Raw genomic sequence first — 57152 nt, 5'->3', positions numbered from 1 at the left:
CTCGCCCCGGGCGCGCGGGAAGTAGTGGTCGGTGAGCAGTGGGCTGCCGTCGGCCGCGGGCACCTCGATCCCGGGCTCCCAGCCGGCTTCGTACTGTCCGGCCGGAACCTTCTTGCGCCAGCTCGACCGCATCATCCGGGTGGCCAGGGGCAGCTTGGCCGGGGTCGTGGCAAGGGTCTTGGACGTCATGGTTCCCCCTTCGATTATTTTCCGTACGTTGTACGAGAATAGCGGATGCTTGGATGTACCCCACGAGGAGAGCTGGACGGGCCACCGGAGGAACCGGGCAGGCCGGGAGGAAGAGGAAGCGAGCGCGCCGTGCCCCACGCCGAGAGAACCCCCACGGGGCAGCAGCCGAAGCCGAAGCCGGAGTTCGACCCCCAGCAGCTCTGGCTGGGCACCGGCGCACCCCGCTCCGGCCGGGGCCGCAAGCCCGCGTTCACCCGGGAGGCGATCACGGCGGCGGCGGTCGCACTGGCCGACGCGGAGGGCCTGGAGGCGGTGACCATGCGCCGGGTGGCCGCCGAGGTGGGGGCGGGCGTGATGTCCCTGTACAGCTACGCCCCCGACAAGGAGACCCTGCTGGAACTGATGGTCGACCACGTCAGCGCGGAACTTGAGCCGGGAGCGGGGGCGGGGACGGGCACGGAGGCTGGGACTCCGGCGGAGCCGGGGCCGGGAGCGGGGACCGAGGCGAGATCCGGGGCGACATCCGAGGCGGCGGCCGGAGCGGCGGCCGAGGCGAAGTCCGGGGCGGCGTCCGCCAAGTCCCCCCGCGCGGTGGTCGTTTCACCCCTCACCGGCGACTGGCGTGCCGACCTCAAGACCATCGGCCACCTCCAGCGCGCCCTGATGCTCCGGCACCGCTGGCTCCCGGCCGCGCTCACCATCCGGCGCTCGCTCGGCCCGCACGCGCTGGCCTTCCTGGAGCACGCCCTGGCCGCCCTGCGCCCCACCGGGCTGGACGGGGCGGCGAAGCTGGAGGTCTTCAGCCAGCTGACCGGTTTCGTCGCCGCGTACGTCGGCCAGGAGATCACCCGTTCCGAGGCCGCGCACCACCCCGGCCGTCTCGCCGCCGAGGTCCGCTATCTGACCGCCGTGGCCGCCGACGGCCGGCACCCGGAACTGGCCGCCGCCCTGGGCGCCCCCGCGCGCCCCCAGTCGCCCGACGCCATGTTCACCCGCTTCCTGGACCGCCTGGTGGACGGCCTGGACTCGGAGGCACCCGCGACCGGCAGGACGGAATCCCCCGGAGGCGACGCCCCGCAAGCCCCCTGACCCGGGAGGCCGGGTCCCCGGGGCCCGGGGTCAGCTCCGCCGCAGGACCGTGAGCGAGTCCTCCTGGGTCGCCACCATGGCGAAGGAGAACCGGTCCAGCTCCAGGCAGAGCGCGACGTCGTCGGGATGGGTGCCCTGACGCACGCCCTCCGTCAGTTCGGCTGCGGCCCGCGACCCGGCGGCGCGGTCCAGGAACTCCGCCGCGTCCACCCCGTCCCCGGCGGCCCTGCGGGCGACGTACTGGGCGCACGCCAGGTCCTCATCGGCCCGCCCGTCCTCGCCGGTGACCACGAAGGTGACGTGTGCGCACCCGCGCGCCCGCAGGAGCCCGGCGGTCGCCTCCGCCACCACGAAGCTCGCACACAGCACCAGCGAAGCGTCCTTCACGGCGAGGGCGCCGACCGTCCCCGCCGTGGCTTCTGCACGACGGTCCGCCCGCCGAGGTCCAGGGAACGCAGCAGACCGGGCGAGTTGACGGCGTCGAACCCGGGTGCGGGCGGCCCGTCCTTGAGCGCGACCCAGTCCGGGTGACGCTCCTTGAGCGCCAGCGCCTCCTCCAGCGACCCGGCGAGCACGATCTTCTCCGCACCCCGGTCGAAGGCCCAGGCGGCCACCGTGTAGGCGCGCATGACGTCGACCACGACCGCCACGGAGGGGACTTCGGTCAGTTCACCGATACCGAGAAAACGAGCGTCCATCGGATCATGATCACCCATGACGGCCCCGGACCACCCGGCCGGTGACCGGAGTCACAGCACCGGTCCCGCACGGAAGCGCCCACCGCTCCGGCAGTCCCCACCGTCCCGGCAGCTTCGCCCGGATCACCGAACTGCCCCTTCCGGGAGGCCCGGTGACAGGCGAACGACGTCCGCAAGAGGGGTGGACCGCACGGCCGTGCGGCGGTTGAGCCTCACTGTGGAACTCAGTCCCTTTCAGTCCCTCTTCGTTCCCGAAACATGCCGTGACCTGCACCGATGTGCGAGGGACCGAAGCGGGACCGACGAGGGACCGAAGCGGGAAGAACCCAACTCGGTCGCTTTCGGCACCACTTCGGCCACCCTCGTCCCAATCCCACGCCCCCTTCATCCGCCCTGCGCCGCCTTCTCCCACACCGACACGTGCCGCCCGCTCTCGCTGGTGAAGGGCGCGCGGTCCCAGCCCTCCCAGCGGTCGCGCAGGCGCAGTCCGGCGAGCTGGGCCATCAGGTCGAGCTCGGCGGGCCAGACGTACCGGAAGGGGATCGAACGGTACGAGCCCCGGCCCTCGACGACCTCGACGTAGTTCGAACTCATGGCCTGGGTGGCGACGTCGTAGTGGTCGAACGCCCAGCGGGTCGGGGTGATGCGGAACGGTACCGCGTTCTGCCCCGGGGGCAGCAGCCGCAGGTCGGGGACGGCCACCTCGATCACGAAGGTGCCGCCGGGGGCGAGGTGGTCCGCCGCGTTGCGGAAACAGGCGACCTGCTCGGCCTGGGTGGTCAGGTTCATGATGGTGTTGTAGACGAGGTACGCGACGGTGAAGCCGCCCGGTGCGTGCTCCCCGTCCCCAGCCGCCCGCGCCGTGGCGAAGTCACCGATGGTCACGCCGATCGCCTCGCCGCCCGGCTTGGCACGCAGTTGGTCCACCATCGCGCGCGACAGGTCGATGCCGTGCACCGGAACACCGCGGCGGGCCAGCGGAAGGGCGATGCGTCCGGTGCCGATGCCGAATTCGAGGGCCGGGCCGTCCGCGGCGAGTCCCGCGAGGAGGTCGACGGTGGCTTCCACCTCCTCGGGCGCGAAGGCGCTCGATCCGGGGTCGTCGTACGTGGCCGCGACCGACGCCCCGAAGTAGCCGTCCTCCGGGTCGTCCTGGTTCTTCGATGAGTGCATCGCAGGACCGTACGTCGCCGCCCGAGCGGGCCGCATTCCCTTTTCGGGGAGGGTGGTTGGCCGCTCTTGAGGGGTGGTCGGCCTCTTCCGGGGAGGGCGAGTGGCCGCGCCCGGCACCCAATGCGCCGCTCAGCGAACCCCGTTCACCCCCGTGGGTCCACCGGCGTCAGCACGCCGAGCCGGTCCTCGACCGCCTGCGCCGCCGCCAGGCACAGGTCCTCGCGGAACGCGCGCCCGACGATCTGCACCCCGGTCGGCAGCCCGTCGGCCGTCCCCGTCGGTACGGCCACGGCCGGCACCCCGACGAAACTCGTCGCGCTGCACAGCCGCAGCCCCGCGGCGACCCGGTCCCGCCCCGCCCGGTCACGGGACTCCAGCCCCGGCTCGACGGGCGGTTCGGTGAACGAGGGGCCGAGCAACAACGGGTACGCGTCCAGGAATTCGGCCCAGGAGCGCCGGATTCCCAGCCAGCTCCCCCACAGCTTCACCAGCTCGTCCGCGTCGGCGGGCCGCGTCTGCTCCATGGCCATCGCGATGTACCGGTCACCGCCCTCGCCGAGCAGGGTGCGCACCACCGGCCAGGTCGGGGCGAACTCGGTCAGGGTGATCCGCCCGTACGCCTCCAGCGCCTCCGCCAGCCGTGGCACGTCGGGCACTTCGCACACCTCGTACCCGGCGTCGCGCAGCGCGTCCGCCGCCCGTTCGACGGCCGCGCGCACCGTGGGGTGCACGCCCTGCCCACCGGGGTCCGTCACGACGGCCACCCGCACCGGGCCGGGCAGCGCCTCTCCGTACAGCGGTACGGGTACGGCGCGGGGGTCGCGCGGGTCCGTACCGGCGAGGCTCTCGTACGCCAGCCGGAGGTCGGCGACGGTGCGCGCCAACGGGCCGTCCACGACGAGGAGTTGCGAGGCAGGGCCGGGGTCGTCGGGGCCCAGCACCCGATGGTCGGCGGGGAAGCGCCCGGTGGTCGGCTTCAGCGCGGCGACTCCGCAGAACTGTGCGGGGACCCGCACCGAGCCGCCGGAATCGTTGCCGAGACCCAGTGCGGCCATGCCGGTGGCGACGGCCACCGCGTCGCCCCCGCTGGAGCCGCCGGGGGTCAGACCCGCGTCCCACGGGTTGACCGTGTCGCCGTACAGCTCGCTGCGGGTGTGCATGCCCGCGAGGATCAGGGTGGGCAGGTTGGCGTGCCCGACGGGGACGGCTCCGGCGGCCCGCAGCCGGGCCACCGGCGGCGCGTCGGCCGCCGCCACCGCAGCACGGAACCGGGGCACCCCGAAGGTCGTGGCCACACCCGCGACGGGGGTGCTCTCCTTCACCGTGAACGGCACCCCGGCGAGCGGCCCCAGTTCCTCGCCCGCGGCCCGCCGCCGGTCCGTCTCCGCCGCGGCCTCGCGGGCCCCCTCGGCCAGCAGTTGGGTGACCGCGTTCACCCGGGGGTTGACCTCGGCGATCCGGTCCAGGTGGCTGTCGATCAGTTCGGCGGCGGAGACCTCCCCGCCGCGCACCGCCTTCGCCTGCTCGGCGGCCGACAGCTTCCACAGGGCGTCGTCGTGCATGGTTCTCTGCCTCTCCCGTCCGTAGTGATGCGCTTGCATCGGTACGCACCGTACCCCGTCAACCGATACGATCGCATCGGATAAACTCGGGCCCCGGAACTTCGGGACCCCAGGACCGCGGAAGGGCGGCGGAACATGCCCAAGCAGGTGGATCACGAGGGCCGGCGCCGCCTCATCGCCGAGGCCGTGTGCCGGCTCGCCGACGCGCGCGGGCTGGAGGGGGTGACTCTGCGCGACGTCGCGGCCGAGGCGGAGGTCTCGATGGGTGCGGTGCAGCGCTGCTTCCGCACCAAGGAGGAGATGCTCCTCTTCGCGCTCGGACACGTCGGCGACCGGATTGGCGAACGGGTACGGGCGAGTCTCCTGCGGAGCCCGGCCCAGTCGGCCGGGACCGCGCTGGGCCACGCGGCCACGGAGGTGTCGCTGCTGCGGGCGGAGCACCGCGCCGAGGCCCGGGTCTGGCTCGCCTTCGTCGCGCAGGCGGCGGTCAGCGAACCGCTCGCCAAGTCGCTGCGGGCGAACTACGCGGAGCTGGAGGAGATGTTCACCCGCCTGTTCACGGAGGCGGAGGCAGGGACGTCCGGGACGGGCGCGGCACCGGAGACGGCCGCGTCGCCCGGGACGGACGCGGCGGTGCCGACCGGGAGGGGCGGCGGGGCCGCACCGCCCGGCACCAGGGCGACAGCGGAGTCCGGGGCCGGGTCCGCGCGGCGCCGGGCCCGCACCCTCCTCGCCCTGGCGGACGGACTCACCACCCACGTCCTCGTCGGCCACCTCACCGCGTCCGAGGCCCAGGACATCCTCCACGCACACCTGCGCGACCTCTGGGAACGCACCCTGCGGCGGCCGACCCCGTAGCCGCGCCGCAGAGGAAACGGAGGCCGACGCCGGATACCGGAATAGACTCCGGTGGCAGGCGAGTTGGCCATGTCATGACCACCGAGACCAGTTCCACGGCCACCACCGACGCGGGCACCGGCACGGACACCGGCACCCCCACCGACCGCTCCTTCCTCTTCGTCCTCGGCAGCTCGCGTCCCGACGGCAACACCGAACTGCTCGCCCGCGCCGCCGCCGCGCAACTGCCCGCAGGCTTCGCCCAGAACTGGGTGGACCTCAACCGGCTCGCGCTGCCCGACTTCCAGGACGGCAGGCACGACGCCGAGAACTGGAGCTCCGGGGAGACCGAGGACATGCTGCGGGAGGCCACCCTCGCGGCGACCGACGTGGTGATCGCCTCACCCCTGTACTGGTACACCGTCTCCGCGCAGGTCAAGCGCTATCTCGACTACTGGTCCGGCTGGCTGACGGCGCCCGGCTCGGACTTCAAGGCGCGGATGACGGGCCGCCGGCTGTGGGCCGTCTCCGTCATGGCGCACAGCGAGCCGGAGGTGGCCGACGGCATGGTCGCCACGCTCCGGAACTCGGCCGCGTACATGGGCATGGGGTTCGGCGGTCTGCTGCTGGGCAGCGCCTCCCGGCCCGGTCAGATCCGGCAGGACGAGGAGGCGCTGCTCCGCGCGAAGACGTTCTTCCAGGGAGCGGCCCCGCTCGCCCGCTTCCCGTACGAGTCCCCGTACGAGTCCCCGCATGAGAAGGAGGAGGCCGCCGCCTGACGGCGGACGGCCCTGTCCGCGGCCCCGGGGCGGCTACCGGTTCGGCTGGTTGAGCGTACCGAGGACCCTGACGTGGCCGACCGACCTGAAGCCCCAGTCGAGCAGGGCGCGCGCCTCGCGGTAGACCGCGAGGCCGTTGCCCCGCTGGGGGTTGAGGACGGTGACGATCAGGGTCCGGTTGCCGCGTTTGGCCGCGGCGATGAGGGTGTTGCCCGCCTTGCTGGTGTAGCCGTTCTTGATGCCGATCAGCCCGGGGTAGCGGCCGACGCCGTTGGCCCCGGTGAGCAGGCGGTTGGTGTTCTGGATCGGGTACGAGGCGAGGTGGCTGCCGTTCGCCCGGGTGCTGCTGGGGAAGCGGGCGTGGGCGGTGGCGGCGAACTTCGCGAACTGGCCGTCCTTCAGCCCGGCCCGGCCGATGAGCGCGAGGTCGTACGCGGTGGAGTACTGGCCCTTGGCGTCGTAGCCGTCGGCGGTGACGACCCGGGTGTTGCGGGCACCCAGGGCGCGGGCCTTGGCCTGCATCTGGGAGACGGTCGACTTCCAGCCGCCGTTCATCGCGGCGAGCACGTGGACGGCGTCGTTGCCGGAGCGCAGGAAGGTGCCCCGCCACAGGTCGGCCGTCCGGTAGACCCGCCCGGCCTTCACCCCGACGACACTGCTGCCCTCGCCGACCCCGGCCAGGTCGGCCTTGCTGACCTTGCGCAGCGTGCCGCCGGGGACGCGGGGCAGGGCGGTCACCGCGAACAGGGCCTTGAGGGTGCTGGCGGGCGGCAGCCTGAGGTGCGGATGGTGCGCGGCGATGACATCACCGGTACGTGCGTCCGCGACGATCCAGCCCAGCGCGGAGACGGTGCGATTGGCGGAGACGGTACTGGCGGGGAGGCCGCCGGGCGCACCGGCGAGCGCACCGGGGGCTCCCTGGGCCCCTTGGACTCCTTGCGCCCCCTGGGGTTCCTGGACTGCTCCCTGCGCCTCTGGGACTGCCTGCGCTCCTCGGGCTCCCTGCGCTTCCCGGGCACCCGTGAGCGCGGGGGTCCGGGGGCCGGGTGCGGCTGCCGACGCCGGGCCGGAGACGGCCCCGGCCGGTGCCGCGAGCAGTCCGGCGGAGGCGGGCAGCACGAGCAGCAGGGCGACGGTGGTGGCGGTGGCCGTGGTGACGACTCGACAGGACGAGCTGCCTGACGCGGAGGTGACGGTCATTCAGCCACGGTAGGTGCGCCCGGACGGTTCGGCCGACCGGTATTGCGCCACCCGGGCCACAGGGGCCGAAAGCAGGACGGACTACCGCATCTCCCACCCCGCCCGCACCACCTGCCGCACCACCTGGCGCGCGGCCTCCGCGCACCGCACGGCTGCCCGGTCCCGTGGAGGGTTCCCCGGGACCGGGCCCTCGGGCACCGCCGGGTGACTTCCCGGCGGGAACCTTCCGGCCCCGGTTCAGTTCGGGACCGGTCCCGGTTAGGTTCTGCCCATGAGTTCTGCCCATGACTGGCCGCCGCGACGGTGAAGCTCTTCGCCGGGCGCGGCTCGGACACGGCGGCCTTCAGGGAGGTCACCGACGGGACCGGGACGGCGCCCGGATCCGGTCGAACCGGGCCGGCTGACGAAAGTCGAGCGGGGCGGAGTGAACGCCGGGCTGTACCCGACCTTCGGCAGTCCGGCGTTCTGCGGCACCACGCACAGCCTGCTCCACCAGCGGAACCACGCCCGGCCCGGCGTACCGGCCGAGGAACACGGCATGCGGACGGCCAGGCCGAAGGCGGCCCGGGGCACCGGCACGCCGCCGCCCCTCCGGCTGCCGCGCCCCGACCTCCCGGTCGGCAGCGCTTCACACGGAGCACCACCCACTCCCGAGCCGACCGAGTATCCGGAATCGCCCGAGAACACGGGAACCGGCCAAGGAACCGAACCGGCCAAGGAACCGAACCGGTCAAGGAACCGAACCGCCCGAGAAGGCGGAACCCGCCCGCCACACCGACGGAAAGTGACCGACATGCGCGCACGCGGCATCAACTACGACACCGGTTTCCTCCCCGGGGAGGAACTCTCCCGCAAGGTCCTCACACCGGAGGCCGTCCGGCACGACATGGCGGTGATCTCCGGCGCACTGCACTGCGACGCCGTCCGCATCAGCGGACGCGATCCCGAACGCCTCGACACCGCAGCCCGGTTGGCGGCCGAGGCCGGACTCGAAGTCTGGTACGCGCCCTTCCCGGTGGATCTGCCCTCCGACGCACTGCTCCCCTTCTTCGCCGACTGCGCCCGCCGCGCCGAGGCCCTGCGCCACTCCGCGCAGATACGCCGCTCCGGCGCCGAGGTGGTCTTCGTGGCGGGCTGCGAACTCAGCCTGTTCGGGCACGACTTCATACCCGGCGCGAGCTACGGCGACCGGCTGCGGGTGATGGCCGACGCGGACTACGAGTGGTGGACCTCCCTCGGCCCGGTCCGCAAGCGGCTCAGCGCGTTCCTCGCCGAGGTGGCCGGCACCGTCCGCGCCCACTTCGGCGGGCGTCTCACGTACGCCGCGGGCCCCTGGGAGCACATCGACTGGAGCCCGTTCGACCTGGTGGGCACCGACGCCTACCGGGCCTCGTACAACAAGGACGCCTTCCACGACGAACTGCGCGGCCACTTCGCGCACGGCAAGCCGGTGGCGGTGACCGAGTACGGCACCTGCCCCTACCAGGGCGCGGGCGAGCGCGGCGGCACCGCGTGGCAGGTGCCGGACGGCGCGGTCGCCGACGAGGGCGAACAGGTCCGCTACTTCAACGAACTCCTGGACGCCTTCGAGGAGGTGGGGGTGGACAGCTCGTTCTGGTTCACCTTCGCCGGCTACGGCAGGACCGACGGCGACGCGGACCTCGGCTCGTACGGGGTGGTCCGGGTGCGGGAAGGGGAGAGCGAGCGCTGGGAGCCGAGGGAGGTTTTCCACGCGATGGCCCGCAGGTACCAGCGGACCGGCCAGACCAATCAGGACAAGCGGCGCGAGCCGGACGGTACGGAGCGCTGAGCCGGACCCCCACGCGCCGCTCGAACACATCCGCCTTCAACTATGTCGCCAAACGGCGTGTCCTCCGGGGGACTTCGACCGTTCTTCCCTGTGTGCTGCGGCTGGCTGGCCGCAGGAATATCCAGTGAGGAACCCCCAATGCGCAAGCTCAACAAGGCCGTTGCCGTCACGATGATCGCCGGTGGCATGATCGCCGCGGGCGCCGGTGCCGCCTCCGCCCACAGCGGTGCGGACGCCAACGGCAAGGCCACCAACTCCCCCGGCGTCGCGTCCGGCAACCTGGTGCAGGTCCCGGTCCACGTCCCGGTGAACCTGACCGGCAACTCGGTCAACGTCATCGGCGTGCTGAACCCGGCCTTCGGCAACGAGTCGTCGAACGTCTGACAGCAGGCATGACGGAGGGCCTCCCGGTATCCGACCGGGAGGCCCTCCTTCCGTTTTCCCTCGGCAGGACCTCCCGTTTACCCCCGGCAGGCCCTTGCGTTTCGCCTCGGCCGGCCCGCTCCGTCTCCGGGACGGACCGCAGCCCCTACTCCCCCGCCACGACCTCCGTGTCGTAGAAGCAGAAGTGCCCCTTGATCGCGGCGACTTCGGACAGCGGCTCCTGATACGCCCACACCAGATCGGCCTTGCCGGGCACCGACCAGTACGACGCGTCGCCCTTGAAGGGACAGTGGGTCGTGGTGTCGGACGCGGTCAGCAGCTCGGTGCGGACGTCCTCGGGCGGCAGGTAGTAGCGGACCGGCAGCCCGGTCTCGCGCAGCAGAAGGGGACGGCGGCTCTCCGCGAGAACCTGCCCGTCCCGCACGACACGCACATGCGTCGAGCCCTGCTCGACGGTGATCCGGTGGCCCTTGCTCGCTCCGTGCTGAGATGTCATACGGAGTACAGCGGCCGGTAGAGCACATTTCTTCCCGGCCGCCGCACCACGGATCACACCCCCGGGTCACGCACGGGGTCACCTTCCCGGGCCACGCCGCAGACCCGCCGCCCGCACCCCGACCCGTCCCACTCCGTACCAGTACGCCCTGGTCCTTCCTAGTCCGTACCGAACTCCATGGCCGCGCGGTCCAGCATCTCGTCGTCGCCGGAGACCTCGCCGCGCGAGGCGATGGCCTCCGCGCCGCCCTCCGGCATGCTGCCGATCAGGCCCGTCGCGGCGGCCTGGGCGGCGCCGATGGCGGGGTTGCTGCTGCCGATCAGGCCAAGGCCCGCGTACTGCTCCAGCTTGGCGCGGGAGTCGGCGATGTCGAGGTTGCGCATGGTGAGCTGACCGATCCGGTCCACCGGGCCGAACGCCGAGTCCTCGGTGCGCTCCATGGACAGCTTGTCCGGGTGGTAGCTGAACGCCGGACCCGTGGTGTTGAGGATCGAGTAGTCCTCGCCGCGCCGCAGCCGCAGGGTGACCTCTCCGGTGACGGCGGCGCCGACCCAGCGCTGGAGCGACTCGCGCACCATCAGCGCCTGCGGGTCCAGCCAGCGGCCCTCGTACATGAGCCGGCCGAGCCGCCGGCCCTCGTTGTGGTACTGGGCGAGGGTGTCCTCGTTGTGGATGGCGTTGACGAGGCGCTCGTACGCCGCGTGCAGCAGGGCCATGCCCGGGGCCTCGTAGATGCCCCGGCTCTTGGCCTCGATGATCCGGTTCTCGATCTGGTCCGACATGCCCATGCCGTGCCGGCCACCGATGGCGTTGGCCTCCATCACCAGGTCGACGGCGGAGGCGAACTCCTTGCCGTTGATGGTGACGGGGCGGCCCTGGTCGAAGCCGATCGTGACGTCCTCGGTGGGGATCTCCACCGACGGGTCCCAGAACCGCACGCCCATGATCGGCTCGACGGTCTCGACACCGGTGTCGAGGTGTTCGAGGGTCTTGGCCTCGTGGGTGGCGCCCCAGATGTTGGCGTCGGTGGAGTACGCCTTCTCCGTGCTGTCGCGGTACGGCAGGTCGTGGGCGACCAGCCACTCCGACATCTCCTTGCGGCCGCCGAGCTCGGTCACGAAGTCCGCGTCGAGCCAGGGCTTGTAGATCCGCAGGTGCGGGTTGGCGAGCAGCCCGTAGCGGTAGAACCGCTCGATGTCGTTGCCCTTGAAGGTCGATCCGTCGCCCCAGATCTGGACGTTGTCCTCCAGCATCGCCCGCACCAGCAGGGTGCCGGTGACGGCGCGTCCCAGCGGGGTGGTGTTGAAGTACGCCCGCCCGCCGGAGCGGATGTGGAACGCGCCGCAGGTCAGCGCCGCCAGCCCTTCCTCGACAAGCGCCGCCCGGCAGTCGACGAGGCGCGCGACCTCGGCACCGTACGCCTTGGCGCGGCCGGGCACCGAGGCGATGTCGGGCTCGTCGTACTGGCCGATGTCGGCGGTGTAGGTGCAGGGGACGGCACCCTTGTCGCGCATCCAGGCGACGGCGACGGAGGTGTCGAGCCCGCCGGAGAAGGCGATGCCGACGCGCTCGCCGGCCGGAAGGGAAGTGAGAACCTTGGACATAGGAAGATTATGCATGATCCCGCATGGTCATGCAAAGAGGATTCAGGAGGTCTTTCGTTCGCCCCTTCCCCCGAAGGTGAGCAGGAGCAGCACGAGCGGAACCGCGACACCCAGCCCCAGCAGCCCCAGCAGCAGATTCGCGTCGGCGAGGGAGGTGTGCGCGGCGAGGTGGGAGCGGAACCGGAGGTGGATGAGGAAGTGGGCGATCGACCAGACCGCGTACGCACCCAGGGCGCTGCGGACGAGCACGGGGTGCAGGGTCACGGCGGCGGCACCGAGCGGGACGGCGACGGCGAGGTTCATCGCGCCGACGTCCAGCATCAGGTGCGGGTTGTAGGCCATGCCCATGCCGACCCAGGACCACCCGAAGAAGCCCTCGGGCGAGATGAGGACGTAGCCGCCGAGGACGAGGGAGAGCAGCGAGAGGAGTCCGAGCCCACCCCGCACCCAACGGGCCCGCACGCCACTCACTTCTCCGCCCCCGGGCCACGGACGCCACGCACCCGCCCCGCCGCCTTGCCCTTGCCCTGCCTGTTGCCCCTCTCCCTCTCCCTCTCCCGTGCGACGAAGTCGTCGAAGGTGGTCGTGCCGACGCGGTGGTCCGGGACGAGGTTGGCGCCGCTGGCGAATCCGCGTGCGATCCCGCCCGGCACACGGAGGCAGACCACGCGCCGCCGTCGCCCGTACGCCCGGTCGTACGTCGCCGCGAGATCGCGTATGTCCCGCACCTGCGGCCCGCCCATGTCGGGCACCTTCCCGGCCGGCTCGCCCAGCGCGAGACCGGCCAGCCGCGCGGCGACGTCGCGGACGTCGACCGGCTGGAACCGGAATCCCTTGACCGCCAGCGTCACCGGCAGCCACCGCTGGTACGCGAAGACCGTCGCGAGCAGGTCGTGGAACTGCGTGGCCCGCAGTATCGACCAGGGCAGCCCCGATTCCATGACCAGCCGCTCGGCGGCGAGCTTGGCGCGGTAGTAGGGAAGCGGAATGGCGTCGATGCCGACGATCGAGATGTAGACGAGGTGCGGACGACCGCCGGAGCGCCGGACGGCGTCGATGAGGTTCCGGGTGGCGAGGACGTCGTCCTTGCCGTTCATGGAGGCACAGTGCACGATCGCCCGCACGCCCCGGACGGCGGCGTCCACCCCGTCCCCGTTCAGGAGATCACCGACCAGGTGGCGGTACGGGGTACCGGGCAGGCCGACGGGAGGCTCGTTGGCTCCGGAGGGGCGTCCGGCGGACGGGTCGGGAGCCCCGGAAGTCCCGGAAGTCCCGGAACCGAGCCGGGAAGCCGACACCCCCGACGGCAACGGGCGCCGACTCAGCACCCGAATCTCCCGCTCCCCGTCCACCTCCACCCCAGCGTCCGCCGCTTCCGCCGCGACTGCCGCACCCTCTGCATCCGCACCCGCCTCCGCCACGCCTGTCGCGCCCTCCACACCCGCACCCGCACCCGCACCCGCACCCGCCACGCCTGCGGCACCCCCCGCGCCCACCTCAGCCGCGACTGCGGCACCTTCCCCCTCCACCAGACAACGCACCACCGCGCGCCCCAACGTTCCCGTACCGCCGGTCACCAGGATTGCCTGCATGACGACCGCTCCCTCTCGACATCGCCGGGGACCTCGGATCCGAAATCCGGATCCGGCTCCCGCACCTCTGACTCCATGACGTATGTCGAACAGAGCAGCACCCGAAAACGTGACAGCCCGAGCTCAGAAACTCCGCGCCCCGCCCGAGATCACAGAAAGCCCCACACAAAGCCCCCCGAAGCACCGACCCAGCAGACCACCCCAACCCCACCCCCAACACCAGCTCCTATCCCATCCCCACCCCACCCCACCCCGCTGAGCCATCCCTGGACGACATACCTGAATGACATGCCCCCAACCTGGTCCAGACCTCTTGACCATTGGTCTGGACCTCCCTAGCGTGTGGGCCCATCACACCGCTGCACCACCCGTCCCCGCACCACGCTTCCACAGCCACAGGGCCACCCGGCGCTCCGTCCTTCCCCGCCCGCTCCCCTCCCCGCGTCTCCCGGTCCCCACCCAGGAGGTCTCCCCCGCATGCCCCCACGCACCCGTACCACCTCCTCCCCGCACCCCCGTCCCTCTCGTTCCCGACTGCTGCAGGCAGCCCTGGCCGCCGCTCTGGCCGTACCGCTGACCATCGCAGCAGCGCCCAACTCCCCGCTCACCAAGACCACTTCCGCCACCTCACCCACACCCATCAAGGCCGCCGCGGACACCTGTCCGGTCAAGTCCAAACCCACGGGCAAGGTCCTCCAGGGCTACTGGGAGAACTGGGACGGCGCCGCGAACGGGGTCCACCCGCCCTTCGGCTGGACCCCGATCACCGATCCGCGCATCACCCAGCACGGCTACAACGTCATCAACGCGGCGTTCCCGGTGATCCGTTCAGACGGCACGGCCCTGTGGGAAGACGGCATGGACGCCACCGTCAAGGTCGCGACCCCGGCAGAAATGTGCCAGGCCAAGGCGTCCGGAATCACCACGCTGCTGTCGATCGGCGGCGCGACGGCCGGCATCGATCTCAACTCCACGGCGGTGGCGGACAAGTTCATCGCGACGATCGTCCCGATCCTGAAGAAGTACAACTTCGACGGGATCGACATCGACATCGAAACGGGCCTCGTCGGCGGCGGGAGCATCACCCAGCTCTCCACCTCCCAGTCCAACCTCATCCGCATCATCGACGGCGTCCTCGCCCAGATGCCCTCCAACTTCGGCCTCACCATGGCCCCCGAAACCGCCTACGTCACCGGCGGCAGCGTCGTCTACGGCTCCATCTGGGGCGCCTACCTCCCCATCATCAAGAAGTACGCCGACAACGGCCGCCTCTGGTGGCTCAACATGCAGTACTACAACGGCAGCATGTACGGCTGCTCCGGCGACTCCTACTCCGCCGGCACCGTCCAGGGCTTCACCAAACAAACCGACTGCCTCAACAAGGGCCTCGTCATCCAGGGCACCACCATCAAAGTCCCCTACGACAAACAGGTCCCCGGCCTCCCCGCCCAACCCGGCGCAGGCGGCGGCCACATGAGCCCCTCCCTCGTCGCCCAGGCCTGGAACACCTACAACAACCAGCTCAAGGGCCTCATGACCTGGTCCCTCAACTGGGACGGCTCCAAGAACTGGACCTTCGGCAACAACGTCAAAACCCTCCAGGGCCGCTAACCCCTCCCAACCCACCCCCGCGCCCCTCCCCCGCGCGGGACCACACCCCCGTGGGCCGTTCCCCTTCCCCACCACCGGAACGGCCCACCGGCATGCCACCACCTGGTGGTCGTGCCTTCACCCGTGGTGCGGTCGGGGGGCCGGGGTCAGTGTGTGGGTGGGGTTTGGGGGGTGGGGAGTTGGCGAAGCGTTTCCGTGCCGTCGATGACGTGGCGGCAGAGGTCCGCCAGTTTGCGCTGGTGTGAGCGGGCGTGGTCGCGCAGGGCGATGAAGGCCTCGTCGGGGGTGCAGTGCCAGCGCTCGGCCAGGACGCCCTTGGCCTGCTCGATCACCACCCGGGAGACAAGTGCCTCCCGCATCTGGGCGTTCTCCTTCGCCAACTCCCGCAGGCGCAGGTGCAGGCCGATGGTGTGCGCGGCGCCGTAGAGGGACTGCGCGGCGGACGGGTCCAGCGGTTCGGGATGCAGCCGGTAGTGCACCAGGGCGCCCAGGACCTGCCGTTCGCCGGGCGGCTCGACCAGGTCCGCCGTCCCGGTCAGCGGCAGGGCGGTGACCCGTAGGTCCCGCCCGTCGGCGACTCCGGGCAGAACCACGTCGTGCGCCGGAATGCCCGCCAACGCCGCCCGGGTGAGGTCGCCGCACTGCTCTGCCCGGTCGTCCTTCGAGGACCTCTTGTGGCCGCGCGGGCCGTCGTCGGGGAGCGTCTCGGGCTGCAGGTAATGGAGCGCTCGGGCCGGTTCGGTCGCGTTCACCACCTTCCAGGGCCTGGGCAGCACCAGAGCGACATGCGGCTCCTCCCCGTGCACGGCCATCTCCCGCCTCAGCTGGGACAGCAGGTGTGCCTCGGGGCCTTCTGCTTTTTCCGGGCGCGGCACGGCCGCCCGCAGGGCATGAGTTTCTTCCACCTTTTCAGTGAATTCCCGCTCCAGCACCCAACTCCATCCGTTTCGCACCATGCTTGTCCACATAGCGCAGAGGTCATCACGTGGGTCCTCATCGCGCGGGCCTCACGGCGCGGTCCTCACGCCGTGGTCCTTCGCGGCGCAGTCGTCCGGGTGGCAGGAGCTGAAATTGGTAGATACACAGAGTGCACCGGGTGCCGGGGCCGACACGGCGTCGCACGACGCGGATGCGCCGCTGTGGCTGCGCTCCCGCGACATGGAGGAGGCGCGGGAGCTGTTCCGCAACCTCCTCGGGTTCGCCTCGGTCTGCGATCCCAGGCACACCGATCAGTCGAACTTCGACTTACAGGTGCGGGCGACCTCCGTGGCCCCTGTCTACGTCGGCAGCTTCAGCTCACGCACCGAAATGACCGTGTACACACCCGACTTGCAGGACCGCTACGCCTTCGCCCTGCCCCACCGGGGCATCCTCACGGTGGAGCAGCGCGGGGACACCGTCGGGCTCCGCCCGGACGCCGGCGCGATGTGTGCCACGGAGCCCGACGGCGTCGTCGGCGCACGGTTCTCCCCGCAGAGCGGGTTCTTCGCCGTCTACATCGACCACCACACCGTCGCGCGGGAGCTGGAGGAGGAGCTGGGGCACTCCGTGCAGCAGTACCTGCGCTTCCCCGACCTCGGCCTCGACTACCGGACACCGGGACTGCAACTCTTCCACCAGATGGCCCAGTTGATCGGCACCGAGATCGAGAATCCCGGCGGACTGCTCAAGCACCCTTCGGTGGCGAAGCGGATGGGTGCCGCTCTGGTCAGCACGATGCTGCACAGCGTGCCGCACCAGTACTCCGAGGCCCTCAGCAACAGCGCGCGTCCCGGCCCGGCACCGGTGCGCCGGGTCACCGACGCCATGCACGCCGACCCGGCGCACCCCTTCACCCAAACCGAACTGGCCGGCATCGCCGGCGTTCCGCTGCGCTCCTTGCAGAACGCCTTCCGCGCCCATCACGGCCAGCCGTTGATGACCTATCTGCGCAACCTGCGGCTGGACCGCACCCACGCCGATCTGCACAGCGAACAGCCGCCCGGCACCACCGTGGCGGAGATCGCCGTGCGCTGGGGCTTCTTCCACCACAGCCGCTTCTCCGCCTACTACAAGCAGCGCTTCGGGGTCCTCCCCTCGCAGGACCGGCCGCGCTGACGGTGGGCGGAGGGCGGAGGGCGGAGGGTAAAACAGAGGCGGTCCGCCGTACCGGGCCGGGGCGGTCCGGGCGGCCCTGTGGGGGTCAGGCCCTGCCGGTGAGGTGGGCGTAGACGACGACGTTCCCGAGGTAGCGGCCCGCCTTCTTGTCGTAGCCGCCGCCGCAGGTGATCAGGCGCAGCTGCGGGGTGGTGGAGGGGCCGTACACCTTGGTGTCGGGGAAGTCGTCGGCGGCGTAGACCTCCACCGCGTCGACGGTGAACACGGCCGTGATCCCGTCGGTGCGCGGTACCTGGACCGTGTCCCCCTTGTTGAGGGAGCCCAGCGCGTAGAAGACCGCCGGGCCGATCGCGGTGTCGACGTGGCCGCCGAGGATCGCGGTGCCGGAGGCTCCGGGGGATGTGCCCTCCTGGTACCAGCCCGCGAGATTGCGCTCGCTGTCCGGAGGTGCGGCCAGCCGTCCGTCGTCGTCCAGGTTCAGGCCCATCAGCGGGGCGTCCACCTTGATCTGCGGGATGACGACGCGGACGGGGTCCGCCGCCGGCAGCGGTGCCTGGGCGTGGTTGCGGGCCGCCGCCCCGGCCTGCTCGGTGCCGAACGCCTGCGCGGCGCCGGGCTGCGGCGGCGGCCCGGCCGGCTGCTGGTCGCCGAGGAGCGTGAGGCCCCAGTAGAGGACGACGAGGGCGAGGACGGTACGGGCGGCGCGGTCGACTCGGGTACGGAATCCGGGTGGGGCGTGGTCCACTGCCTGCCTGCTCTCGTCCACGGGTACGCGTGTGGGGTGGGGTGAACCGGGTGGTGGCCGGGGGTCCGGCGGGAATGCCGCCGGGCCCCCGGCCGCCGCCCGGTCCGACCCGGGAGGGCGCCGCTCAGGCCTGGCTGTCGCCTCGGCGCCGGCCCTTCATCAGTACGGCTGCCGCCAGCACCCCGGCGGCTCCGAGGCCCAGGGCGATCGGTGTGGCGCTGCCGTCGCTGGATCCGCCGGTCCCGGTGTGCATGGCTCCGCGGGGGTGCGTGTTGTGCGAGGGGTTCATCGTGGTGTCGCCGCAGATCCGCTGGGCCTCGGAGGCTGCCGAGTCGGACTTCTGCTTGAGCTGGTCGACGTTGTCCTGCTCGGCCTTGCCCGGGTGTCCGCCGCCGTCGACCTGCTTCTGATAGTCCGCGAGGGCAGCCTTGTACGCGGACTCCGCCTCCATCGCCGCAGCGGTGGCGGGGTCGCACTGGGTGTCGGCGGCCGAGGCCAGCGGGGCGGTGAACAGCAGGGCGGTGCTGGCCAGGGCGGTACCGGTGGCTATCTTCAGCGAACGCATCAGGCTTCCTCCAAGGACAGCGGCGACCGCACACGATGTGCCGCCGATGAAACCGCCGTCCCTCCGAAGCAACCCGCTCCGGGCACCGCACGCAGAACCGCACGTGCTCCCACCCGATCCCCGTGTACGAACGGCCGCGCCAACGGCACAGGTCAGAGCCGCTGCTTGGTGCTTTGGAGTGAACCTGCGCACCGTTGATCTGAACGGGCAGCCGGGGCGGGGCCGGTCCGGGTGGGCGGCTACGGCACGGCCCGTCCGGGTGGGTAGCCGGGACAAGGCCCGTCCGGGTGGGCCGCCGGGGCGTGGCTGATCTGAGCAGGCGGCCGGGTTACGACTGATTCGAGCACGCGGCCGGATCACCGCTGATCCGAGCAGGGCGTCGGATCGCGGGGGCCGCGCACCCGTGAGTGCCCATCGAGTGCCCACCGCCGATGGATGACTTCCGCTCGCCCGTGACCGCCGCTCGTCGTCGCGTGGTTTCGTCGGAGAGTCCCGCTCGTCGACGACTGCCGTACGTGGACGACTGCCGCTGCCCCTGCACGCCTGGGCTTGCTGGTGTCTGCGGGACTCCAGGTGCCTGGAGCGCACGGACGTCTCCCCCTGTTACGCGCCGTACAGAGACGCGGCTCGTCCCAGGTCCACAGCCGTCCCGTCCTCCCCGAGACGCAGGAAGTGGTTCACCTGCCACTCCTGCGTGCCGGCCGCCTGTCGGCTCGTCGGGGTCACCCATGGCGGGTAGACGCGGAACCCCCGCTTCCCGCCGGTGCCGGCTCGGGAGACGATGCCGCGGCGGCACAGCACCTCGCGCGGGAAGACGAACTGGCCGAACCGGCCGTCGTCCCGGCCGCCGACGTCCCGGCTGCTGATGACGAAGAGGTCGACCTTGTCGTCCACGTCGAAGGGCCGGATCGGGCCCGCCGTGGACCGCTGCCACACGGTCACGAACTGGCCGGCCTTCGTCGGCGTGGTCTTCGCCACGCGGAACCTGACCGACCGCCCGTCGAGCGTGAAGCCGTACGCCGCGTACTCCGCGCTCTCCGGTTCGGGCACCGGCCGGGAGCAGGCGAATCCGCTCGGGCCGTACACGTACCGCTGCGCGGCCAGCAGGTCGTCGTGCACCCCTGACCAGGGATGATTCTTCGTCATCGGCCCATCCTGACATCCGGACATCCGGCGTCCCCCTGCGGATGCCGTCCGCAGGGCCGCCGTCGCAGTCGCCATCGCAGTCGCAGTCGCAGTCGCAGTCGCAGTCGCTCGTACGGAACGCCACGTTCGAGTCCGCCAGCCTCGTGGGCGCGGGCCGGTGGGCCGGACCTCCGGGGAACACCACTTGCACCCCGGCTGTTGCAGCGGGCATGACGACCCGCACCGTGGACCATCCTCCGCACGCCGCGAACCCGGCCCGCACCGTGGACTCCACGCAGGAGATGGCCGCGTTCCTGAGGGCGCGGCGCGAACGCCTGGACCCGCACGACTTCGGGCTGCCTCCTCGGTCCCGGGCCCGGCGGACCTCGGGGCTGCGCCGCGAGGAGGTCGCCGAGCTGGCCGGGGTGAGCGTCGACTACGTCGTACGTCTGGAACAGGGGCGCGGGCTGCGGCCTTCGGTGAACGTGCTGGAGGCGTTGGCCCGAGCGCTGCGGCTGACCCCCGACGAGCGCGGCTACCTCTTCAACCTGGCCCAGCAGCGCCCCCGCGACGCCGAGCAGCCCGCCACCAGCGCGCCGCCCGCCCTGGCCGAGCTGGTCGCCGCCCTGTCGCCGCAGCCCGCCATGCTGATGAACCACCGTTACGACATCCTGGCCTGGAACGGCGAAATGGCCCGGCTGCTGCTGGACTTCGACACCCTGCCCCCGTCGCAGCGCAACGTGATGTGGCTGTGCCTGCTGCATCCGGGGACGCGCGAGCTCTACGAGGACCGCGAGCAGGTCGTACGGGAGGGGGTCGCCCATCTGCGTGCCGCGTGGGCCGCACATCCGCAGGACCGGGAGCTGGCCGCCCGGATCGCCGAATTCACCGCACTGGACGCGGACTTCGCCCGCTGGTGGGCCGAGCGGGACATCAAGGTGAACGGCCGTGGAACCAAGGTGCTGCGGCACCCGGAGATCGGTGTGGTCACGGTGCGGTTCGAGGTGCTCGCGCCGCTCCAGGACCCGGACCAGCTGCTGGTGATCCACCGTGCGGCGGACGACGCGAGCCGGCTGGCACTGGAGCGGCTGCGCACGCGGTGACCACACCGGCCTCCGGGTACGCGGAGACGGTGACGAAGCCGGGCGCGGCCCGGGGCGCGGGGGTGTCTCTCCCGCACGCACCGGGCCGCTCGTCGCCCCGGGCTGCCGGTCAGCTGCCCGCGCCGCCCTGGCCCGCGCTGCCCATCGGGCCGATCTTGACCGGCGAGCCGGAGCCGTCGGTGACCGGCAGCGTGGCGGCACCGGGCCACTTCAGGGTGACCGGGTTCGTCTCGTCCGGCGGCGTCACGACCAGGCCGGTGATGCGGACGCCGGAGCCGCCCGACTTGTTCTCGGGGTAGTGGATGCCGAAGGCCGTCATCTCACCGTTCTTGAGGATGGCCGGTACGACCGGCTCCCCGCTGCGCTTCGCGGACAGCGCGCCCTGGTTCGTCTTCAGGTCGACGCCCGCGTACCCGGAGATCGCGCAGTCCTTGCCGCTGGTGTTCCGCAGCTCGACCGCGACGGTGTTCTCGCCGTCGCCGTCGATGGTGGCGTCGGTCGCCGTGATCTTCAGGCCGTTCGTACGGCACTTCTCGACCTTGTTGCCGTCCTTTGAACCGGCCGGGGCGCCCGAGCCCTGCTCGGCGGAACCCTTGTCGCCGCCGCCGTCGGACGCGGCGGGCGGGGTGGCGGCCTTGTCGTCCGCGGCGGCCGAGGGCGCGCTCGGCGCCGCGTTCCCGTCCGTGTCCTGACACGCCGTCATGAGGAGCGTGCCGCCCACGAGGGCTACGGAGACGAGGAAGGCCTTGCGACGGCTGGCAGACATGGAGAACCCCTAGAGAATCCAGTGGCGGGAACCGGAGCTGCTGCGGCTCCCGGTGCTTGCCCGATCACTATGGAGGGCCCGTGAGCTGCCTGGATACGGGCGTCGCCGGAACACGACACCGTTGTCACAGACCGGTGACATGATCACAGAAGTGCACCGGCGGCATGAAGTTCAGCGGGGCAGGCCCAACTCCCCCGCGCGCAGCCCCGCCTGGAAGCGGGAGTCCGCTTCCAGGTCGGCCATCAGCTCGGCCACCCGCCGCCGGTAGGTGCGCAGCGAGACACCGAGCCGCCTGGCCGCCGACGCGTCGGTGAGGCCCGAGCCCAGTGCGCGGAGGATCCTGCGGCCGTCGGCGTCCAGGTGCGGGACGTCGCCGCGCAGATACGTCTCCAGGTCGACGGCGGTGTCCCAGACCGCCTCGTACAGCGAACGGACTCCGTCCACGAGGACCGCTGACGTGGTCACGGTGTACTCGCGGCCGGTGGGTGTCTCCCGGCCGGCCAGGATCATCACCCGCCGGTCGATGAGGATCGTCTCGTGCGGCAGCGGCGAACGGCTGATCCGTACGAGAGCGCCCCGGCTCCGCACCTCCCGCAGATGCGCGCGGGCGTCCTCGTCGGCGAGCGCCACCGGGCTGAGCAGCTTGCGGGGTACGAGGCCGACGGAACCCGCGGCGCCGGGGCCGACGTCGGGTGCGCCGGCGGAGTCCCGAGAGGTGTTCTCGGCAGGCGGGAAGTCCGGGGCCGCCGCCCGCACCCGGTTCCGGATCGCTGCCCGCGCGCCCGGCTGCGACCACGTCCGCAGATCCCGGGCCGCGCACAGGAACTCGGTCCGTGCGGACTCGAAGAGATGGCCCGCGCGTGCGATCAGCTCCGCGTCTCCCCGTACCGAGAACACCTCTTCGTTCCGCATCCCGCCAGTCTGGCAGCAAGATGTCACGGACTCGCCGGGTGCCGTGGCGGCGGACAGCATGAACGGCATGACCACCCAGACCTTCTCCCTCGGCGGAGAACTGACGATCAACCGGCTCGGCTTCGGCGCGATGCGCCTGGCGATGGGCACCTTCGCGGGTCCGGCACGGGACCCGGCGACGGGCCGCGCGGTGCTCCGCCGGGCCGTGGAGCTGGGCGTGAACCACATCGACACGGCCGGGTTCTACGGCAGGGACGCGGTGTGGGCCAACGAGCTGATCCGTACGGCGTTGGCCCCGTACGGCGAAGACCTGGTGATCGCGACGAAGGTGGGGCCGCTGCCGGGCCCGGACGGCGTTCCGAGCGGGCAGGCGACGGCCGGTCAGCTGCGCGGCCTGGTCGAGGAGGAGCTGCGCTCGCTGGGGCTCGACCGGCTGGACCTGGTGTATCTGCGGGTGGGCGGGATGACCGGGCCGGGCGGCGAGTCGGTCGCGGAACGGTTCGCGGTCCTGGCCGGGCTCCGCGAGGAGGGGCTGATCCGCCATCTGGGGGTGAGCAACGTCGACTCCGCCCAGTTGGCGGAGGCCCGTCGGACCGCTCCTGTCGCGGCGGTGCAGAACCGGCACGGCGGGGACGCGGACCTGCTGGCGGAGTGCGAGCGGGCGGGCATGGCGTACGTGCCGTACTTCCCTCTCGGCGGCGGTGTCGACGGCGACTCCTCCGCCCGGGAACGGCTGGGCGCAGTCGCGGCCCGGCTAGGCGCGAGCCGCGCGCAGGTCGCGCTCGCCGCGCTGCTGGCCCGGTCGCCGTCGGTGCTGGCGATCCCGGGCACCGGGTCGCTCGCCCACCTGGAGGAGAACCTCGCTGCGGGTGAACTCGTGCTGAGCAAGGAGGACTTGTCGGAGGTGTGGGGCTGAGGGGAAGGTGCCCCCCGGGGGGGGGGCGGTCGGCGGTGGGGGTGGGGCAGTTGGGGTGGGGCCTGGCCGGGCTGCGTGTTCGCCCCCGGGGACCCGGCGTCGTAACGTGCGGAAACAAACGTGCGTCGGTTGATCGGCTCGGGGACACTGCGCGCATGAGCGCAGATCCCGATGTTGTTTCAAATGCCTTTTCAGCAGCCGATTCCGGTGGCGGTGCTGGTGCCGGTTCCAGTGCCCTGTCGACGCCGCAGGAGCGGGCCCTGGCGCATGTCGCCGGGCTCGCTTCCGGGGCGCCCATGGATCCGCGGCTCCGGGTGACGCTCAACTTCCATCCGGACCGGTTGACCGGCGGCAGGCCGATCCTCGACGCTCTCGCGGAGGGCGGTGTCTACCTCTCGCAGTTCGTCACCGGCACGAGCAACGGCGGTCTGACCGCCCACCCGGGCGGCGACCGGTGGCGGTGGGAGAGCCGGATCTTCAACGGCGCCTACGACCACGCCCCGGCCCACGACCGGCCGGTGTACGGGGCTTTGAACTTCCGCCACAGGGCGGTCGGCGCGGCGCCGCGGTTCGGTTCCGCGCACTTCCGGCTGACGGCCGATGCGCTGGCGCGGACCACGTTCTGCTATCCGGACAGCTTCCTGGAGCCGACGGACTTCGGCACCGCGGACCTGATGGGGCTCATCGAACTCGCCCTGGCCGACGAGCAGGACGCCCTCGACGACTACGTCGAGGCGCAGGTGCACGGTCCGGTCCGGCTGGACCGGGACGTGGAGGCGCTCGTACTGGACCCCAGCTACCGCGGCACGGCCGTCGAGGAGGCCGCCGCCCGGCTGCCGTGCCCGCTGGAATGGCACCACGGGTTCGCCCTCACCGTCCGTGAACTGTCCCGCCACCCCGACTACCGGGGCCAGGAGTTCGTCGACCTGGGCGCGCGGCTGGCCGTCGGCGGCAGGCTGGATCCGCGGCTGGTCGGCGTGGCGGCCGGCACCGGTCGCCACGACCCGCAGGCGGTCAAGAAGGTGTGGCACTGCCTGGCACGTTTCGGCGGGCCCGCCGGGCCCACGGACGCGGGGGCCCCGCAGGTCACAGGGGTCACGGCCGCCGGAGCCAGGTCCTGAAGGACCTCCCGGTGCGGGCGGGTGCCCCCGCGACGGCTCCCCCGGACCGTACGCTCGTGCCCATGGATGTGCTCATACCGTTCCTGATCATGACCGGCTGCTTCGGTGCGGTGCTGGGACTCTTCGCGTGGCTGGCGGTGCTGGTGCGCCGCCGGGGCCTCGCGGGCGGGGCGATGAGCGGGGCCCTGGCCTCCTACGAGGAGGCGTTCCGCGTCACCTCCCACGAAGCCCACGTGGAGGTCCGGGCCCAGGCAGAACGCAAGGCTCCGCTCCTCTCCCCGGACGACCACTGGGGCACTGGCCCCCTGTGTACCGGCGCGGCCGGTGCGCGGGGCCGTCGGCCGGTGCGGCGCCCCGGCCGCTCGCGTCGGGGGCTGGGCCGATGGGTCGAGCGGCTGAGGGCGGGGCGCTGACCGGTGAACACGGTGCTGACCGTCGTAGCGGTGCTCGCCGCGCTCGCCGCCGCCGGCTTCCTCGCGGACCGGGTGCTGCTGGCCATGGAGTCGCGGGGCTGGATCTACTGGCGCAGAACCAAGAGCCTGTCGTCGATCGGTTCCGACTTCGTCCAGGAGGTCGCCCCCGGCTCCCAGGCCACCAAGCGGGCCATGGAACAGGAACGCGTACGCAAGAACGTCCGCCCCGCCGCGGACCCGCCCCTCCGGGTGGACCTGGACGCCGGCACCGTACGCATCAGGGCACGGGGCGAGGAGTCCGGACGGGGCGACGGCTGAGCCCTTGCCGGGCCGCAGGACGGGGCGCGGGACGGGGCGGGCGACGTCGCCCCCTTGCCGGGCCGACCGGACGGAGCGACGGCCGACCCCTCGGCGGGCCCCGGACAGAGCGACGGCCACACCCTCGGCGGGCCCCGGACGGAGCTGACGGCCACACCCTCGGCGGGTGCACCTCACAGGGGCGGCCGTCAGCTCCGTGTTCCCTTCTCTTCAGCCGCGTTCCATCAGCCCGCCAGCACCGCCCCCTCCCTCTTCCCCGGTTCCAGGCGGCCCGTTCGGTGGAGCCAGGCCACCAGGGCCGCGCAGGTCAGGCCCGTCGCGGCCAGCGATGCCCAGGGCAGCCAGGCGGAGCCGGTGTCGAAGAGGGCGCCCACGGCGAGGTTGCCGACGGAGATGGCGATGCCGGAGGCCGTGTTGTAGGCGCCGTAGTACGTGGCCACGAGCCGGTCGCCCGCCAGGCGCACCACGGTGTCCATCTCGAACGGGTAGAGCAGCGCGCCTCCCCAGGCCAGCAGTGCCGCGCAGGCGGTCAGCGAGAGGACGCCGAGCACCAGGCCCGTGCTGCCGTCCGCGGCCGGGCGTACCAGCAGCGGCAGGAACGCCGCGCCCATCAGGGCCAGTCCGCAGGCGATGGCGCGGGCTCCCGGCATCGTCCGCTGGGCCCACGCCGTCAGTTTCAGCTGGCCTGAGAGGGCGGCCACCGCCGAGACCGCGAAGATCGCCCCGGTGACCGCTCCGGTGCGGTCGCCGAAGAGTTCGCGGGCACGCAGTGGCAGTGCCAGGTAGATCTGGAAGGCCAGGACGTACGAGCCGGTCATCGCGGCGGCGAAGAGCAGGAACGGCCGGTTCGCGGCGACGGTCCGCCAGTCCCTGGCCACCGCGCGCCAGGCGGGTTCCGCGGTGCGGTCGCGCGGCGGGCGGGCCGGCAGGGCGCGCCACTGGAGCACGGCGAGCGCGCCGAAGACCACGGCCGCGCTGCCGCACACCGCCCTGAAGTCCCAGGCCAGCAGGGCGAGTCCGACCAGCGGGCCGACCAGGATGCCCGCCTGGTAGAAGACGTTGAAGGTCGCGAACGCCGCGACCCGCCGCTCCTCGCCCGCGTCCGCCGCGAGGTAGGCCCGTACGGCCGGATTGAACAGCGCCCCGGCGAGCCCGGTCGCCGCCGAGGCCGCGATCAGGGCGGGCAGCGAGTCGACGACGCCGAGCAGGGCGAACGCGACCGTGCGCAGGACGCAGCCCGCAAGGATCATCGGCTTGCAGCCGTAGCGGTCGGCCAGGGTGCCGCCGATCAGGAACATGCCCTGCTGGGAGAGGTTGCGTACGCCCAGGACCAGGCCGACCGTCCAGGCGGCGAGGCCGAGGCCGTGCGCGAGGTGGTCGGCGAGGTAGGGCATCAGCATGTAGAAGCCGAGGTTGATGGCGAACTGATTGACCATCAGGAGTCGGGCGGGCCGGTCGAAGGACGCCACCTGGGCGCGGAAATTCCTCATCGGGCGGCCCGCTGCGCGAGGCCGTCACCGAGGGCGGCCGGGTTACCGGCGGGCCGCGCGCCCGTGTCGGCCGCGGCGGCCGTGTCCGCCGTGTCTGCCGTGTCCGCCGTGTCTGCCGTGTCCGCCGTGTCTGCCGTGTCCGCCGTGTCGGCCGTGTCCGCCGTCCGGCCCAGTGGGTCCCGTACCTTGTCGCAGCGCGTCCAGGAGGTGACCGCGTACGCGTCCGGTTCGGCGATCTCGGCCGGTTCGGCGGGCGGCCGGTCGCCGAACAGGTCGTGGCCGTGGCACCAGGCGTCGTTGTAGACGGTCTCCAGGTAGCGGTGCGGGCCGTCCGGGAAGACCGCGGCGACCCGGGTGCCCGGCGGGAAGGCGCGGGCCGCCCAGCCCGCGACGAGGGCCACCGCGCCCACGCTCCAGCCGCCCGACGCGTAGTGGCGGCGGGCCAGTTGGCGGCAGGCCCACACCGCTTCGCGCGGGGCGACCCAGTGCACCTGGTCGAAGGCGGCGTAGTCGACGTTCGTGGGGTGGATGCTGGAGCCCAGACCGCGCATCAGCCGGGTCCCCACGGGCTGGCCGAAGATGGCCGAGCCGACCGAGTCGACGCCGATGAGCCGCAGTCCGGGGAAGGTCTCGCGCAGCACCCGTGCGGTGCCCGCCGAGTGACCGCCGGTGCCGACCGCCGCGACGAGGACGTCCACCCGGCCGAGCTGGGCGATCAGCTCGGCGGCGAGGGGTGCGTACGCGGCGGCGTTGTCGGGGTTGTGGTACTGGTCGGGGCAGTACGTGCCGGGGGTGCGGGCGACCAGTTCGGCGACCCGGTCGCGGCGGGCCTGCTGCCAGCCGCCCTCCGGGTGCGCGGTCGTGACCTGCTCGACCTGGGCCCCGTAGGCGGTGAGCAGCCGCACCATCGCGGGTTCCATCCCCGGGTCGGAGACGACCGTCACCGGGTGCCCGTACGTCAGTCCGGCCAGGGCGAGACCGAGGCCGAGGGTACCGCTGGACGACTCGACGACGGGTACTCCGGCGGCGAGTTCGCCCCTGCGGCGGGCCTCGCCGACCATGTGCAGGCCGGGGCGGTCCTTGATGCCGCCGGGGTTGGCGCCCTCCAGTTTGGCGTGGAAGCCGAGGCCGGCCGGGGCGAACGGTTCACCGATCCACAGCACCGGTGTGTTGCCGACCAGCTGGGCGGGGCGCTGGGCGCAGAACGGGGCCGGGGCGAGGGCCCCCGCGGGTGCGGGCGGGAGGGTGAACGAGGTTTCGAGCAGGGAGAGTTCCATGGGGCGTACGCTCCTTCGCGCCCGCGCAGCGCACTGCGGGGCGAGGTAGGCCGAGTATCCGGGTACAGGTGGCGCGCGGGCACATCGGACCGATGTGCCGGGCCGCGCTACTGACGCCAGACGCAGAGGAGCGAACGGCCGGAGGGGTTGACCGGGGCGGAGTGCCGAGGGGACGGATCGTACGACCCGGGGGTGACCGACTCCCCCGCCGGGAGGGCCGATTCGGCCAGTGGCGGGGCGTCGGGGTCCGGGGTGTCGCGTACGTCCGGGCCAGCCGCGCGGGGGCGGTCGGCCGGGTGCTCGATGTGGCCCTCGCCCGTGGAGTGGTGGTGGGCGGGGGGCGCGGTCCCGGTGGGGTGGAACGGGCCGGGGGCCGGCCGGGGCGCGTATCCCGGGGCCGGTGCCGGTGCCGCGTTCGCTCGCGCGGGTTCCGTGTCCGCCTGCGCGGCCTGCTGGTTCGGGCCCGGCGGCCGGAAGGGTGCCGGGTCCGCGTCCGCGCTCCGGGCACAGACGGCGGCGGCGAGTTCGAGGTGGCTGCCGCCGGGGGCCGTGGCGTGCACCGTGCCCGCGAGATGGGCGAGTACGAGAACCACGAGAGCGACCAGGGAAGCGGCACGGCCCCCTCGCCCACGAGGGGCGGTGGGGCCACGACGCTGTCCGATCATCCGCACACCGTACTCGATCGACTACACGGGGTCACATCTGAGTGTGTACGTGTCTGTGTGCCTACGCGCCTACGTGTCTCTGTGTCACGCCGCCGCGGCGCGGCGGGCGCGCTCAGCGGTTCCGGTCGCCCCCTCGGAGAACCCGGTCCGCGATGGCCGCGGCCTGCTCGGGGTGGCGCGCAGGCCCCGTACGGGCCTGTTCCCGGCGGCGCCGGGGCCACCGGTTCGAGGTCGTCCGCGGCTGCGCCGGCGCCTCCGGCGACGGCCCCTCGAACATCTGCTCACGGCGCACGGTGGCGCACATCGGCGTTTCTCGTGCCCCTTGTGCTTCCCGAGTGCTTCCCGGGAGGGGAGAAGCCGCGTTCCTCGGCGCGCTCTCCGGGAACTGGAGCTGCGGCGCCCCTCCGGCGCCACACCCGTCGCCGCGCCACCGTGAAGGAGAACGGCATGATTCGCGTGCAAGTCACCTGCTCCGCAGGACTGTTCAGTTCCGCCCTGGCCGCACTGCTGCGGACGGAAGGGGGTTTCGACGTGACGTGCTCGCCCGCGGACACGCGCGCCTCGGGGACCTGTCCTTCGCACGTGCGGGTCAGCGACGCGGAGGAACTCGCCCCGCTGCCGGGCGGCGGCCGGCCCGCCGTCGACACGTCCGACGGGACCCGATTACTCGTCCTGGCCGCCGCCCACCGGCCCGGCGTGCTCAGACGCGCCTTCGAAGCGGGCGCGCTCGGCTACGTGGACCGGCAGGGCCCGCCCAGCAGCCTGGTGGAGGGGATCCGCACGGTGGCCCGGGGCGAGCGCTACGTCGACGTGTCGCTGGCGGTCGGTCTGCTGCACGCGACCGAGGTCCCGCTCACGCCGAGGGAGTTGAGCGTGCTGTCCATAGCGGCCCAGGGGGCGTGCGTGACGGAGATAGCGCACGTCCTCCACCTCTCCCGGGGCACCGTACGGAACTACCTGGCGGCGGCTGTCCGCAAGGTGGGCGCCCGCAACCGGGTGGACGCGATACGGATCGCCAGGAGCGCGGGCTGGATGTGACGGGCTGCGGGGCCCCGCCGCGACGTTCATGGCGGGGCCCTCCGGTCCACTCGCGGCACGGCCCGCGTGGACGCTCACGGCACGGCGGGGACGCCGTCGTCGCGGGCGTCCTCCCCGTTCCCGGTGCCCCAGTGACCGGTCAGGTCGCGGTACAGCGGGGAGGACGCCAGCAGTTCCGGGTGGGTGCCGGTCCGCGCGCTGGTTCCGTCCAGTACCAGGATCCGGTCCGCGCGCAGGGCTGAGGACATCCGGTGCGCCACCACCACCAGCGCTCCCGGCCGGGCGGCCAGGGCCAGTTCGGCCCGCTCCTCGGCCGCCGGGTCCAGGTGGCAGGTGGCCTCGTCCAGCAGGAGCAGCGGGGCGGGCGCCAGATGCGCGCGGGCGAGGGCCAGCAGCTGCCGTTCCCCCTGCGAGAGCCGGTCGGGCACGAGGAGGGCCCGCAGTCCGCCGAGGCGGGCGAGCAGCGGGGCGAGTCCGAGTGCGTCGACCGTCGCGGCGACCTCGGCGGCACTGGCGTCCGGGTGGAGGTGGGTGAGGTTCTCGCGGACGGAGGCGGTGAAGACGTACGCCTGCTGGGGGACGACCGCGCGCAGCCGGGCGAGTTCGGCGGCGCTCCGCCCTGCGGGGGATTCGCCCGCGAGGAGTACGGCACCCCGGGTGGGCGGGAGCAACCCGGCGAGGACGTGGGTGAGGGTCGACTTGCCGATGCCGCTGGGCCCGACGACGGCGAGGTGCTCCCCGTCCGCGAGAACCAGGTCGAGACCGTCCAGGACGGGGCGCGCACCGGGCCCGTGGGCGAAGGTGACGGCACGGAGTTCGGCTGCGGGAGGTGTGCGGCGGGGGGCGGGAGCAGCTGGGCAGGGTGGGGTGGCCGGGGTGCGTGGAAAGGTCCGTTGCGGCGGGGCGGTTCGGCTGGGAGGGGTGGCCCCGTCGGGCGTAAAGGACCCCTTTCGCGCGGGGGTTCGGCCGGGCGGGGTGGTCCCGTCGGGCACAGAGGGCCCCTGTGGGGCGGGAGTTCGGCTGAGTGGAGTGGCCCTGTCGGACGTAAAGGGCCGCTGTGGTGCGGGAGATCGGCCGGGTGGAGTGGTCCTGGTGGGTGGAAGGGGCCGGTCCTGGGCGGGGGGTTCGTCCGGTGTCGGGGTGGGGTGCGGTCGGGGGGTGCGTGGGGGCGTCGTGGGCGCGCTTCGTTCCCCGGGGGTTTCCGTGAAGCGGTCGAGTACCACCAGCAGGCGGGTGCCCGCCGCGCCCAAAGCGGTCATCAGCGCGTGCAGCGCGGGCAGCAGTGACTGCACGAGGTACGCCAGCGCGCCCGTCAGCGCACCGGCCGTCAGGCCCCGGTCCAGTAGCCACGGTGTCCCCAGGAGCAGCAGCAACGGGGGGAGCTGGCCTGCCACCCCCAGCGCCAGGGTGCGCAGGGCCGTCCAGCGGGCAAGTGCGTACGAGGCCCGGCGTGCGTGCTGCGCGGCTTCGGCGGCGCGTGCGGCGACCTCGTGGCGGACCCCGCAGGCCGCCACGTCGCGCAGTCCCTCGCCCGCGCTCCTGACCCGTTCGGTGAAGTCCTCGTCCGCGTCCAGGAAGGCCCGCTGGGCGGCGGCCATCGGGCGGAGCGTCGCGGCGAACAGGGCCAGGCCGAGGAGCAGCGGCGGCAGCGCGATCAGCAGCAGTTCCGGTGCCAGCGCCAGCATTCCGGCCAGTGCGCCCACCGCCGTGAACACGAACGACCGCACCGTGAGCACCAGCCCCGCGAAACTGTCCCGGGCGATCTCGGTCTGGTGGGTGAGGCGCGAGACCGCGCTCCCGGACGCTCCCTGCCGCCTCCCGGTGGCCTCCCCGCGCTCCTCCCCCGTGGCCCGCCGCAGTGCCTGGTCGACGGCCCGCCGCACCAGTCCGTCCCTGAACGGCTCGACCAGCGCCGCGAGCTGGGCGAACACACCGCGTGCCACCGGCCCGCCCGCGAGCACCGCCAGCGCGGCCACCGCAAGCCAGGCCGTTCCCGCACCCGCCCGCCCGGCCAGGAACCCCCGGTCCAGTGCCTGGGCCAGGCAGTAGCCGCCCAGGAACGTCTGGCCCGCCTCCGCGAGCGACCAGCCGCCCAGCCGGACCAGTGCGCCGCGGTGCCTGCCGAGGAACCGGAAACCCTCCCGCCGCATCGCCCGGCGCGAGCGCCGGGGGTCGGTGCGGGGCGGCAGACCGGCGCCCGGCGGGGCCGCCGCACCTGCGGCCCCGGCCCTCCGCCCCGCCGCTCCGGCCGCTGGCCATGCCGTTCCGGCCGTCCCGTCCGCCCGCCCCGCCGGTCCGGCCGCAGGCCCTGGCGTCCCATCCGCCCGCCCCGCCGGTCCGGGCGCTGGCCCTGCTGCCCCGTCCGCCCGCCCAGCCGTTCCCGCCGCCCGCCCTGCCGTTCCAGCCGCAGGCCCTGCCGTTCCGGTCGCGCGACCCGTCTCCCCGGCCGTCGAGCGGGGCACCTCGCTCCTCCCCAGGACCAGTCCGGCCGTCCGCCGGAGCAGGCCGGTCGGCCTCCGGAGCCGGCCGGTCGTCCGCCAGGGCCGTCCGGTCGTCCGCCGGAGCCCTCCGGTCGTCCTGCGGAATCCGTTCATGTCCCGCCCCCCGCCGCGAAGACCTCCCGGTAGGCCCGCTGTTCCCACAGGCGGTGGTGCGTTCCCACGCCCCGTACCCGTCCCTCCTCCAGCCACACCACGACGTCGGCCCGCGCGGCCGAGGACAGGCGGTGGGCGACGACCAGCCGGGTGCGGGGGCCGAGGTCCCGGGCCAGGGCCTCCTGCACCCGGCGCTCCGTCGCCGTGTCCAGGCTCGACGTCGCGTCGTCCAGTACGAGCAGCCGCCCGGCGTGCGCGAACGCCCGTGCCAGGCCGAGCCGTTGCAGCTCGCCGCCCGAGAGCGGGGCCTCGTCGGGCGGGGTGTCGTATCCCTGCGGCAGCCGGGCCACGAAGCCGTCGGCGTCGGCGGACACGGCGGCCTCGCGCACCTGCCGGGGCGAAGCCGTCCGCGCGCCCGACGCGAGGGCCGCGCCCAGCGAGTCGCCGAGGAGCGCGGGGCGTTCGAAGGCGTACCCGACCTGCTGCCGCAGCTCCCCCTCGGACAGTTCGGGCAGCGGTACGCCGTCCAGGAGCACGCTCCCCTCGTCCGGGTCGCACAGCCGCCCCGCGACCGCCGCCAGCGACGACTTGCCCGCCCCCGACCTGCCGACCACGGCCGTGGTGGTGCCGCCCGGCAGCACCAGGTCCACCCCGTCGAGGACGCGTGCGCCGTCGTGGGTCAGGGCCACGCCGCGCAGTTCGAGCGTGCCGGGAGCGGGGGTGCGGGCGGCGGGCGGCAGACGCCGTGCCCCGTACGGCAGTTCCGGGAGCGACAGCAGCTCGGCCGTCCGGCGGGCCGCCGTACGGCTCCGTACGAGAGTCCCCAGGAGGCCGGCCAGCGTGCCGAGCCCGGCGGCGAGCGCCGCGTAGCGGGAGGCGGCGAGGAGTTCGCCCACGCTCGTACGGCCCGCCACCACGCCGAACCCGCCGACCGCCACCACGGCCGTCGTCAGCAGCGGCAGCAGCACCCCGCTGCGGGCCACCGCGCGGCCGTGCACCTGCCACATGCGGAAGCCGTGGGCGGACAGTTCGGGCAGCGGGGCGAGGATCCGGGCGCGGTCACGGGCCAGCGTGCCCGCCGCGGCGATGCTGCGGGCGCCTGCCAGCGCCTCGGCGAGCCGTGCCGCGAGCGCGGACTGCACCTGCTGGTAGCGGGCAACGCTGTCGGACGACCCCGCGGCGAACGCCCGCAGCACCAGCAGGAGCAGCGGCAGCCCCGCCACGAACGCCACCGCGCACCACACGTCCACCAGGGCCAGTGCCACCAGCGCCCCGGCGGGGGCGAACAGCGCGGCGGCCAGTGCCGCGGCGGTCCCGGGCGCGGCTCCGGCCTCGGTCGCGTTCGCGGCGAGCCGGGTCGCGGCGTCGCCCGGCGAGAAGCGGGCGGCGGCGGTCCGGGGCGGCGCCGCCAGCAGCCGGGACACGCCGCGCGTGCGCAGCCATGCCGTCGCCCCGGCCTGTGCGGTGCCGGCGCACAGCGCCTCCGCGGCCTCCAGCAGGATCTCCGCGGCCACCAGGACGGCGCACAGCGCCAGCCAGCGTCCGGCCGCCGGATCGCGGGCCAGCAGCAGATCGAGAGCGCGCCCCAGGGCTGCGGGCAGGGCAACGGCCGCCCCGGCTCCGAGCGCGGACGCGGCGAACACTCCCGCCGCACGCCAGGTGCCGCGCCGGGCCACTGCGATCAGCAGGCGGTCACCGGGGTCGGCGGGGCGGGGCCCGCGGGGATCGTCAGGCCGCTTCTGTCCCGTCGGGCGGGCGGGGCCTGCGGGGATCGGCCGCACACGCACTCCCTTCCCTCCCTCGCTCCTGCCGAGGGCCCCGCACGGAGAAGTCCCGTGCGGGGCCCGGCCGGCAGGCTTCGGTGCCGTGCCCGGCGAACGTCAGTGACAGGTGGTGACGCTCAGGCTGCTGTCGCCGCAGAGCAGCAGGCTGGCGCGGCTGCCCGTCTCGACGTCGCCGAACGCCTCTTCCTTGGGGGTCTCCATCGACTGGAGGTCAAGAACGCTCATGTCAATTCCTCTCTTGGGGGACGGTGTCTTTCTGTACGGCCCCGGTGCGGGGCCGGTTCTCGGGCCGCCGGAGCGGCGGCAGGAAGGGCAGCTGCGCGGCGGGCCGGGGGCCTTCGTCGCACGCGGCCGCCAGGGCCAGCAGGCAACCGGCGGAACCGGTCGCGAGGTCCATGGAAAGGCGCATCATCTGCTCGCCGGGGAAGGCGAGTTGCCCTTGGTAGGGGACGGCGTGCCGGGCCAGCGCGTCGACCTGCCTGCGTACGTCGGCGGGTCGGGTTCCGGGGCCGCCCGCGGTGGTGCGGCTCAGGTGCAGCACCATGCCCGCGGCGCCCCTGAACAGTCCGGGCTGCGCGTAGAAGGTCGCCTGCGCCGCGGCCACGATCTCCCGCCGGGCGCGGGTGAACGCGTCGGCGTCGTCCCCGGCGTCAGGGCCGGGCCGGTGCGCGGCGTAGTCGTCGAGCACCGCCCCGATGCCGACGCTGCCCGCACCGAGGTAGGGCATGGTGCGCCACCCCTCGTTCACCTGGAGGGCGCCTCCCGCGCCGCGTACGCAGCGCGCCAGGTCGCGGCGGAGCGCGTCGGCGGCGAGGTCGAGCAGCGCGGTGTCCCCGGAGCGTTCGTACAGGCGCAGGAAGAGGAGGGCGGGGCCGCTGTGGCCGTGCAGGAGGCCGGCCCTGGCGGGCTCCTGCCGGGGCCTTGCCGCCAGGTCCGCGCAGCGCAGTGCGGCCCGGTGCAGGGCCTGCTCACCGGTCGAGGCGCCGAGCGCGTCGAGGGCGAGGCCGAGTCCGGCGAGGCCGCTGTACAGGTCGGGCGCGAGGTCCTCCCAGGGCTGGGCGAGGGCGAGTTCGGCGAGTTCCAGGGCGCGGGCGCGGTGGCCGAGCAGGTCCAGGGTCCAGGCGAGTCCGGCGAGTCCGTCGTAGAAGCCGAGCGGTGTGCCGGAGTCGGGTTCCTTGGTGCGGGCGAGCAGCCATTCCTCGCCGGGCTCGTAGCGCCCGGCGCCGCTGGCGTGCAGTGCGTACAGGACGCCCGCCGTCCCGTGGCCGAAGCTCTGTCCGCCGCCCGTCGTGGCGAACTGGGCGATGTCGCCGGGGAAGCAGCGGTCCTCGCGGCCGGGTGTGGCGGCACCGAGGATCGCGCGGACCAGCGAGTCACGGCTGCGCGGCCAGTCGCCGGGGTGGACGGGGAGGTAGGGGGCCGGCGGCCGGCTTTCGCGCGGGGGCGGAGCGGACACCGCCGTCGCACGGCGGGCGGGCCTGGCAGCACCTTGCGCGTCCGGCGCCGGATCCGGGCCTCCGTCCGCGTCCGGGGCCGGGCCCCCGCCCGGGTCCCGCAGGATCTCCGCCACCGCCTCCGCCAGGAAGTCCTCCGGGACCGGGAACTCTTCCGCCGCGACCTGTGCCAGATGCACGGCCTTCTCGCGGTCCAGGGCGAGGAGGCTCGTCAGGGGGACGAAGAGGGACAGCCGCAGACAGGCGAGCGCGTAGCGGTCGACGTCGAGGCCGCGCCGGTCGGCGGGGGCGACGAACGCCGGGTTGGCGACGGTCTGACGGCGGTTGTCTGCGGCGGGGGCTGCGGCCTCGAAGTCCAGCAGCACGACCCTCGACTCGTCCTCCGCGACCATCACGTTGAACAGGTGCAGGTCGTTGAAGACGAGGCCGCGCCCGTGCACGGCGGCCACCGCCTCCTCGACCAGGGCGTGGATGCGCAGCGCCCACCGGGTGTACGCGGCGAGCCGCTCGGGTGCGGGGTCCGCCTCGATCAGCGGGTGGCGGCGCGCGAAGAAGGAGTTGAGGGGACTGCCCTCGATGAACTCCATGACCAGGAAGTGGTGCTCGCCCAGGACGAAGCTGTCCAGCACCTCGGGGGTGCAGCCCAGTCCCGACAGCCGCTCCAGGGCCTGCTGTTCGCGCTTCAGCCGGGTCACCGCGTCCGCGCCGTCGGCCGCCAGCCCCGCGTGCGGCCTGGCCTCCTTCAGGACGACCTTCGCCCCGCTCCGGGTGTCGCGGCCGACGTACACCCCGCCGCCGTTGGAGAAGTGCAGTGCCTTCTCGATCTCGTACGGGATGTCCGTGACGCTCGCCGAGGACCGTGCGTCGAGGTGGGGCCGCAGCCACTCGGGGACGCTCACCCAGTCCGGGGTGCGGAAGGCGGGGCCGCGCACGTCCGGCACCAGGACGCCGTCCGGGTTCTCCAGCGCGGGGCACAGTTCGCCGCGCTCGTCGTAGCAGTGCCGCCGGGTGAAGCTGCCGTACCGGAGGTGGACGGGGCCCGCGCCCCAGCGCAGGTCGCTGAGGACGTACGGTCCCGGCTCACCGGCCAGCAGCGCGTCGAGGCCGGTCGCGACGGTGCGGCACTGTTCCTCGTCCGCCGGGTAGACGGTGACGAACTTGCCGCTGGCGCTGCGGTCGGCGTACTTGGCGTTGCGGGTGTGCAGCAGGTACCGGCTCGGTACGAACTTGAAGGCGATGCCGCGCGGTACGCAGTACCCCATGACCCGCTCCAGCACCGCCTCGGCGTTGTCGAGGCAGGCCGACACGTGGATCTTCCAGCCCTGTGCGGGAAGCCGGGCCGCGACCGGACGCAGGGCGAGCCAGTCGCCGGTGCGGTGCCGCTGCCAGCCCTCGGGCACCGGGAGGCGGGCCGCCGCGTACAGCTGCTCCTGGGTGGCCACCCGGTGGGGCGCGTCGTAGAAGTGCCGGTCCGCGTCGCAGAACACGGCGTACCCCTTGTTCACCCGCACTCCCTCGCCTTCGTGTTCGGCCTCGTCCCGTTGACGGACCGAGAGTTTCACGGGGCGGGAGGGGCCGGACAGTCACAACTGTCACCATCCACCCGTGCGGAACGCACAGGTAACAAGGGCGGACGGCGTGCGCGGAGGACGGCGCGGGCGGCGGGGCGGGCCGGAGGTGCAGGCGCCGTGGGAACGGCCCCGGCGGGCGCCGGGTGGTACGGCGCCGCCCCGAACGGAACGGTCCTCGTTCGGGGCGGGCCCGCTGAGGGGGCAAGCGCGCCCGAGGGGGGTGGGCGTCCAGCCCGTCCGGAGGTCGTGGGGCAGCGGGATGTCATGGGGCATTCGTGCGCGGGCCCGATCCGGATGCGGCCCGGATGCGGCCCGGGGGAAATTCGGCGGGAAGGCCGGGCCGGGACCGGATGCGGAATCTCGGCTTTCGTTCGGTGCCGCCTCCGTGAGGGGCTGGCGCGCGGGGCGGCGGTGCGCTACGAAAGTCAGACGAGGTGGTGCCCGTGGACGCGACAGCCAGCAGCGTGCCGGTCGAGGCCGATCTTCACCAACGGCTCGTGTACGGAGACGAGTCCGCGCTGACCGAGGCCTACCACGCCTTCGGCGGCCTGGTGCGGCACGTCGCGCTGCGTGTGACCTGCTCGGGCACGGCGGCCGACGACGTGTCGCAGGAGGTCTTCACCCACCTGTGGAGCCGCCCGTACGCCTACGACCCCCGCCGGGGTTCGCTGCGCACCTGGCTGAGCATGCTCGCGCACCGGCGGGCGGTTGACTGGCTGCGGGCCGAGGCGCGGCACCGGAAGGCGCAGCACGCGGACGCGGACGTGTGGGAGAACCTGCCCGCGCCGGGTCCCGGCCCGGCCGAGACGGCGGTCGCCACCGAGTCCTCGCTGCGGCTGCACGCCGCCCTGGCCGAACTCCCGCCCCTGCAGCGCGAAGCGGTGCACCTGGCGTACTTCGCGGGGCGGACGTACCGTCAGGTCGCCGCCGAACTGGGCATTCCCGAGGGCACCGCGAAGGGCCGGCTGCGGGCCGCCCTGCGCACCCTGGCGGGAAGTCTCGCCGAACTGCCCGACACGGCCGTGGAGAGGGGCTTGTGATGCCGGCCGAACACGACGAGGTACGGGACCTGCTCGGCGCCTGGGCGTTCGGGGCGGTCCTGCCGGACGAGGCGGCCCGGGTGCGGCGCCACCTGGGAAGCTGCGACGCGTGCGCGGCGGAGGCGGCCGAACTGCGCGAGGCGGTACGGCTGCTGGACGGCGAGGGCGTGCCCGCCGGTGCTGCCGGCCGGCCGGATGCGGGCGCGCTCTCCGGCGCCGGGCCGGGCGGACCGGAGGGCCGGAGCGGGACCGAGGACCGGAGCGGAACCGAGGACCGGACCGCACCGGAGAGCCTGGGCAGGACCGAGGGTCCGGGCGGAGCCGAGGGCCGGACCGTGCCGGACCGGGGGGCCGTGCCGGGAGGTCGTGCGGGCGCCGGGGCGGTGGTGTCGGCCGCGCTGCGCGAGCGTCCCGCCGTCCGGGAGGTGGCCGCGCACGCCGCGCCGTACGCCGCCGCCGTCAGCGCACTCGACGCGCTGCTGCGCGAGGTGGCGGCACGGGGCAGCTGGGCCGTGCCGGTCGTCCACGACTGGGACGTGCACGGCACCGTCGCCCATCTGACCGCCGCCGACGAGTCCCTGGCGCTCCGGCTCGGCCTTCCCGCGCGGGTGCCGGGCGGGTGGCTGTCGCGGAGCGCCGACTGGCGCACCGGCTGGGCGGCGCGCACCGGCGAGGTCGTCGCCCACGCGAAGGAGCAGCCTCCGGCGCGGACGGCGGAGCTCTGGCGTGCCCAGGCACGGGCGCTGCTGAGCACCCCGGCCGCCCGCGACACGGTGGCGGCAAGCGGTACGACGACGCTGATGGGGCTGCGGATGCCGTTGGCCGACCACTTCCTGGTCCGGGCCTTCGAGACCTGGATCCACACCGCGGACATCGGCCGGGCGCTGGACGTTCCGGTGCCGGTTCCGCCCGATCGGCACCTGACCCGGCTGGTCCGGCTGGCCGCGCACATCCTGGGCCTGGCGGTCGGGGACAGCGCGACGCCGGTCCTGCTGCGGGTCGAAGCAGGACCGGGTACGGGCCTGGGTGCCGGGGAGTGGGTGCTGGGCACGACGGAGAACGGGGCCGCCGTGGCCGAACTCGTCCTGGATCCGGTCGACTTCTGCCTCCTGATCGGCGGCCGGTACGCCCCGGAGCGGGTGCCGCGGACCACGAGGGGCGATGCCGGCGCCGCCGCGGCGGTCCTGGACCGGGCCGCCTCACTGGCCTGGCTCTGAAGCGGCGGGGGCACTCGGCGCGGACCCCGGCCGGGCCCCTGCGCACGCCGGTCGCGACCCGCCCGGCGGCCCCGCTGCGCCGGTCGTCTCCGCGGCCGAAAGCCGTCGGCCCCGAATGGAGCGGGGTGCGTCCCGGACAGGGGACCCGGGTGCGCCATCCGAGGGGCAGTGGCCGTCGAGCGGTACCGGGGGCCGTCCGGGTGGTAGGCCCACGGGGTGACCATTCCGAGCAGTGAAGTCCTCAGCCCACTCGCCGTCGAGGGATCCTCCGTGCTCTGGATCCTGGTGATCGGCCTTCTCATCGCCGTCGTCCTGCTCATCGCGTTCTGGTACGGCAGCCGGCGCAACACCCGGCATGTGGCGAACCTGCCCACCACTCCGCAGCGGGGTGCGGACTCCTGGCAGTCGGCGGACGAGTCGCTGCACCCGCACGAGGGCGACGACGACGGCCGCACCCGCTGATCGCCGTCCGCGGGAGCGGGTGCCCGGTACGCCGACGCACCCACCCATCTCCAGCGAACGGCCCGAAACGCCACACACGGTGGCGGGTTCGGTCAACTCGGGACGCGGATGGGGGCGTTGGGGTTCCCAGATCGGCTTAAGCTCCGTATGGAGTGACTATTTTCGGACATACGTGCGCGTGGCTGGCCTGGGAGACTCGCGAGCCGTGCCGGACTCCGCCAGGAACGGCCCCGGAGCCCTCACCCCAGGGCTGTCCATAGGTGCAGTTCATCTGCCGGTCGCCCATATCTGCCACAAAATTTGCGGAAGTTGGGCCCGAGAGCCGGATATTCGACTGGAAGTCTCCCTTTTGTTTTGACTCTTGATCTTCGCTTGGTGATGGTCGTCGGCATGCCCACCTCGCCAAGTGCCGCTTCCGGCGGCCTGCTTCGCCTGCGTGACTTCCGCCTGCTGCTCGCAGGCGCGGCGGCCGGACAGGTCGGCGCCCAAGTCACCCTGGTCGCCCTGCCGCTCGTCGCCGTACTCGAACTGAAGGCGCCCGCCTTCCAGGTGGGGCTGCTCACCGCCGCGGAGACCGCCGCCTTCCTGCTCATCGGGCTGCCGGCCGGCGCCTGGGTGGACCGGATGCGCAAGCGGGCCCTGATGATCAGGGCCGACCTGGTGCGGGCCGCCGCGATGGCGAGCGTGCCGCTGGCCGCGGTCGGCGGCGTACTGACGATGGCGCAGCTGTACGTGGTGGCCCTGGTCACCGGGATCGCCACGGTCTTCTTCGACGTGGCGCACCAGAGCTATCTGCCCCAGCTGCTCCCCAGGGAACAGCTGGTGGCGGGCAACGGCGCACTGGAGACGGTCCGTTCGTCCGCCCAGGTGGCGGGCCCCGGGCTCGGCGGCGGGCTGGTCCAGCTCGTCGGGGCGCACCTCGCGATCGTGGCCGACGCGATCGGCTACGCGATCTCGGCGCTGTTCCTGATGGCGATACGCAATCCGGAGAGCAAACCGGAACCGGTGCCCGGGGCGTCGCTGCGCAAGGACGTCGGGGAAGGGCTGCGGTTCGTCTTCGGCCATCCCCTGCTGCGGGTCATCGCGGGCGCGACCGGACTGGCGAACCTGTTCAGCGCGATGCTGATGGCGACCCAGACGGTGTTCCTCGTGCGGGTGCTCGGCATCCAGCCCGGTGTCCTCGGGCTGATGCTGGCCGCCTCGGCGGTGGGCGGTCTCGCCGGTGCGCTCTGCGCGGGACGGCTGGCCGCACGGTTCGGGCAGGCGCGGCTCATCTGGCTGTCCCCGCTGGTGACGGGGCCGTTCGCGGTGCTGTGGCCGCTGGCCGGCAAGGGCATGGCGGCGGCGCTGTTCGCCGTCGCGTCCGGCATGGTCTTCTTCGGCGCGGTCGTCTACAACGTCGCCCAGGTGAGCTTCCGTCAGATGCTGTGCCCGCCGCGCCTGCTGGGCCGGATGAACGCCACCCTGCGGTTCATGATGTGGGGCACCCTGCCCCTGGGCGCCCTGATCGGCGGAGCCGTCGCGGACGGACTCGGCGCACGGGCCGCCCTGTGGGTGTGCGCGGCCGGCTTCCTCCTCGTACCGCTGCCGCTGCTCCTCTCCCCGCTGAGAACGATGCGGGACCTGCCGGCCACCGCGCCCGAGGACGAGCCCCACGACAAGCCCGCGGCGAAGTCCGCCGCCAACGACTGAAGAGGATCACGTGCACTCCAGCATCACTGGTCAGTATCTGACCCGCTATCAGCGTCTCACCGCCGAGGAGGGCAACGGTGCGGGCGGCCACGGGGCAGGGCTGCTGCCCGTCACCGGGGCGCAGCGCCGCTTCGTCCTGGTGCGCGCCATGGACCCGGCCGGCCGCCCGGACACCGTGCCGATGTTCTTCGCGTTCCCGCGCGGCACCGTGGACACCGCACGGCTGCGTGCCGCCGCCTGTCACCTCGCCGCGGTCCATCCCGCGCTCCGTTCGCAGGCGTTCGTCGTACGGGGCACCCCCGTGCTGCGGCACGCGGCGCCCGAGATACCCGTCGAGCGGGTCGGCTGTGCCCCGGGCGAGGACGTGCACGACGCGCTGCGCCGGGCGGTGGGCGCCTGGTCCGCCGACGGGCCGCCGCTGCGGCTGTTCCTCGCCCGGCAGGAGCACGGCAGCGGCACGGGGCGGACGGGTGAGGGCCACGAGGACGGGGCGGAGGAAGTGCTCGCCATCGTGCTCGACCACGCCGCCTGCGACGGGCAGTCGCTGGCCCGCATCGTCGAGGAACTGGGCACCGCCTACCGGGACCGGCTCGGTCCCGACGACGCGGCGCCCGCCGACGTCGCCGCCGAACTCGCCGCCTACCGCGAGGCCGTGCTGCTGCAGCTGGACGCCGAGCACCGGGCCTCCTCGCCCGACGCGCTGGCGTACTGGGGCGAGCGGCTGCGGGACGTGGGCGAGCGGGCGCCGAAGCCCGCCGCGCGAAGCGCCGACACCACCGCGCTCCCGACCGGCGCCGCCGAACTGACGCTTCCCGCGGACCAGTTGGCGATGCCGTTCGCCACGCTGCTCGACGCGTGCCGGGCCGCCGCACAGGTGCTGTACGGGACGGGGCACGTACCGCCGATCGGCTACCCGTGGGGCGGCCGGCCGGCCGCCGCCGCGCCCGTGCTCGGCTGCTTCCTCAACACGGTGGCCTTCCCCGCCGCCACCCACGGCCCGCGGCCGGCCCCCGAGCTGACGGCCACCCAGTGGTGGGACGACCTGGACCGGGCCGACACACCGTTCGACGAGGTCGTACGGGCCGCGCGCGCGGCGGGCTCCCGCTGGTCGGGGCAGCTGGACGGGCTGCTGACCGTGGACGACGCGCGGCGCAGGCCGGTGCTCGGGCTGGGCGGCACCACCGGCCGCGAGGTGCACGTCGACGGCCGCGCCGTCCGGGCCCCCTTCGCGGTGTCGGTCGTCCAGGGACCCGAGACGCAGCTGCGGATGGTGTGGGACCGCGCGGTGCTCGACGACGCCGCCGCCCGGGACGCGTTCGCCGCGCTGTGCGGCGAGCTGCGGACCGCACAGCCCGTCGGCTGACCCGGCCCGCTCGCCGGCCGCCGCACCACCGCGCGCTCCCGCGCCCCCGGCCCGCGGGCCGGCCCCAACCCTCACTTCCGGCACCTCCCGGCCCGCGGGCCGGGCCGGCCGCACCCTTCCACCACCTCACGGCCCGGTGGCGGCCCGCGCGATCCGCGGGCCGGCCGGGGCACCGCCGGGCGGCGGGCACGACCGTACCCCCGCCCTCTCCTTTCACCCTCCGACCCGACAACCCAAGGGATCGCCATGCTCCCCCTCTCCTCCTCGCAGGAGATCGTCTGGCTGCACGAGCAAGTGCAGCCGGGCAGCCGCGCCTACAACTTCACCGCCTCCCTCGACCTCTGGGGCACCCTCGACACCGACGCCCTGCGCAAGGGCCTCGCCGCCACGCTGGACCGCCACCCCGGGCTGCGGCTGGAACTCGTACCCGTGCCGGGCGCGATGCCGGGACAGCGGGTCGCCGAGGTGTGCCCGCCCCGGCTGCACACCGTGGACCTGTCCGCGCAGAGCGACCCGGAAGCGGCGTTCCAGAAGCTGCTGCGCACCGAGGCGGAGAGCCCGCTCGACACCTTCGAGGCGCCGCTGCTGCGCTGGACTCTGGTGCGGCTGGCCCCGGAGCACCACCGGCTGATCCACGTCGAGCACCACCTGATCCACGACGGTCACTCGTTCGCGATCCTGCTCGCCGACGTGTTCGGCGTCTACCGCGCCGAGGTGCTCGGTACGGGCGGGACGGGTGCCGGGAGCGGTGGCGTACTGCCGCCCGCCTCGTCCTACGCCGACCACGTCCGGGCCCAGACCGGCCCCGCGCACGCCGAAGAGGTGCGGGAGGGGCTGGAGTTCTGGACCGCCGAGCTGGCCGACGCCTCGTACGACATGCCGCTGCCCGGACTGACCAGGCCCGGCGCCCGGCGGCGGCACCACGGCGGACAGCTGCGCCAGTCGATCGGCGCGGACCTCGCGGAGCGGCTGCGCGCGCACGCCAGGGAGCGCGGGCTGACCCCGTTCGCCACCCTGCTCGGGCTGTTCTCGGAGCTGCTGCGGCGGCACAGCGGGCGCACCGAGATGGTGGTGGGCACCGCCGTGGGCAACCGGCCGCCCGGTTTCGAGGACGCGGTGGGGATGTTCGTCAACACCATCCCGCTGCGGCTGCGGCTGGACCCCGACGCCCCGGCCCAGGACACCATGGACGAGGTGACCGACACCCTGCTGCGGGCGCTGCCGTACCAGGAGGTCCCGGTGCAGGAGCTGACCCGGGCGCTGGGTCTGCACACCTCGGGCGCGGACAACCCGCTGTTCAGCGTGATGTTCAGCGCGCACGACGCGGTGCTGCCCGACCTGGAGGTGCCGGGTCTTGAGGTGTCCCTGTTCGAGGGCTTCAACACCGGCACCACCCGCTTCGACCTCGACGTGGTGCTGCTGCCCGACGACCGGCGCGGGGTCGGCCCCCGGCACGGCGCGGCGGGCATGACGATGGTGTGGGACTACGACGCCGACATGTTCGGCGAAGAGGTGGCGCGGCTGCTGGCCGGGCGGTTCCTCGACCTGCTGCGGGCCTACCTCGACGCGCCGGACACCGTGCTCGCCGCCCTCGCGCCCGCGCCGGCCGCCCCCGCCGCCGAGTCCGGGAAGGCGACGGCGCCCGGAGTCGAGGCGCTCGACCCCGTCGCCGCCCAGGACCCGGCGCTGCCCGCCCTGCTGATCGGCGCGCGCCGCATCACCTACGGCGAACTGGACGAGCAGGTCGGCTCGCTGGCCAAGCGGCTGACCGCCGCCGGGGTGACGGCGGGGCAGCCGGTCGCGGCGGTGCTGCCGCGCGGCGTGGCGTCGGTGGTGACGCTCCTCGCCTGTCTGCGGACCGGCGCCGTGTACTGCCCGCTGTCGCCGTCCGACCCGACCGCCCGGCTGGAGCTGCTGCTCGGCCGGCTGCGCCCGGCGTTGGTGCTCGTCGCCGCGCACAGCGGTGGTGCCGGTGCCACGGACGTGGCGGAGGTGGCGGTACGGGCCGGGCTGCCGACGGCCACCGTCGGGGACGCCGTACTGCCGTCCGCCGCACCGGCCGCGCCGGTGCCCTCGGCGGCGTACATCATCCACACCTCCGGTTCGACCGGTGTTCCCAAGCCCGTCGCGGTCGGCCGCGACGCCCTGCGCAACCATCTGACCGGCGTTGCCGACCGGTTCGAGCTGGCCGCAGGCGACCGGGTGCTGCTGTTCGCGCAGCCGTCGTTCGACGTGGCGCTCGAAGAGGTGCTGCCGTCGCTGTACGCCGGGGCCTGTCTGGTGGTGCCGGAGGTCGAGGTGCCCACCGGCACCGAGCTGGCCGCGCTCCTGTCGTCCGCCCGGGTCTCCGTCGCCAACCTGCCCACCAGCTACTTCCTCGCCACCCAGGAGGACCTGCGGCCCGCGCTGCGCGACGGCCACTGGGCACCCCGGCTCCTGGTGCTCGGCGGTGAGCGCATCCCGGCGGACGTGATGCGCGGTTTCCTCGCCAACACCGGCACCGGTACGGACACCGGGGTGCGGGTGCTGAACGCCTACGGCGTGACGGAGGCTTCGATCAGCTCCACCGTGCACGAGATCGACCCGGCGGACCTGCCGGACGGCGCGGAGATCCCCCTCGGCACCGAACTGCCCGGCGAGCGCGTCCACGTGCTCGGCGCGGGTCTGCAGCCGCTGCCCGACGGCGCGGTCGGCGAACTGGCCGTCGCGGGCGTGGGTCTCGCCGAGGGGTACGTCGGCAATCCGGAGGTCACCGCGGCCCGCTTCGTGCGGGTCCCCGCGCTCGACGGCGCGCGCGTCTATCTGACCGGCGACCTCGGCTACCGGGGGCGGGACGGTCTGCTGCGGTTCCTCGGGCGGCGGGACAACCAGATCAAGCTGCGCGGATACCGCATCGAGCTGGAGGAGGTGGAGGCCGCGGCCTCCGCGGTGCTGGGCGGCCGGTCCTGCGCCGTCGTCCTGGACCGGACCTCCGGCGGGGACCCCCGCCTGGTCGGCTTCCTGGAGGGCGTCGACGACGCCTGGGACGAGCAGGCGCTGCACGGCGCGCTGAGCGGCCGGCTGCCGGGCGCGCTGGTGCCGGCCCGCTGGGTGCGGCTGGACGCCATGCCGGCCCTGCCCGGCGGCAAGCCGAACCGGACCGTCCTGACCAGGATGGCCGCGGAGCTGGAGCCGGTGGCGGCGGCAGCGGTCCCGGTGACCGCCGACGAGGCCACCACCGGGGCGTCCGAGGACGTCAGCACCGGCGACACCGCCCTTCCCGACCTCACACGGGCCGCCGACCCGGCGGTCGCGCTGCTCGCCGAGGGCTGGCGGGAGGTGCTCGGGCACGGCCGGTTCGCCGAGGACTCGCACTTCTTCCGCGTCGGCGGCCACTCGTTGCTCGCCGCGCAGCTCGCCGCCTGGCTGGAGCCCCGCCTCGGGGAGCGCCCGCCGCTGCGGCTGCTCTTCCGCAACCCGGTGCTCGCCGACCAGGCCCGCGCCCTCACCCCCACGACCGCATCCACGGAGTCCTGATGACCGAGACACTCAACGAAGAGCGGACCGTACCCGCGCCGGACGCGGCAAGTGTCGTACGGGGACGGCCGGTCGACCCGTCCGCGGTCGGCGGTGTGCTCGCCCGCTACGAGGAGTGGGTGCGCAGCACCCCCCTGGCCACGGCGGTCGTCGACGGCGGCCACTCCTGGACGTACCGGCAGATCGACGAGGCGGCGGACGCCGTCGTACGGGCCTGGGAGGGGCGGATCCGCCCCGGTGACCTGGTGGGGGTCTGTCTGGACCGGTCGGCCGCGCTCGTGGTGACGGCCGTCGCGCTGGCCCGGGTCGGCGCGGTCTACCTGCCGCTCGGCCCGCGTCCGGGCGAGCGCCGGCTCGCCGCGGTCGGCGAGGACGTCGGCGTGGTGTGCCTGATCGGCGCCCGGGACGTGCTGCCCGACACCCACCGGGGGACGGCGGAGCTGCCGCTGCCGCTGCCCGCCGAGGGCGCGAACGCGGTCCCCGACGTGGTCGCGGCCTTCGCGCCGCCCGCCGACGGCGCCCGTCCGGCCCTGCCCGGGTCGCTGTACGCGGTGCTGACGTCGGGTTCCACCGGGCGCCCCAAGGCCGTCGCGGTCGCCGAGCCCGCGCTGGCCGCACTGCTCGCCTGGTTCCGGGCGGAGACCGGTCTGGCCCCCGGCGACCGGCAGTCCCTGCTCATCGGTGTGGCGTTCGACCCGCACGTGATGGAGCTGTGGGCCGGTCTGACCTCGGGTGCCGCCCTGGTGCCCGCCCCGGACGCGGTCCGCTGGGACCCCGGTGCGCTCACCGACTGGTGGCGCGACGCCGCGGTGACCGTCGCGGTGACGGCCACTCCCATGATCGAGCCGCTGCTCGACCGCCCCTGGCCCCGGGACCTGGTGCTGCGCCACCTCTTCGTGGGCGGCGACCGGATGCGCCGCCGCCCCGGCCCCGACGTGACCGCCGCCGTGCACAACGCCTACGGGCCCGCCGAGGCGACCGTCGTCACCACCACCCACGTCATGCGGGCCACCGACGCCGGTGTGCACGAGGACGCCGCACCGCCGATCGGCGGCCCCCTGCCGGGCGTGACCCTCGCGGTCACCGACCCGCGGGGCCGCGTCGTGGCACGCGGCGAGGACGGTGAACTGTGCATCGGCGGTGTCCAGTTGGCGCTGGGCTATCTCGACCCGGAGCTGACCGCGCACCGGTTCGCCGCGCCCGCCGACGAAGGGCTCGCTGCGGACGCCGGGGCGGACCGGATGTACCGCACCGGAGACCGGGTGCGGATGCGGGCCGACGGGCTGCTCGATTTCCTGGGGCGGCTGGACGACCAGGTGAAGATCAGTGGTGTACGGATCGAACCGGCCGAGGTCGAGGCGGCGCTGGAGCAGGACGCGGCCGTCCTCAGCGCGGTCGTCGTCGCGCCCCGGGACGCCGAGGGCCGCGCCCGGCTCGTCGCGTACGTGACGCCGGCCGCCGACGCGGCGACCGCACCGGACGCGACCGCGCTGCTGGCCGGGGTGCGGGCCTGGCTGCCCGAGCAGGCGGTGCCCTCGGCGGTACGGGTCGTGGACTCCTTCGTACTGGACGCGAACGGCAAGGTCGACCGGACGGCGCTGCTGGCCCAGGAGGCCCGGACCGAGGAGCGGTCGGCAGAGGAGGCCCGGCCCTCCGCGTCGGGCGACGGGCTGCCGGCGGACGCGACCGCCGCCGAGCGGCTCGTCCTGCGCACGGTGCGGCGGCTGCTCACCGGCGCGGACATCACGCTGGACGACAACTTCACCGACGTGGGCGGCACTTCCGTCGTCGCGGGCCGGCTGCTGGCCGCCGTCGAGCGGGAGACCGGGGTGCGGCTGCGCGCTCCCGAGGTGCTGCGCCAGCCCGATCTGCGGGCGGTTGCCGCCGTGCTCGACGCCCGGTGGACCGGTGCGCGCACCGAGGAGGCCGCAGGTGTCTGAGGTACGGGAGAGGCCGGACGCGCACACGCAGTCCTGTCCGGTGGAGCGGCTCGATCTGCCCACACTGTTCGCCCTGCGGGCCGAGCGCACGCCCGACGCGCTGGCCCTGATCGACGGCGACACCGCACTGACGTACCGTCAACTGCATTCTGCGGCATGGGACTTCGCCGGTCACCTGGCCGGGCACGGGGTTCGCCGCGGGGACATCGTGGCGCTGCTGACCCGGCGTTCCGCCCGGACCGTCGTCGCGCAGCTCGGGCTGTGGTGGGCGGGCGCGGTGTGCGTGCCGCTCGACCCGGCCCACCCCCGGGCGCGCACCGAGGCGATGCTCGCCGACGCCGGGGCCGTCCTGACCGTCGGCGACGAGGACCTGCTGGCCGCGAACGACGGGATCGGCCGGGTGCTGGCGCTGCCGCCCGCACCTACGCCGCTCGGGGACGCGGGTACGGACGCGGACGAGGGTACGGACGCGGGTGCGGCGAGCGCCGCCGTGGGGCCGCACTCCGGTCCCGGCCCGGACGCCGCCGCGTTCCTCATGTTCACCTCGGGCTCCACGGGCCGCCCCAAGGGGGTGGCCGTCCGGCACGGTGCCGTCGCCGAGCTGGTGACGGACCCGGCGTACCTCACGGTGACCGCGCGCGACCGGGTGCTGCTGCACTCCCCCGCGACGTTCGACGCCTCGACCTTCGAGGTGTGGGTCGCCCTCGCGAACGGTGCGGCCGTCGTGGTCTGCCCGGCCGACCGGCCCACCTTCGAGGACCTGGTCCAGGAGGTGGAGCGGCACGGCGTCACCGTGGCGTTCTTCACCACCGCCCTCTTCCACCAGCTCGCCGCCCGCCGCTCCCGGGTCTTCGCCCTGCTGCGGACGGTGATCGTCGGCGGCGAGGCCCTGTCGGCCCAGCACGCCAGGTCGGTGCTGCGGCCCTTCCCCTGGCTGGAGCTGGTCAACGGGTACGGTCCGACCGAGACGACCACCTTCGCCACCGCGCACCGGGTCACCGACGCGGACTGCGAGGGCCCGGTGCCGATCGGCCGCCCCGTCGCGGGCGCGACGGCCCACGTCCTGGACGAGTCCGGCGAACCGGTCCCGGCCGGCACGAAGGGCGAACTGTGGGTCGGCGGCAGCCGCCTCGCCCTCGGCTACCACGGGCAGCCCGGACTGACCGCCGAACGGTTCGTGGCGCACCCCGCGCTCGGCCGCGTCTACCGCACCGGTGACCTCGTCTCGACCCGGACGGACGGGGCCCTGGACTACCACGGCCGCACCGACGACCAGGTCAAGGTGCGCGGTCACCGGATCGAACCGGGCGAGATCGAGCACGTCCTGCGGAACCTGCCGGAGGTGGACGACGCGGCGGTGACGGTGCGCCGGCCCACGCCCGACGACGCCCGGCTCGCCGCCTTCGTGGTCGGCGCGGCAGGTGCGGCGCCCGACCCGGAGGACCTGCGCACCCGCCTCACCGCTCTGCTGCCCGCCCATCTGGTGCCGGACGAGCTGACCGTGCTGGAGCGGCTGCCCCTGACCTCGACCGGCAAGGTGGACCGGCGTGCGCTCGCCGCGCTCGACCCCGCCGCGGTGCCCGCCCCGGCGGCCGGGGCCGGGGACGGCGCGCACGAAACCGCCGCCGGGGAGCCGGCCGCGCTCACCCCGCTCCAGCAGGCCGTCGCCGAGGTGTGGGCGCGTTCGCTGGAGTGCGAAGTGACCTCCGCGGACGCCGACTTCCTCGCCCTCGGCGGCCACTCCCTGCTCGCGCTGGTCGTCACCGACGACCTCCGCGAGGACCTGGGCGTCGAGGTGTCGCTCGCCGACTTCTTCGCCACGCCCACCGTGGCCGGACACGCCGCCCTCGTGGAACGCGCACTGCTGTCCGCCCACGCCGACCTGCCGCACCTGCCCGCTGCCCACCCCGACGTGCCGGAGCACTCCGATGTCCGCTGACACCTCCCCCGCCGCCCTCCAGGAAGAGCTTCTGCGCAGGGCCAGGTCCCGTACCCGCGACAACGCGCGCGGCGGCGCCCGCCCGGCGGGAACGCCGGTGACCGACCCGGGCCCCGCACCGCTGTCGCACGCCCAGCGCCGCATGTGGCTGATGGACCGGCTCGGCCGGGGTGGCGGCGTCTACAGCGTGCCCTTCGCCACCCGGCTGACCGGCCCGCTCGACCTGGACGCCCTCGGCGAGGCCCTGTCCGCCCTGGTCGGGCGGCACACGGTCCTGCGCACCCGCTACGGACAGCGCGACGACGTGCCGTACCAGGAGGTACAGGCCGTCCCGCGGCCGTTCCCGGTCCGGGTGGTCGACACGGACGGCGACACCGCGCAAACCCCGGACGACAGCCGGGGTCCCGCAGGCCCGGACAGCCCCGCCTGGGCCGAGCTGCTGGCCGCCGAGGCCCGGCTCCCCTTCGACCTGTCCCGGGGCAGCACGCCCCGCGCGCTGGTCCTGCGGCACGGCCCGGAGGACCACACGGTCCTGCTGACGTTCCATCACATCTCGTTGGACGGCGGCTCGCTGGAGACCGTCGCCGACGAACTGGCCCTGCTGTACGCGGCTGCCGCGGGCACTGCCGTACCGGCCCGGCAGCTGGATCCCGCGCCGCCGCAGTACGCGGACTTCGCCCGGCGCGAGCACACGGGCGCCGCGGAGCCGGGCGGCAGGCTCGCCCGGGGCCTCGACCACTGGGCGCGGCGGCTCGCGGGAGCCACCCCGCCCGCGCTGCCGCGGCCCACCGGCACCCCCGCCGACCTGGCCGCCCGGCCGTCCGCCACCCGCCTCGAACCGCTGGGCACCCCGGTGCTGCCCGCGCTGCGGGAGCTGGGCCGGGCGCGCCGGGCCACCCTGTTCACCGTCCAGCTGGCCGCCGCGTTCGCCGCGCTGCACCGGCTGACCGGCAAGGACGACCTGGTCATCGGCTGTGCGTCGGGGCACCGCGAGGGGCAGGCGATGCGCGGACTGGTGGGGCTGTGCGTGAACACCCTGCCGGTACGGGTGGACCTGTCAGGCGACCCCGGGTTCGGGGAGCTGGTGGAGCGCGTCCGGGAGGCGCTGCTGGAGGCGCAGCAGCACCGCGAGGTGCCCTACGACCTGATCACGGAGCGGCTCGGCGCGGCGGCGCGCGGCGGTGACGGTGCGGCGCTGGTCCGGGTGACGTCCGACGTGCTGGGCGAGCCGACCGCGCTGCGGCTGCCGGGGCTGCGGGCCGAGCCGGTGGACGTAGACCTGGGCGAGGCCAAGTTCGACCTGTCGTTCGGGCTGGTGGACACCGGGGCTCCGGCGGGGCTGGTCCAGTACGGGCGGGCCGCGCTGGACGACGCCACGGGGACGGCGCTCGGCCGGGCCTTCGCCGCCCTGCTGACGGAGGTCGCCGCCGACCCCGCCCGCCGGCTGTCCCAGCTTCCGGGCCTCCCGGAGACACCGGCGCGGGGTGCGGACCCGGCGGCGGACACTCCGGCCGCTCCCGCCCCGCATCCCGCCGAGGCCGCCCTGCGCTCCCACCCGCGGATCGCCGACGCCGCCGTGCTCGACCCGGCGGGCGGGCCGCTGCTCGCGTACGCCGTGCTGCGGGACCGCGACCGCGGTCTGGCCCCGGCGCCCGCGACGCTGCGTGCCGGGCTCCGGGCCGTGCTGGAGCGGGACGCGGTGCCCGCGGCGGTCGTCCTGGTGGACGTGCTGGCACGCCGGGCGGACGGGACGCCGGACGCGGCCCGGCTGCCGGGTGCTCCGGTGGCGCCCGCGCCGCGGGGGCCGCGCGCGGAGGCCGTGACGGCGGAGTTCGCCCGGCTGCTGGGCCGGCGTCCGGCCCCCGACGACGACTTCTTCGTCCTCGGCGGGCACTCGCTGGCCGCCGTGCAGCTGGCCGAGCGGCTGCGTACCGCGCTCGGGCTCCCGCTGACCGGGCTGGACGTCATGGAGTCGCGCACCCCGCGCGCCCTCACCGCGCTCCTCGACACCCGCGAGGCCGACCGGCTGGCGGCGACGGCGCGCCGGGAGGCGGCGGGCTCGCCCTCCTCGGGCGTACGGCCGTCCCACCGGCGCGGTGCCACGCGCCCCGGGACCGTGCTGGTCACCGGCGGCACGGGCGGCGTCGGCGCGTTCGTGCTGCGCGAGCTGGCGAGGCTCGGCAGGCCGGTGCTCGCGCTGGCCCGCCCCGAGTCCGCGCACCTGGTGCCCGGCGGGGACGGCGTCGAGGTCGTGGCGGGCGACCTGAACGACCTCGACAGCCTGCGCGAGGCGGTCGCCGGGGCGGACGCGGTGATCCACGCGGCGTCCACCTTCACCCGTCCCGAGGTGGACGTGGCGGCGATGCGGGCGATGACGGAAGCCTGGCACAGCGGGCCCTTCGTCTTCGTCAGCAGCGTGGACGCCTACGGGCACCCGGACGGTGCGGAAGTGGCCGAAGAGGCCCCGTCCCGGGCGCCGTTGAGCCCGTACGGCCAGGCGAAGGTCGACTGCGAGCAGCTCCTGCTGCACGCGGCCGGCACCGGTGGCCGGGGCGGCGCGAGTGCGGTGCGCTCGCCGCTCGTCTGGGGTCCGCACGACCGGCTGCGCGACCAACTGCGCTGGGGCGCCACCGGGTTGCTGTACCAGGCCGCGCTGAGCGGCGGCCCGATCGCGCTGCCGTCGCCCGGCACCGGCGGCCACGACTGGTACGGCGCGCCGTGGGTGCACGCCGCCGCGCTCGCCCGTGCGGTGACCTCGTGCCTGGACGCACCGGTGCACGGGGTGGCCAACGCGGTCGGTGGGCACGTGGGCTGGCCGGAGCTGACGGCCGCACTGCGCGAACTGCTGGGCAGCGGGAGCGAGGTCCGCTTCGAGGCCCCGGACGCCAGGGTCCACCCGGACCTCGACCACCACTGGCACTACCGCGCGGACCGGCTGGCGGGTGCCCTGCGCCCGGCGCCGGGCGAGGACCTCCGCACGGTGCTGCGGGAGATGATCACCCCCTCGGCCGGCTGACGCGCTGCGGCCGGTACGGCCCGCGGGGCCCGCTCCTTACGGTGAGGAGCGGGCCCCTGGCGTGTTTCCTTCCCTCACCGGGAGGAGCGGCCGCCCGGCGTGCTGCGGCCGGGCGTGCTCAGCCGGTCCTCGTCATGACCGAGTCGTAGCCGCCACCGCCCGGGTAGACCCACGCGCCGCCGAGCACGTTCCCGTCCGCGCTCCAGGTCCCCCTGAAGTAGGCCGGGGAGCCCTTCTCGCCGCCCCAGATGGTCAGTACGTCGCCGTCGGGCTCGTAGACGTAGTCGAAGGTGTTGCCCTGGCTGTCGTAGTAGCGGGACTTGATGTCCTCGCCCGCGTGCCCGGCGCCGAACGGCTTATCCCGGCCGATCATCTCCACGCCCGCGACCGGTTGTCCGTACTGCTCCAGGGCGATGTCCTGGACGAGGAAGTGACCGCCCTCCAGCAGGCGGTAGGTCACGGTGCCCTCGGCGCCACCGGTCACCTTCCAGGTGCCGATCAGCCTCTCCAGGGCACGCAGCCCGTCGACGGGCCGGGCGGCCGGTTCCGCGGGCAGCTGGTCTCGGGCGTCGGTCATGGCGAATTCCCTTCTCCTGCCGCGCACTGTCGCGCGCGGGTCGTTGGCGTCGCCCGTGTGACGGGCGGCCCCGGAGAAAGGAATCGGTGCAATCGGTGTGACCCGCGTCACATGTCCGGGTCGTCTCCCGCCAGGGTGCGGCTCAGCCCGGCGGCGGGGAGCAGTTCCGGGCCGAAGGTGGTGATCTCGGCGATCAGGCCGTCCTCGACCCGCAGCACGTCGATGTTGATCGCGGTGAAGTCGCGCTCGCCGGGGCGGCGGAGGTAGCCGGCCGCGGCGGGCTGCCGGTTGACCGCCAGCGGGACCGTCCGCCACTCGCCCCAGGCGTGGGCGCCTTCGAGCACCGGCCGCCACATGTCCAGGATCGCGGCGCGGCCCTCGAAGACCAGGTGGGCGGGCGGCATGGTCTGCCGGGCGTCCTCGCGCAGCAGCGCGCCGAGCGCCGACAGGTCGGCCCGGACGGAGGCCGCCATGTACCGGCGCAGCAGCGCGCGTTCGGCCTCGCTGGGGGCGGTGGCGGCGGCCCAGTCGGCGCGGCGTTCGGGCAGCCGTTCGCGCAGCGTGGCGCGGGCCCGCTGGAGCGCGCTCTTGACCGAGGCCACGCTCAGGTCCAGTGCCTCGGCGGTCCGGGCCGCGGGCCAGCCCACCACGTCCCGCAGGACGAACGCGGCGCGCTGCCGGGGCGGCAGGTGCTGGATCACGGCGAGGAAGGCGAGTTCGATCGTCTCCCGGGCGATCACGGCCGCGTCCGGTTCCTCGGACTCCGGCGCCGCGAGGTCCAGCAGTCGGTCCGGGTACGGCTGGAGCCAGCCGACCTCCGCCAGGTCCGAGCCGGCCGCGCCGCCCGTGCTGTGCACTGCCGGGGCGAGTTCGTGGCGGCGGGCCGGGGCGTCCAGCGCGTCCAGGCAGGCATGGGTGGCGATCTTGTAGAGCCAGGCGCGGAACGTGGAGCGGCCCTGGAAGTCCGCACGCTTGCGCCACGCCTTCAGCAGGGTCTCCTGCACGAGGTCCTCGGCCTCGGTGAAGTTGCCGAGGATCCGGTAGCAGTGGACCCGGAGTTCGTGCCGGTGGGGCTCGGTGAGGGCGGTGAAGGACGCTTCGTCGGCCGCGGCGGTGACGGCGGCCTCCACGGGCTCGGCCGGCTCCTCGGACACGGCAGCCTCCCCGGGGTCGTCCGAACGATCATGGCGGCCCCCCATGATGGGCGGAGGCGGGACGGAACCGCAAGGCGCGTGGGGCCCGACGGAGACCGGAGCCGACGCCGCCGGGAAGGCGACCCGGGCCCCGGGGCCACGGGCCGCCTTCCCCGTACTCGTACTCCTAATTGCCCGGCTGTGTACGCGGCAGGCGGGTGGCGCCCGCCGCCGCGAGGAGGCAGAAGCCGAGGACCCACCAGAAGGTGTCCGCGAACGCCTGCGGGACGTCCGGGCCACGGGCGGTCAGCCGGTTCTGGAGGATCACGGCCAGGGCCGCCGTGCCGACCGAACCGCCCACCGTGTTCAGCATGTTGAGCGCTCCGGCCGCGCGCGGGAGCTGGGCGGGCTCGATGCGGCTGTAGACGATGTTCATCACGGGCGCGCCGACCATGGCCATGCCCGCGCCCCGGACCGCGAGCGCCGCGACGAGCGTCACGTCGCCCGGCTGCGAGCCCAGTTGGGTGAAGGGGACGGTGCCGAGGAGGATCAGCCCGATGCCGGTGACGACCAGGTTGCGCGGCGCGACCTTGTCGATGGTGCGGTTGACGAGGACCGAGCCCGCCGCCGCGCCCAGACCTTGCGGGGCGAGCAGCAGTCCGGCCTCCCACGCGGTGAGTCCGCGCCCGGTCTGGAAGTACAGCGGCAGCAGGAACATCGTGCCGAACACGGACGCGCCGAGCACCACCAGCGCGAGGGCCGCCGCACCGAAGGGCGGGCGGGTGAAGAGCCGGGGGTCGACCAGGGGCGTGCCCCGGGTGCGCAGGCCGTGCACGGTGAAGCCGACGAGCATCGCCACGCCTGCCGTGATGCCGAGGGCGGCGGGCAGGGTGCGGCCGTGGGCGACCTCGGTCAGCCCGTAGACCAGTACGGCCAGGCCGGGCGAGAGCAGTGCCGCGCCCCGCAGGTCGAAGGCGGTGCGCCCGGGTGCGGGCGGGACCACGGGGACGTACCGGCGGGCCAGCAGGACGGCCACCGCGCCGATCGGCAGGTTCACCAGGAACAGCCACTGCCAGGGGGCCACGGCGAGCAGGGAACCGCCGGCCAGCGGGCCGAGCACCGGGGACAGCAGCGGTACGACGGCGACGACGCTGATCACCCGCCCGGTGCGGCCGGGGCCGGCCACCCGGGCGAGCAGGGCCTGCCCGGTGGCGGGCAGCAGGCCGCCGCCGAGGCCCTGGACCACCCGGAAGACGATCAGGCTGTTCGCCGACCAGGCCAGGGCGCAGAGCACCGAGCCGAGCAGGAACACCCCGATGGCCGCCAGCCAGACGCGACGGCCGCCGAACCGTCCCGCCAGCCAGCCGGACGCGGGCACGGCGGCCACCACGGCCAGCAGGTAGGCGGTGGATATCCACTGGATCTGGGCCACCGAGGCACCGAACTCGCCTGCCAGGGTGTCGATCCCGACGCTGACGATGGTGGCGTCGATGGTGGCCATGAAGGTGCCCAGGACCAGGATGAACGCGACGCGCAGCAGCGCCGCGTCGATCCGGGCGGCGGGCGGCGCCCCGGCCGGTGCACCGGGTGCGGCGGGTACGGGCTTCTCGCTCACCGGGGCTCCAGGGTGGGGACGACCATCGGGGTGTGCGTCACCGGGTCGGGGACGACGATGCTCGGCAGGTCGAACACCTCCTTGATCAGTGCGGCGTCCACGACGTCCGTGGGGACGCCCTCGGCGACCACCCGGCCGTCCTTCATGGCCACCAGGTGGTCGGCGAACCGGCACGCCTGGTTGATGTCGTGCAGCACGGCGATCACCGTGCGGCCCTCGTCGCGCAACTGGGCCAGCAGCCCGAGGAGCTGGTACTGGTGCGTGATGTCCAGGAAGGAGGTGGGCTCGTCGAGCAGCAGGTACGGGGTCTGCTGGGCGAGCACCATGGCCACCCAGACCCGCTGGCGCTGGCCGCCGGAGAGTTCCTGGACGGGCCGCTCGGCGAGGTCGGCGACGCCTGCGGCGGCCATCGCGTCGTCGACGGCCGTCGCGTCGTCCGCCGACCACAGGGCCAGCAGCGACTGGTGGGGGAAGCGGCCCCGGCCGACCAGCTGACGGACCTTGATGTCGTCCGGGGCGAGGGGGTCCTGCGGCAGGAAGCCGAGCTGCTTGGCCAGGGCCTTGGCGGGGTAGCCGCCGACCTCGCGGCCGTCGAACTCCACCTGCCCCGACTCCGGGCGCAGCAGCCGTACCAGCGCGCGCAGCAGGGTGGACTTGCCGCAGG

Annotated in this window: 47 protein-coding genes and 1 pseudogene (2 of these 48 cut by a window edge); 22 read left to right on the top strand and 26 right to left on the bottom strand. The window is 74.0% G+C overall.

Features of this window, described 5'->3' with window-relative positions; all coding sequences use genetic code 11:
* On the bottom strand, nt 1-189 hold the 5' portion of the coding sequence (locus ACFYVL_RS20690; protein ID WP_389246782.1) for a CocE/NonD family hydrolase. It extends 1461 nt beyond the left edge of the window; the window shows 189 of its 1650 coding nt (coding positions 1-189); its start codon is at nt 187-189; the stop codon falls past the left edge of the window.
* A 129-nt stretch (nt 190-318) separates the two neighbouring features.
* Here ACFYVL_RS20690 and ACFYVL_RS20685 point away from each other — a divergent pair, with 129 nt between their 5' ends.
* Entirely contained in the window at nt 319-1278 is a 960-nt protein-coding gene (locus ACFYVL_RS20685) for a TetR/AcrR family transcriptional regulator (RefSeq protein WP_389246780.1), read from the top strand.
* A gap of 30 nt (nt 1279-1308) precedes the next feature.
* On the opposite strand, the pseudogene ACFYVL_RS20680 reads toward ACFYVL_RS20685, so the two are convergent.
* From ACFYVL_RS20680 to ACFYVL_RS20670, 3 genes and pseudogenes are all read right to left on the bottom strand, one after another.
* Nucleotides 1309-1976 (bottom strand): annotated as a pseudogene (locus ACFYVL_RS20680) (2-phosphosulfolactate phosphatase).
* A gap of 384 nt (nt 1977-2360) precedes the next feature.
* A complete protein-coding gene (locus tag ACFYVL_RS20675) occupies nt 2361-3149 on the bottom strand; it encodes a class I SAM-dependent DNA methyltransferase (protein WP_389246778.1) in 789 nt (262 codons plus the stop codon).
* A 143-nt stretch (nt 3150-3292) separates the two neighbouring features.
* The gene (locus ACFYVL_RS20670; protein WP_389246776.1) at nt 3293-4711 is read right to left on the bottom strand and encodes an amidase; all 1419 of its coding nucleotides are present in this window, start codon (nt 4709-4711) and stop codon (nt 3293-3295) included.
* 135 nt (nt 4712-4846) lie between these two features.
* On the opposite strand from ACFYVL_RS20670, the gene ACFYVL_RS20665 reads away from it, so the two are divergent.
* On the top strand, nt 4847-5569 hold the full coding sequence (locus tag ACFYVL_RS20665) for a TetR/AcrR family transcriptional regulator (protein WP_389246774.1): 723 nt from the start codon (nt 4847-4849) through the stop codon (nt 5567-5569).
* Between the two features lie 74 nt (nt 5570-5643).
* Nucleotides 5644-6327: a flavodoxin family protein gene (locus ACFYVL_RS20660; RefSeq protein ID WP_389246772.1), complete on the top strand. Its 684-nt coding sequence runs from the start codon at nt 5644-5646 to the stop codon at nt 6325-6327.
* Nucleotides 6328-6360: 33 nt separating this feature from the next.
* Here the strand turns inward: ACFYVL_RS20660 and ACFYVL_RS20655 are convergent, their stop codons facing one another.
* Entirely contained in the window at nt 6361-7527 is a 1167-nt protein-coding gene (locus ACFYVL_RS20655) for a D-alanyl-D-alanine carboxypeptidase family protein (protein ID WP_389246770.1), read from the bottom strand.
* A 793-nt stretch (nt 7528-8320) separates the two neighbouring features.
* Here ACFYVL_RS20655 and ACFYVL_RS20650 point away from each other — a divergent pair.
* Together ACFYVL_RS20650 and ACFYVL_RS20645 are read left to right on the top strand one after the other, a co-directional pair.
* A complete protein-coding gene (locus ACFYVL_RS20650; protein ID WP_389247117.1) occupies nt 8321-9337 on the top strand; it encodes a hypothetical protein in 1017 nt (338 codons plus the stop codon).
* Between the two features lie 138 nt (nt 9338-9475).
* Complete coding sequence (locus ACFYVL_RS20645; protein WP_389246768.1) at nt 9476-9721, top strand: chaplin; 246 nt, start codon at nt 9476-9478, stop codon at nt 9719-9721.
* 145 nt (nt 9722-9866) lie between these two features.
* Here ACFYVL_RS20645 and ACFYVL_RS20640 read toward each other — a convergent pair whose 3' ends face one another.
* The 4 genes from ACFYVL_RS20640 to ACFYVL_RS20625 form a co-directional block, all read right to left on the bottom strand.
* Nucleotides 9867-10217: a DUF427 domain-containing protein gene (locus tag ACFYVL_RS20640; RefSeq protein WP_389246766.1), complete on the bottom strand. Its 351-nt coding sequence runs from the start codon at nt 10215-10217 to the stop codon at nt 9867-9869.
* A 158-nt stretch (nt 10218-10375) separates the two neighbouring features.
* Nucleotides 10376-11821, bottom strand: coding sequence for an argininosuccinate synthase (gene argG, locus ACFYVL_RS20635; RefSeq protein WP_389246764.1), 1446 nt, complete (start codon nt 11819-11821; stop codon nt 10376-10378).
* 42 nt (nt 11822-11863) lie between these two features.
* Complete coding sequence (locus ACFYVL_RS20630; protein ID WP_389246762.1) at nt 11864-12283, bottom strand: hypothetical protein; 420 nt, start codon at nt 12281-12283, stop codon at nt 11864-11866.
* Nucleotides 12284-12288: 5 nt separating this feature from the next.
* Nucleotides 12289-13413: an SDR family oxidoreductase gene (locus ACFYVL_RS20625; protein WP_389246760.1), complete on the bottom strand. Its 1125-nt coding sequence runs from the start codon at nt 13411-13413 to the stop codon at nt 12289-12291.
* A 477-nt stretch (nt 13414-13890) separates the two neighbouring features.
* Between ACFYVL_RS20625 and ACFYVL_RS20620 the strand changes: the two genes are divergently transcribed.
* A complete protein-coding gene (locus ACFYVL_RS20620) occupies nt 13891-15024 on the top strand; it encodes a chitinase (protein ID WP_389246758.1) in 1134 nt (377 codons plus the stop codon).
* A gap of 146 nt (nt 15025-15170) precedes the next feature.
* On the opposite strand, the gene ACFYVL_RS20615 is transcribed toward ACFYVL_RS20620, so the two are convergent.
* Nucleotides 15171-15929, bottom strand: coding sequence for an ANTAR domain-containing response regulator (locus tag ACFYVL_RS20615; RefSeq protein WP_389246756.1), 759 nt, complete (start codon nt 15927-15929; stop codon nt 15171-15173).
* A 166-nt stretch (nt 15930-16095) separates the two neighbouring features.
* On the opposite strand from ACFYVL_RS20615, the gene ACFYVL_RS20610 reads away from it, so the two are divergent.
* Nucleotides 16096-17121: an AraC family transcriptional regulator gene (locus ACFYVL_RS20610; RefSeq protein ID WP_389246754.1), complete on the top strand. Its 1026-nt coding sequence runs from the start codon at nt 16096-16098 to the stop codon at nt 17119-17121.
* Between the two features lie 85 nt (nt 17122-17206).
* Here ACFYVL_RS20610 and ACFYVL_RS20605 read toward each other — a convergent pair whose 3' ends face one another.
* From ACFYVL_RS20605 to ACFYVL_RS20595, 3 genes are all read right to left on the bottom strand, one after another.
* Nucleotides 17207-17887, bottom strand: coding sequence for a class F sortase (locus ACFYVL_RS20605; protein WP_389246751.1), 681 nt, complete (start codon nt 17885-17887; stop codon nt 17207-17209).
* 103 nt (nt 17888-17990) lie between these two features.
* Nucleotides 17991-18431, bottom strand: coding sequence for a hypothetical protein (locus ACFYVL_RS20600; protein ID WP_389246749.1), 441 nt, complete (start codon nt 18429-18431; stop codon nt 17991-17993).
* 603 nt (nt 18432-19034) lie between these two features.
* Complete coding sequence (locus ACFYVL_RS20595) at nt 19035-19577, bottom strand: MepB family protein (protein WP_389246747.1); 543 nt, start codon at nt 19575-19577, stop codon at nt 19035-19037.
* Between the two features lie 209 nt (nt 19578-19786).
* Here ACFYVL_RS20595 and ACFYVL_RS20590 point away from each other — a divergent pair, with 209 nt between their 5' ends.
* Nucleotides 19787-20659, top strand: coding sequence for a helix-turn-helix domain-containing protein (locus tag ACFYVL_RS20590; protein WP_389246745.1), 873 nt, complete (start codon nt 19787-19789; stop codon nt 20657-20659).
* Between the two features lie 109 nt (nt 20660-20768).
* Here ACFYVL_RS20590 and ACFYVL_RS20585 read toward each other — a convergent pair whose 3' ends face one another.
* Nucleotides 20769-21425: a DUF4232 domain-containing protein gene (locus ACFYVL_RS20585; RefSeq protein WP_389246743.1), complete on the bottom strand. Its 657-nt coding sequence runs from the start codon at nt 21423-21425 to the stop codon at nt 20769-20771.
* A gap of 171 nt (nt 21426-21596) precedes the next feature.
* Entirely contained in the window at nt 21597-22337 is a 741-nt protein-coding gene (locus tag ACFYVL_RS20580; protein WP_389246741.1) for a DNA-binding response regulator, read from the bottom strand.
* 67 nt (nt 22338-22404) lie between these two features.
* Between ACFYVL_RS20580 and ACFYVL_RS20575 the strand changes: the two genes are divergently transcribed.
* The 4 genes from ACFYVL_RS20575 to ACFYVL_RS20560 all read left to right on the top strand — a co-directional run bounded on the left by ACFYVL_RS20575 (nt 22405) and on the right by ACFYVL_RS20560 (nt 25105).
* Nucleotides 22405-23253 carry an oxidoreductase gene (locus ACFYVL_RS20575; protein ID WP_389246739.1) on the top strand — a complete coding sequence of 283 codons (849 nt, stop codon included), beginning with the start codon at nt 22405-22407 and terminating at the stop codon, nt 23251-23253.
* Between the two features lie 296 nt (nt 23254-23549).
* Nucleotides 23550-24374 (top strand): DUF3626 domain-containing protein, encoded by an 825-nt coding sequence (locus ACFYVL_RS20570; RefSeq protein WP_389246737.1) that lies wholly within the window; start codon nt 23550-23552, stop codon nt 24372-24374.
* A 62-nt stretch (nt 24375-24436) separates the two neighbouring features.
* Nucleotides 24437-24787 carry a hypothetical protein gene (locus ACFYVL_RS20565; RefSeq protein WP_389246735.1) on the top strand — a complete coding sequence of 117 codons (351 nt, stop codon included), beginning with the start codon at nt 24437-24439 and terminating at the stop codon, nt 24785-24787.
* Nucleotides 24788-24790: 3 nt separating this feature from the next.
* Nucleotides 24791-25105: a hypothetical protein gene (locus tag ACFYVL_RS20560; RefSeq protein ID WP_389246733.1), complete on the top strand. Its 315-nt coding sequence runs from the start codon at nt 24791-24793 to the stop codon at nt 25103-25105.
* Nucleotides 25106-25329: 224 nt separating this feature from the next.
* Here the strand turns inward: ACFYVL_RS20560 and ACFYVL_RS20555 are convergent, their stop codons facing one another.
* From ACFYVL_RS20555 to ACFYVL_RS20545, 3 genes are all read right to left on the bottom strand, one after another.
* Entirely contained in the window at nt 25330-26595 is a 1266-nt protein-coding gene (locus ACFYVL_RS20555; RefSeq protein ID WP_389246730.1) for an MDR family MFS transporter, read from the bottom strand.
* Nucleotides 26592-27872, bottom strand: coding sequence for a pyridoxal-phosphate dependent enzyme (locus tag ACFYVL_RS20550; RefSeq protein WP_389246728.1), 1281 nt, complete (start codon nt 27870-27872; stop codon nt 26592-26594). The genes ACFYVL_RS20555 and ACFYVL_RS20550 overlap by 4 nt, the downstream gene beginning before the upstream one ends.
* 107 nt (nt 27873-27979) lie before the next feature.
* Nucleotides 27980-28465: a hypothetical protein gene (locus ACFYVL_RS20545; protein WP_389246726.1), complete on the bottom strand. Its 486-nt coding sequence runs from the start codon at nt 28463-28465 to the stop codon at nt 27980-27982.
* 519 nt (nt 28466-28984) lie between these two features.
* Between ACFYVL_RS20545 and ACFYVL_RS20540 the strand changes: the two genes are divergently transcribed.
* Nucleotides 28985-29575, top strand: coding sequence for a LuxR C-terminal-related transcriptional regulator (locus ACFYVL_RS20540; RefSeq protein WP_389246724.1), 591 nt, complete (start codon nt 28985-28987; stop codon nt 29573-29575).
* 74 nt (nt 29576-29649) lie between these two features.
* Here the strand turns inward: ACFYVL_RS20540 and ACFYVL_RS20535 are convergent, their stop codons facing one another.
* The 4 genes from ACFYVL_RS20535 to lanKC form a co-directional block, all read right to left on the bottom strand.
* Nucleotides 29650-31725, bottom strand: a complete 2076-nt coding sequence (locus ACFYVL_RS20535; protein WP_389246722.1) for an ATP-binding cassette domain-containing protein — start codon at nt 31723-31725, stop codon at nt 29650-29652.
* A 440-nt stretch (nt 31726-32165) separates the two neighbouring features.
* Nucleotides 32166-33950 (bottom strand): ATP-binding cassette domain-containing protein, encoded by a 1785-nt coding sequence (locus ACFYVL_RS20530; protein ID WP_389246720.1) that lies wholly within the window; start codon nt 33948-33950, stop codon nt 32166-32168.
* Between the two features lie 99 nt (nt 33951-34049).
* A complete protein-coding gene (locus ACFYVL_RS20525; protein WP_389246718.1) occupies nt 34050-34178 on the bottom strand; it encodes a SapB/AmfS family lanthipeptide in 129 nt (42 codons plus the stop codon).
* A gap of 1 nt (nt 34179) precedes the next feature.
* Complete coding sequence (lanKC, locus tag ACFYVL_RS20520) at nt 34180-36912, bottom strand: class III lanthionine synthetase LanKC (protein ID WP_389246716.1); 2733 nt, start codon at nt 36910-36912, stop codon at nt 34180-34182.
* Nucleotides 36913-37412: 500 nt separating this feature from the next.
* On the opposite strand from lanKC, the gene ACFYVL_RS20515 reads away from it, so the two are divergent.
* The 9 genes from ACFYVL_RS20515 (at nt 37413) to ACFYVL_RS20475 (ending at nt 53163) form a co-directional block, all read left to right on the top strand.
* A complete protein-coding gene (locus ACFYVL_RS20515; protein WP_389246714.1) occupies nt 37413-38018 on the top strand; it encodes an RNA polymerase sigma factor in 606 nt (201 codons plus the stop codon).
* Nucleotides 38018-39235 (top strand): maleylpyruvate isomerase family mycothiol-dependent enzyme, encoded by a 1218-nt coding sequence (locus ACFYVL_RS20510; protein ID WP_389246712.1) that lies wholly within the window; start codon nt 38018-38020, stop codon nt 39233-39235. Before ACFYVL_RS20515 ends, ACFYVL_RS20510 begins: the two co-directional genes overlap by 1 nt.
* A 216-nt stretch (nt 39236-39451) precedes the next feature.
* Nucleotides 39452-39697 (top strand): DUF6479 family protein, encoded by a 246-nt coding sequence (locus ACFYVL_RS20505; RefSeq protein WP_389246710.1) that lies wholly within the window; start codon nt 39452-39454, stop codon nt 39695-39697.
* Nucleotides 39698-40087: 390 nt separating this feature from the next.
* Nucleotides 40088-41389 (top strand): MFS transporter, encoded by a 1302-nt coding sequence (locus tag ACFYVL_RS20500; protein WP_389246708.1) that lies wholly within the window; start codon nt 40088-40090, stop codon nt 41387-41389.
* A gap of 10 nt (nt 41390-41399) precedes the next feature.
* Entirely contained in the window at nt 41400-42752 is a 1353-nt protein-coding gene (locus tag ACFYVL_RS20495; protein ID WP_389246706.1) for a non-ribosomal peptide synthetase, read from the top strand.
* Nucleotides 42753-42998: 246 nt separating this feature from the next.
* Entirely contained in the window at nt 42999-46268 is a 3270-nt protein-coding gene (locus ACFYVL_RS20490; protein ID WP_389246704.1) for an amino acid adenylation domain-containing protein, read from the top strand.
* On the top strand, nt 46268-48208 hold the full coding sequence (locus ACFYVL_RS20485) for a non-ribosomal peptide synthetase (protein ID WP_389246702.1): 1941 nt from the start codon (nt 46268-46270) through the stop codon (nt 48206-48208). Before ACFYVL_RS20490 ends, ACFYVL_RS20485 begins: the two co-directional genes overlap by 1 nt.
* Nucleotides 48201-50147 carry an amino acid adenylation domain-containing protein gene (locus tag ACFYVL_RS20480; RefSeq protein WP_389246700.1) on the top strand — a complete coding sequence of 649 codons (1947 nt, stop codon included), beginning with the start codon at nt 48201-48203 and terminating at the stop codon, nt 50145-50147. Before ACFYVL_RS20485 ends, ACFYVL_RS20480 begins: the two co-directional genes overlap by 8 nt.
* Complete coding sequence (locus tag ACFYVL_RS20475; RefSeq protein WP_389246698.1) at nt 50137-53163, top strand: condensation domain-containing protein; 3027 nt, start codon at nt 50137-50139, stop codon at nt 53161-53163. Before ACFYVL_RS20480 ends, ACFYVL_RS20475 begins: the two co-directional genes overlap by 11 nt.
* Nucleotides 53164-53281: 118 nt before the next feature.
* Here the strand turns inward: ACFYVL_RS20475 and ACFYVL_RS20470 are convergent, their stop codons facing one another.
* The 4 genes from ACFYVL_RS20470 to ACFYVL_RS20455 all read right to left on the bottom strand — a co-directional run.
* Nucleotides 53282-53740, bottom strand: coding sequence for a hypothetical protein (locus ACFYVL_RS20470; protein ID WP_389246696.1), 459 nt, complete (start codon nt 53738-53740; stop codon nt 53282-53284).
* A 107-nt stretch (nt 53741-53847) separates the two neighbouring features.
* On the bottom strand, nt 53848-54894 hold the full coding sequence (locus ACFYVL_RS20465; protein WP_389246694.1) for an RNA polymerase subunit sigma-70: 1047 nt from the start codon (nt 54892-54894) through the stop codon (nt 53848-53850).
* 166 nt (nt 54895-55060) lie between these two features.
* Complete coding sequence (locus ACFYVL_RS20460; protein ID WP_389246692.1) at nt 55061-56488, bottom strand: MDR family MFS transporter; 1428 nt, start codon at nt 56486-56488, stop codon at nt 55061-55063.
* Nucleotides 56485-57152: the 3' portion of an ABC transporter ATP-binding protein gene (locus ACFYVL_RS20455; protein ID WP_389246690.1), read on the bottom strand. 136 nt of this gene lie beyond the right edge of the window; only the last 668 of its 804 coding nucleotides appear in the window; its start codon lies beyond the right edge, outside the window; the stop codon is at nt 56485-56487. The genes ACFYVL_RS20460 and ACFYVL_RS20455 overlap by 4 nt, the downstream gene beginning before the upstream one ends.

Source organism: Streptomyces sp. NPDC004111 (genome assembly GCF_042874215.1).
Classification (GTDB): Bacteria; Actinomycetota; Actinomycetes; order Streptomycetales; family Streptomycetaceae; genus Streptomyces.
The sequence above is the reverse complement of the archived record's forward strand: the minus strand, read 5'-3'. Positions and strand labels throughout refer to the sequence as shown.

Excerpts from the sequence above, each read along its gene's own strand:
- ACFYVL_RS20675 (WP_389246778.1), bottom strand. The coding sequence starts at position 3,149 with ATGCACTCATCGAAGAACCAGGACGACCCGGAGGACGGCTACTTCGGG.
- ACFYVL_RS20525 (WP_389246718.1), bottom strand. The coding sequence starts at position 34,178 with ATGAGCGTTCTTGACCTCCAGTCGATGGAGACCCCCAAGGAAGAGGCG.
- ACFYVL_RS20620 (WP_389246758.1), top strand. The coding sequence starts at position 13,891 with ATGCCCCCACGCACCCGTACCACCTCCTCCCCGCACCCCCGTCCCTCT.
- ACFYVL_RS20650 (WP_389247117.1), top strand. The coding sequence starts at position 8,321 with ATGCGCGCACGCGGCATCAACTACGACACCGGTTTCCTCCCCGGGGAG.
- ACFYVL_RS20640 (WP_389246766.1), bottom strand. The coding sequence starts at position 10,217 with ATGACATCTCAGCACGGAGCGAGCAAGGGCCACCGGATCACCGTCGAG.
- ACFYVL_RS20655 (WP_389246770.1), bottom strand. The coding sequence starts at position 7,527 with ATGACCGTCACCTCCGCGTCAGGCAGCTCGTCCTGTCGAGTCGTCACC.
- ACFYVL_RS20470 (WP_389246696.1), bottom strand. The coding sequence starts at position 53,740 with ATGACCGACGCCCGAGACCAGCTGCCCGCGGAACCGGCCGCCCGGCCC.
- ACFYVL_RS20625 (WP_389246760.1), bottom strand. The coding sequence starts at position 13,413 with ATGCAGGCAATCCTGGTGACCGGCGGTACGGGAACGTTGGGGCGCGCG.
- ACFYVL_RS20490 (WP_389246704.1), top strand. The coding sequence starts at position 42,999 with ATGCTCCCCCTCTCCTCCTCGCAGGAGATCGTCTGGCTGCACGAGCAA.
- ACFYVL_RS20550 (WP_389246728.1), bottom strand. The coding sequence starts at position 27,872 with ATGGAACTCTCCCTGCTCGAAACCTCGTTCACCCTCCCGCCCGCACCC.
- ACFYVL_RS20510 (WP_389246712.1), top strand. The coding sequence starts at position 38,018 with ATGCCGGCCGAACACGACGAGGTACGGGACCTGCTCGGCGCCTGGGCG.
- ACFYVL_RS20485 (WP_389246702.1), top strand. The coding sequence starts at position 46,268 with ATGACCGAGACACTCAACGAAGAGCGGACCGTACCCGCGCCGGACGCG.
- argG (WP_389246764.1), bottom strand. The coding sequence starts at position 11,821 with ATGTCCAAGGTTCTCACTTCCCTTCCGGCCGGCGAGCGCGTCGGCATC.
- ACFYVL_RS20570 (WP_389246737.1), top strand. The coding sequence starts at position 23,550 with ATGGATCCGCGGCTCCGGGTGACGCTCAACTTCCATCCGGACCGGTTG.
- ACFYVL_RS20555 (WP_389246730.1), bottom strand. The coding sequence starts at position 26,595 with ATGAGGAATTTCCGCGCCCAGGTGGCGTCCTTCGACCGGCCCGCCCGA.
- ACFYVL_RS20475 (WP_389246698.1), top strand. The coding sequence starts at position 50,137 with ATGTCCGCTGACACCTCCCCCGCCGCCCTCCAGGAAGAGCTTCTGCGC.
- ACFYVL_RS20575 (WP_389246739.1), top strand. The coding sequence starts at position 22,405 with ATGACCACCCAGACCTTCTCCCTCGGCGGAGAACTGACGATCAACCGG.
- ACFYVL_RS20665 (WP_389246774.1), top strand. The coding sequence starts at position 4,847 with ATGCCCAAGCAGGTGGATCACGAGGGCCGGCGCCGCCTCATCGCCGAG.
- ACFYVL_RS20540 (WP_389246724.1), top strand. The coding sequence starts at position 28,985 with ATGATTCGCGTGCAAGTCACCTGCTCCGCAGGACTGTTCAGTTCCGCC.
- ACFYVL_RS20660 (WP_389246772.1), top strand. The coding sequence starts at position 5,644 with ATGACCACCGAGACCAGTTCCACGGCCACCACCGACGCGGGCACCGGC.
- ACFYVL_RS20600 (WP_389246749.1), bottom strand. The coding sequence starts at position 18,431 with ATGCGTTCGCTGAAGATAGCCACCGGTACCGCCCTGGCCAGCACCGCC.
- ACFYVL_RS20500 (WP_389246708.1), top strand. The coding sequence starts at position 40,088 with ATGCCCACCTCGCCAAGTGCCGCTTCCGGCGGCCTGCTTCGCCTGCGT.
- ACFYVL_RS20645 (WP_389246768.1), top strand. The coding sequence starts at position 9,476 with ATGCGCAAGCTCAACAAGGCCGTTGCCGTCACGATGATCGCCGGTGGC.
- ACFYVL_RS20585 (WP_389246743.1), bottom strand. The coding sequence starts at position 21,425 with ATGTCTGCCAGCCGTCGCAAGGCCTTCCTCGTCTCCGTAGCCCTCGTG.
- ACFYVL_RS20670 (WP_389246776.1), bottom strand. The coding sequence starts at position 4,711 with ATGCACGACGACGCCCTGTGGAAGCTGTCGGCCGCCGAGCAGGCGAAG.
- ACFYVL_RS20595 (WP_389246747.1), bottom strand. The coding sequence starts at position 19,577 with ATGACGAAGAATCATCCCTGGTCAGGGGTGCACGACGACCTGCTGGCC.
- ACFYVL_RS20535 (WP_389246722.1), bottom strand. The coding sequence starts at position 31,725 with ATGCGGCGGGAGGGTTTCCGGTTCCTCGGCAGGCACCGCGGCGCACTG.
- ACFYVL_RS20565 (WP_389246735.1), top strand. The coding sequence starts at position 24,437 with ATGGATGTGCTCATACCGTTCCTGATCATGACCGGCTGCTTCGGTGCG.
- ACFYVL_RS20590 (WP_389246745.1), top strand. The coding sequence starts at position 19,787 with ATGACGACCCGCACCGTGGACCATCCTCCGCACGCCGCGAACCCGGCC.
- ACFYVL_RS20580 (WP_389246741.1), bottom strand. The coding sequence starts at position 22,337 with ATGCGGAACGAAGAGGTGTTCTCGGTACGGGGAGACGCGGAGCTGATC.